This is a genomic window from Psychrobacter proteolyticus (assembly GCF_039762275.1).
In the GTDB taxonomy this organism is placed as follows: Bacteria; Pseudomonadota; Gammaproteobacteria; order Pseudomonadales; family Moraxellaceae; genus Psychrobacter; species Psychrobacter proteolyticus_C.
Genome location: NZ_JBDLOB010000002.1, coordinates 57672 through 115342, shown reverse-complemented (window position 1 = coordinate 115342; position 57671 = coordinate 57672). Strand labels below are relative to the sequence as shown.

The following is a 57671-nucleotide window of genomic DNA, read 5'->3' as shown; positions in this document are numbered from 1 at the left end:
AACAATGATAGGCAAATGGGTAAATAGACAAGACGTCAAATAATAACGACAAGACACAGGGATAGTTATGTTTTCTAAAATTCTAATCGCCAACCGTGGTGAAATTGCTTGCCGAGTGGCCGCGACTGCTAAGCGTCTTGGCGTCAGTACCGTTGCTGTTTATTCCGATGCGGATCGTGAGGCCAAACATGTGGCTGTCTGTGATGAGGCTATCTATTTGGGCGGTTCGGCACCGAAAGACAGTTATCTCAAAGGCGATGCTATTATTGCTATCGCTAAGCAAACGGGTGCTCAGGCGATTCATCCAGGATATGGGTTTTTAAGCGAAAATGCAGACTTTGCGCAGGCTTGCCAAGATGCTGGCTTGGTGTTTATTGGCCCATCGGCGGATGCTATTCGTGCCATGGGCGGCAAATCTGAGTCTAAGCGCTTGATGGAGTCAGCTGGTGTGCCGCTGATACCGGGCTATCATGGTGACAATCAAGACGCACAGTTTTTGCAGCAGCAGGCAGATGACATTGGCTATCCTGTCTTGATTAAAGCCAGTGCAGGTGGCGGCGGAAAAGGTATGCGTATCGTTGAAAAAAGCAGCGATTTTATTGATTTGTTAGATTCATGCCGCCGAGAAGCGATTACCAGTTTTGGCAATGATCAAGTATTGGTCGAAAAATACGCGCTAAAACCACGTCATATCGAAATCCAAGTATTCGGTGATACGCATGGTAATTATGTGCATCTGTTTGAGCGTGATTGTTCAGTACAGCGCCGCCATCAAAAAGTACTAGAAGAAGCGCCAGCGCCCGGTGTCGATACTGCCATGCGTGAAGCGATGGGCACAGCGGCAATCGAAGCTGCACGTGCGGTCGATTACGTTGGTGCAGGTACGGTCGAGTTTATCGTTGAGCAGCGTGAAGACTCTATGAATTTTTATTTCATGGAAATGAATACGCGCTTGCAAGTTGAGCATCCGGTTAGTGAAGCCATTACTGGTGTCGATTTGGTCGAGTGGCAGCTGTTGGTTGCTGCGGGTCAGCCATTGCCAAAAACGCAAGACGATCTGGCTATCAACGGTCATGCAATTGAAGCGCGTATCTGTGCCGAAAACCCTGACAACAATTTCTTGCCAGCGACAGGTACGTTGTTCACTTATCAAAAGCCTGAGCATAGTACCTTTAACATTACCGATGTGCGTATTGACGATGGCGTACGTGAGGGTGATGTGATCAGTCCTTTTTACGACTCTATGATTGCCAAGCTTATCGTCCATGCTCCTACGCGCGAGCAAGCGTTGGCGAGACTAGATCGTGCATTGGCACAGACGCGTATTGTGGGTCTGCCAAACAACGTGGCATTTTTGCGTTATATTTTAAATACCGATTCATTTAGCAAAGCCAATCTTGATACGGCATTGATAGAACGCGAGCAGGATAAGCTTTTTGACCAGCATCCTCTTGAATTATCGACGCTTGTGGTGACAGCTATTACGCAGCAGCTTGCGAGTGAAGCGACTACTCAGGGCTCAGATCCATTTAGCAAGCCAACGGGTTTCCGTGCTTATAGTGATTATACTCGTTCATTTAGCTTGGTTTATGATGAGCAAGCCTACAGCGCTCGCATCAGTAATTGGCATAATGCGAGTTGTGCTGATAGCAAAAAAGGCAGCGATAGTCTCAATAGTTTTACGCTCGTCATTGGTAAAGAAATCGCGAATATGCAGGATGATAGCAATATCAATGTAGCGGCTCAGACCGAAACGATTTATGAAGGTCAAATTAGCTACGATAGCAGTGACGCGCACAATCATACCTTATGGTTAGAAGGTGCACGTATCAGTGCCCAAAGTTGGGTGAATAACGAGACGGTCTACGTATTCACAGATAGCGGACGTGATGAAATTACGCTTATTGATATCATGGCACATGTGGGCGAAGACACAGCAGCAGTTGGCAGTTTGAAGTCACCAATGCCAGGACAAGTGGTTGCATTCAAAGTAGCTGTTGGCGATACTGTGAAAAAAGGCGAGCCACTTGCCGTCATCGAAGCTATGAAAATCGAACATACCATTACCGCACCGACGGATGGTGTGGTAGCAGAACTGTTATTTGCAGCAGGTGATTTGGTCGCTGATGGTGATGAGCTACTGCGCATCGATAGTGAGAGCGCATAGCTGACGAAGACTAATAAGAAAGCCTCATCAAAGCGCAAATAACAAAAAGGACGACAAGTATGAGCCATTCGTATCCAAGCCATGTCAGCATCGTTGATGTCAGTCCACGTGATGGCTTGCAAAACGAGTCAACGACAGTACCGACTGAGGTTAAGCAAACGCTCATCAATGATTTGATTGCGGCGGGTATTAAAAAATTGGAAGCGACCAGTTTTGTCTCGCCAAAGTGGGTGCCACAAATGGGCGATAACAGCGCATTGCTTGACGCGCTAGCACCTACGCGGCAGACAGAAGTTTGTTACTCGGTACTCGTACCCAATATGCGTGGCTTTGAAAATGCCATCGGACATCGTCCTGATGAAATCGTCATCTTTGGCTCAGCCAGCGAAACCTTTAGTCAAAAAAATATCAATTGTAGTATCGATGAAAGTATTGAGCGTTTTGCGCCAGTAGCTGCTGCGGCAAAAGCGCAAGGCATCAAAGTACGTGGCGTTATCTCTTGTACGGTCGGTTGTCCTTATGAAGGTGACATTGACCCAAGCCAAGTAGCGTATGTGACCAAGCGGTTGATTGAGATCGGTTCAGAGCAGATTGGTATTGCCGATACGATCGGTGTGGGTACACCGCTCAAAGTACAACGAGCGTTGCAAGCTGCACTCGAGTATGCTGATATCTCTATGCTATCGGGTCATTTTCATGATACTTATGGTCAAGCATTGAGCAATACTTTGGCTGCATTACAAATGGGTGTGAGTGAGTTTGATACCTCTGTCGCTGGCTTGGGCGGTTGTCCTTATGCTAAAGGCGCAACGGGCAATGTCGCGACCGAAGATGTGGTGTATATGCTGCATGGTATGGGTATCAGCACAGGCATCGATTTGGATAAATTAGTCGTGGCAGGTGAACGTATCAGTGAGTTCTTAAAGCGTCCGAATGGTTCAAATGTGGCACGTGCCTTAATCAATAAACGTCAGTCTTAAAAATTATCGTAAAAATTAAATACTAAAAACAAGGAATGGTTATGAGTTTACCTGGATTAAATTTTCAACTTGGCGAAGATATTGACGCCCTACGTGATGTCGTGCAGCAGTTTGCAACAAACGAGATCGCCCCACGTGCTGCTGAGATTGATAGCAGTGATGAGTTTCCAATGGATCTGTGGCAAAAGATGGGTGACCTCGGTCTACATGGTATTACCGTTCCAGAAGAGTATGGCGGCTCCAATATGGGCTACGTCGCACATATGGTCGCGATGGAAGAGATTAGCCGAGCTTCGGCATCGGTAGCGCTTAGCTATGGGGCGCACTCTAACCTATGTATTAACCAAATCAAACGTAATGGTTCTGAAGAACAAAAGCAGAAATATCTGCCAAAACTAATCAGTGGCGAGTTCATCGGTGCATTGGCAATGAGTGAGACAGGCGCTGGCTCAGACGTCGTTAGTATGAAGCTAAAAGCTGAAGAAAAAGACGGCAGCTATGTGTTGAACGGTAGCAAAATGTGGATTACCAATGGTCCTGATGCTGACGTGATGGTGGTCTATGCCAAGACCAATCCTGAATTGGGTGCAAAAGGCATGACGGCCTTTATCGTTGAAAAAGGTATGGAAGGTTTTGGTACCGCGCAAAAGCTAGACAAGCTCGGCATGCGTGGTAGCCATACTGGTGAGATGACTTTTAATAATGTAAAAGTACCAAGCGAAAATATCTTGGGTGGTCTTAATGAAGGCGTTAAGGTATTGATGAGTGGCCTAGATTACGAGCGTGCCGTATTGGCCGCAGGTCCTATCGGTATCATGCAAGCGGTGATGGACAATGTCGTGCCTTATATCCATGACCGTAAACAGTTTGGTCAAGCGATCGGTGAGTTCCAGCTTATCCAAGGTAAAGTTGCGGACATGTATACGATACTGCAAGCAGGTCGTAGCTTCTTATATACTGTGGGTAAAAACCTCGATATGTTGGACGCGCGCGGTGCTGGTCATAGTCGAGAAGTACGTAAAGATTGCGCCAGTGTGATTTTATGGTGTGCCGAAAAAGCCACATGGATGGCAGGCGAAGGCATTCAAATATTTGGCGGAAACGGCTATACCAATGAGTATCCACTTGGTCGCTACTGGCGTGATGCTAAGCTGTATGAGATTGGCGCAGGTACCAGTGAAATCCGCCGTATGCTAGTTGGTCGCGAGCTGTTTAACGAGACCAAATAAGAGACAGCTAATGACGCCTTAGCTATTTTCTAATATAAAATAAAAAAGCAGCACGTTCAAAACGTGCTGCTTTTTTTGTGTCGACGTCGAACCGAATTATCTATAAGCGGTTAAGACTTATTGCGATAATCAAAATACCTTGCCAAACCATTTAATAATAAATCATCACGCAAGCGTACTGGGCGATTAACATGCTGCGAGATAATGGCTGCATCTCCACCTGTCATAATCAATTCAAAATTAGGATGGCGATGGCTAATCTCATTGATCGCGCCGACGATAGAAAGCAAAATACCGCGATGGACCGCGTCTTGAGTGGTCAAGCCTTGGTTGACGCTATCAAAAGTACCGTTCGAGATGGTGATTTGCTTAGTACCAGAGAACAGTGATTCACGTTGCAGGTAGATACTGGGGAAAATATAACCGCCCAGATGCTCAGCATGATCAATCAAATCAATAGTCACCGCTGTACCACAACCAATCACACACTGGCGTTTTTTCTTATCGACCGCGCCCAGCATCTGTAGCCAACGATCACAGCCGAGCTGCTGATCACTGTAAGCACTTTTCATCAGCGCGTGTGCGGCATCGACATGGACAAACTCAAACGGAATATTCAAACGACTGAGTGTTTCTGATACTTTGGCATTTAGATTGTCGCCTAATACCGATGAGATACCAATAAAATCAGGCGCGTAACGTTCAAAGCGATCCGTCAGACCCATAAGTAGTTCGGCAGGCGCTTGCAAATGCTGCTTGGCATCATGTGCGACTATTTGTCCGATATCATCGGTTAGCCAGTATTTTAGGCGGGTATTTCCAAGATCAAGCCAGAGCATAAAAGTCCCTTTATATAGTGCTCGTTAATGATGGTGTTCATCAATATAGTTGTCTAAGCCTAATAAATAACGTCGATGCGTCCAGTAAAAAGCGTAGAAATCTTACCGCTATCTTGGCGCAATTGCAAACAGCCATGTGTGTCGACACCGCAAGCGATTCCCGTCACGACTTTTTCTTCGTTATTATAGTCTTGGGTGACGCGTAAGCGCAGACCTGATAGCGCATCCATTGTCGCAAACTGCTCCAAAAAACTATCCAAATAATAAGTATGACCCGTTGGCTGCTCTATGCCCAAATGCTCAAAGCGCGTCATCGCCGCTATCAATGCTTTGCTCATCTGCTGATAGAGCATTGGTAGGTCTGGTAGGCTCGCAGATCGTGTCTCTAAAGGTAGCCTCTCATTAATGTCTTGTAAGCTTATCGCCTGATAACTCATCCCCTCAGAGGTTTGCGCGGTGAGCGTTGGCGCCGCTTTTACATTGAGACCAATGCCTAGCACCACACCGACCAATTTGCCAGACTTGGTCACGGGTTCTATTAAGATGCCAGCGAGTTTTTGAAAAGGTAATGTGTGCTGTTGCTGTTGCTGTTGCTGTTGCTGTGTGGCGGCGTTATCCGATGATGCATGATGGGCTTCTTGAGGGGGATAAAAGCCCAAGTCATTTGCCCATTTCACACCAATTGGGGTCAGTCCCTGCGATTGTAGTTGCTCGTTCAACATTTGAATGATAGGCATCTTCGCCAGTTCAAGGCCAATGATGAGCGATAATAAGCCACTGATTGGCATATGCACAGGATGGTATAGCGACAGATAGACATTGCCGCGCGGTGATTGCCACGAGCGCCCGTGCTGACCACGACCTGCGCTTTGGGTTTCCGCGGTCAAAACGTGTACGGTGGCGACATCTAACGACCCGTTTTGCAAGGCTTCTATCAGCTCGCTATTGGTCGAGGCACTACTAGCCACATGACGATGATTGAGCTCGGATAGATAGGTAGAAAAACTAGTGAGTGGTGGCATAAGTTTAGTCAATGTGGTTAAAGGAAACTTTGATATACTGAGCGATTGTTGCGGTCAGACAGTACCGAGTAAACAGCATAAAGGTCACGTTGAGATTTGGCAAATACAATTAAGCACGCCTAAGCGCTAGTGAGTACTATAGCGCCAGTCAGTATTATAAAAGGTTCGTTCTATGATGTTATATGTGTGGTTTGTGATTGCAGGCGCGTTTGCGGGTGTCAGCGCGGGCCTGTTTGGCGTCGGCGGTGGCATGATTATCGTGCCGGCTTTGGTCTGGATCTTTACCGCTTATGACTTTTCGCCAGAAGTAATCACCCATTTGGCCATTGGTACGTCATTGGCGACCATCGTTGTGACCTCAATTAGCTCACTGACGGCACATAACAAGCGCGGCGGCGTGCGCTGGGAAGTATGGTGCAAGATGGCGCTTGGGTTGGTCATCGGTAGTTTGGTTGGCGCTGGTATCGCGGATATGATTGATGGGCAAGCGCTACAGGCTATCATTGGTTTCGGTGCGCTATTGGTCGCTCTAAAAATGCTGTTCTTTTCAAATAAAGAACAAGTGGGTAAACCGTTACCATCGGCCGGCATCCAGTTTGGTGCAGGTACTGGCATTGGTATGGCGTCATCTATTTTTGGTATTGGCGGCGGCAGCTTGACCGTGCCGTTCTTGAACTGGGCAGGGCTGCCGATGAAACAATCGGTCGGCACGTCAGCGGCATGCGGTTTACCAATTGCACTGGCTGGAGCAGCAGGCTTTGCTTGGTTCGGTCAAGACGTAGTCAATCTGCCCGAGGGCACAATAGGATTTGTCCATGTCACAGGATTCTTGTTTATTTCAGTCGCTAGCTTTGCCATGGCAAAAGTCGGTGCCAAGCTTGCCCACATATTACCTGCGCTGATGCTTAAGCGCGCATTTGGCGTATTGTTAATATTTGCTGGAGGACAGTTGTTATTGAGTGGGTTGGGTGTTTTATAGCAATAATGAGTTTTTATAAAATTAGTATGCAAACCGTGAGACATTATTAGTATGAAAGCTGCAGAAAAGTACCGCCGTGTTTTCGGCTCAATGAATCATCTAAAAGACCAGTTATCATGGACGACAGGTCTCTCTAATATGGTAGAGTTTTTGGCATGGGAGCCGCAGCGCATTTTAGGCATCACTAAAAAGCAATACGTACGCCAAATCATCGAATGGGTCGCCCACCCAGATTTGAAAGATAAAAATATAGAAGAGATTGAGCAATCAGTCATCAAAAAGCTCAATACAAAAATGAATGAGACTGAGCAGCTAGAGACGTATTCAACGCAAACGATGGGTATCTGTAATGCAAGAGAAGCCGTGCGCCGCGTAACGTTCTTTTCTGAAGACTATCTCAATAAAGAGTTCGATATCTTTTTGAGCTTGTGCAGTGATGTTTATCTAAACTTATTTTATCAGCAATTTATCAACTTTGAGCCGAGTGGATCATGGTCGACACATGGTAATAGCGGCATGTTTGAAAACAGTACAGAGCTAAAAGCAATGTATATGGACAACCTCGCCTATAACCATCAGGCGAATGTGCTGATAGCCAATGAGTTAAAACTCGCTGGTCGGAAAAACCCAGACCCAATCCTAAAGTACTGTCTGATGTATGAGCATTTATTAGAAAAAGGCTTTATCGATAAAGGGGCAAAGTTTTTGCTGTTATTTATCGGTGGTGACGCGCTAAAGCAAAACAAGCAAACGCTCGTAAATAGGGAGCTGGCTCTGTGTCATAAACGGCCAAGGAAGTATCAGCATTTGCTAAGACCAGAGCTGTTAGAGATAGTCGATTATTTAGAAGTAGCAAGTATCTCTTGGTCAGCCTTTATCGAGTTTAATAATCGCTACTTAGCAGAAAATAGCGTCTGCCAAGTGGAGCAAAAACTGCTGCGAGGGTTCCATCAAAGCCTTGAATCAAAATCGTTTGTGCACTTAGCCGTTTAACTCTAAAAACCTACTACAATTTCAGGTAGAATAGCCGCCTGTTTTTGCTAAGTTTATTGACTCTTCATGCGTTTAAAATCTCTAAAGCTGGCAGGCTTCAAATCCTTTGCCAATCCAACCACTTTTACTTTTCGTCATGGTATCACCGCCATCGTCGGGCCGAACGGCTGTGGCAAATCCAATGTGATTGATGCCATCCGTTGGGTACTGGGCGAAACCTCTGCCAAGCAGTTACGCGGCGGGGCCATGAGCGATGTTATCTTTGCCGGTACGCAAGATAAAACAGCCAAAAGTGTCGCCAGTGTCGAGCTGACCTTTGAGCATACCCAAGATGAGCAGACTGGTATTCGCCACGAGTTTAACTTGTACCAAGAGCTATCGGTTCGCCGTCAGGTAAATAAGGATGGCCGCTCAGATTATTTTATCAATGGTACGCGTTGTCGTCGCCGTGATGTGGTCGATGTGTTTTTAGGTACAGGGCTTGGCGCACGTAGCTATGCGGTGATTGAGCAAGGCATGATTGGGCGCATTGTTGAGTCTAGTCCTGTGCAGCTGCGTGAGTTTATCGAAGAGGCGGCAGGTGTCTCTCGCTATCAGGCGCGCCGTGAAGAAACGCAAAAGAAGCTAGAGAAAACAAAAGACAATCTAGCGCGCCTGCACGATATGCAAAGCGAATTACTGCGTCAACAAAAGTCACTGTCTAAACAGGCGGCTAGTGCGCAGCGTTACGAGGAATTAGCATTAACACTAGCTGATATCGAGCAGCAGCTTGCTATTCAGCAGCTCTATCAAGCCAAGCAAACGCATCAACAGCAGAAAGTAGCGCATGAACGTAGTGCTACTGAGGTGTCGACACTACAAGCTGACTACGACACGCTCAAAGCGCAGCAAGATAAGCTCACTGCGCGTATTAATCAAGAGCAATGGCTCAAAGACGATGCCCAAAGCGCTCACTATCAGCAGCAGCTCGGCTATCAACAAGCGGAACATAAGCTAAGTGATGCTAAGTCACAGCTGACTACTATCGAGCAGCAACTGTCTGGCTTGGCTCAGCAGCGTGCTCAATCACTCGCTGATATCGAACGGCTCAACGCTGAACAAGCTGAGCAGAATCAAGCGCTAGAAACGTTACGTCCGCAGCTGATTGAGCTGACAGACAAACGCGATAACTATAAGCGTAACGAGCAGCCACTACAACGCGCGTGGCATGAAGCGCAAAACAATCTGTCACGCTTGCAAGATAAAGCCCGTTCGCTTGAGCAGCAGCAAGCTATCAACATTCAAGCGCAAAAGCGCCATCAGCAGAGTCATGATAAATGGCAACGCCGCGAGCAAAACTGGCAAAACCTGTGGCAGCAATTACAGCAGTCTATAGCACCATCTGATCGTACTAATGTGAGTAAGACGGATAATGCGCAAGATCTAAGTCAGGTGCTAGAACAGCAAGTTACTGAGCTAAACACACAGTTGCAGCAGGTTGAGCGTCAACGCGAAGCCGTCGATGAACGATTATCCGAGATACAACCGCAAGCGCATAGCTTGCAGCAGAGACTAAACGCACAGCAGAGCGAGCTTAGCGATGATGAAAAGCGTCATGCGCTGCTGGCAGGCGAATACGATACCCTGCATCAGATATTGCATCCAAAACCTACACAACAGCAATCAGAAAAGTCGAAAGTTACTGCGACAGACAAGACGGATAGCGATGGCATACATCATCAGCCGTTAGCCATTGCAACGCTACGTGAGCAGATTGAGCTAAGTGCGAAAGGGCAGGAGTATGCGCCGCTACTCGATAGTATCTTGGCGTTGTGGCTAGATAGCCATGTACTGGTTGCTAACCAAAAAGCTAACCAAATCAAGCAATCAGACACTAATAACGCTAACGGTATTTCTCAAAGAGCCGATAGCTTGTGGCAAGCGCTTGAGCATGACGTTGCAGATTTACTGACTTATCAAACGGCACAAAATACACCTGCCAGTGAAAAAGACAAAGCTCTAGTAGAGACGGGTCATAGCCTATGGTTGCCTACTGCGCAAAGTGCTATTAGTGACCAAGAGTTTGTCAGCGAATTGTCAGATAATTTGATTGATAGAGTATTGCCAGTATCGCAGTTGATTACTCAGCCTCTACTCTCGCTATGGCAACAGTGCTATATATATACAGCGCAGTTTGAAACCAGTGAGCAGCATGAGATTGACACACTTACTAACGTACTAAGGTCATTACCGCCGTCCGCTATTTTACTTACCGTAGATGGTTGGCTGATCAGTCGTCATGGGACGATTAATTTAAGCAAATTTGCTGGTGCACAGGATGAGCAAAACGATAGCAATAGCCAATTCCTCACGCAGCGCCTGCAACAGCGTACGCGTTTGCAAGCATTAGAAGACTTGCTTGATGAGTTTGAAAGCAAAATACAAGATCAGCAAAAATCTATCGCCAAAAATCAGCGCGATTATGATGCATTGATAGTCAGTTTGGAAGAAACGCGCGCGCAAGCTGAGCAGTTAACCCGTGATAAACATCAATACCAGCAGCAACTGACGACCGAGAGAGCTAATGCCGAGCGGTTGCAAGCGGATAGCCAACGCCTGAACGCTGATAAAGTAACGCTTGAGCAGGAAAAGCAAGAACTGACGCAAGAGCAACAAACCCTTGAGCAAGAACAACAGCACATTGAAAGCGAGATTGCTACGCTAACGCCGCAAATAGTAGAAGCACGAGCGACAACTCAGCAACTGCAAGCTGAGCGCAGCGAGCTAAACCGTGCGCGTCAAGCTGATGATGACGCGTGGCAAGCATTGCAGCTGCGTATTCAGCAATACGAGATGCGCTTGGAGCATAGTGTTAGTAGTCTGGCTCGTGCAACTGAGCAACACGACAAGTCGTTAGAGAATGAGCAAAGTCTACAGACGCGTCACGAGAAGCAGCAATCCAAGTTGCCAGAGCTACAAGCAGCTTTGCAGTCTGCACAGGTAACGCGCGATGAGCAGCAAGTGCTATTGAACGAGCGTGATACTGCGCTAACAGCACTAAAACAAACGTACGCTGAGCAGCAGACAGCATTTGATACATTGCAAAATACGTTACAAACGCAGCAAAGCGAGCTTGCCCGTCATGCTACTGAGCTGGCACTGAGTGCAGCGCGCTTGGAAGATGCTAGCGCACACACGCAGAGCGCTTTAGATGCTTATTATCGTGTAAGTCATAAATATAAAGCGCAAGCAGAGCAACCGCAACAAAGCATGAGCGTCTCAAACTTGCTAGCAGATTTTATCGCTCATGATCGCCGCGTCCGTCCAGACAAAATCGCTGAGCTAGAGTCCGAGCGAGCTAAGTTAACCCAGCAATTGAGTAAGATTGGGCCAGTGAATTTGGCAGCGGTCGCAGAGTTGGCCGAGGTAAACGAACGCTTAGATCCGCTCGCACAGCAGACGGCAGATATCGCGGCCAGTATGCAGACATTGACCGAAGCGATTGCCTCAATTGATGAGACGACCAAGACACTGTTTATGCAGACACTTGATGCGGTCAATAATGAGTTGGCCAACTTATTTGCCAAAGTCTTTGGCGGTGGACAGGCTAGCCTGACGTTGAACACTGACGAGATGCCAGCCAATACGCCAAAGTCCGAACAATGGCGGGCAGGGCTTACCTTAATGGCGCAGCCGAAGGGTAAACGTAACAGTCGCTTAGCGGTGCTATCGGGCGGTGAAAAAACCCTTACTGCATTGAGTTTGATTTTTGCGATATTTAAGCAGCATCCCGCACCGTTCTGTGTGCTTGATGAGGTCGATGCACCGCTTGATGATGCAAACGTTGCGCGCTTTACCAGTCTCATCCATGAGCTAGCAGATGATTTGCAGTTTATCTTTATCAGTCATAATAAATTAACGATGCAAATTGCTGATGAGCTAAAAGGTATTACCATGCCAAGTGCAGGCATTTCTACACTAGTCAGTGTGTCACTCGATGAAGCTGCGCGTTACGTAGAGAGCTAAGTGTGAAATAGCCGACATTAAAAGTGCTATGAGAATCAGCGCGATGCAAATATAATCAATCAATTGGCATAAATGCAAATAAGCTTGACCTCAGTCCAGCATACTGGTTATAAAGTACACAATGTGGTGACGATATAGGTCAGCCATGCTAGAATATTGCCATTTATGCTCGTTTGTGTATTCCCTTTTGTTATATATACTAGGATGTATTTATCATGACCGTTATTCAGTTTATATTGATTGCCATTGCCGCGTTTATCGTGCTCGCAGGGCTGTTTATGGTCATTCGTAGCTTTAAGCGCCGCGGTGCTACCGAAGCTGCTGCGGTCAATTATGATAAAAATGGTATTCCGATCATACCGCGTCACGAGCGCAACATCGTCGATCAGCCAGATCTTGATGATACAGTCGCAGGCGAGACGAGCATCGGTCCAGATCGTAGCTACTTAGATGCTGTGGTTGAAGAAGAGCCATTGACGCAAGCACATACCAACGTTGACGCTCAACTAACGGCTGAGCGTGACCATGTAGCAACTGACGATCATGACGTCATCGATGAAGCGGACTACGCGCGCTGGCAAGAAGAGCAACGCCGTGCCGATAGTGCTGAGTTTGTAGAAGTCGCCGATCAGATGCATATCGAGCAAGAGCCTGATGCGTTCTCTAGCCTAATGTCAGCGACTGATAGCCTGATGCCAACCATCGATACGGCAGAAGAGCCAAGCTTCGATGACAACAGCCCGATACTGGATCAGCATCTATCAGAGTCAGGTGATGACGCGCAAAACGGCCCATTGATTAATGCCAAAGACAATATCAATATCACCATCTTGCCGCACCAGTATCGCGATCGTCCAGCGGCGATTATTCGTGGTCGTGACCTGCTAGCATTGATTGATAAATACGGTCTACGCTATGGCGCGATGAATATGTTCCATCGCTATGAGCAAAAAGACGGCACGGGTATGCTGTGGTTTAGTATGATGGGCATTACTGATAGCGGTATCGCACCATTTGATCCGCATAGTGTTGCGACCAATACCTATAACGGTGTCGTCGTGTTCTTGTCATTGCCGCATCCACAAGCCGTGCGCAGCTTCGATAGCATGATGAGCATTGCTTATATGATGGCAAGCGACCTTGACGCGATTATGCTTGATGAAGAGAACGAACCAATCACGCCTGAATACAAGCAGCAGCTACGTAATCAAGTTCGTGATTATGAGGGTTAGAAGGCTAAAAGCTGCTTAATAGCAGAAATCATAAAAAGGGCAAATAGCGATTAACGTTATTTGCCTTTTTTAATGGGCTATAGTTTCCGCAAAGTGCTAATCATAGTAGACTGAGCAAGCCTGACATAGTATTTGATTTATATAGGATTGACTATACCGAGCTTCCTACAAACTTGTTATCATATCGACATCTTGAATTGCAAAAAAGACGCCGACTATGACTGACTCTACCTCATCAAATAATTCTAAAAACCTATCTGCTCAAGTAGAAAACCAAGCACCTGCGACCTCTAATATACCCAATCCTACCGATGGCAGTACGGATAATAGTGTAGAGATTGTCTCAAAAATGCGTACGCTTATTGAAGCGATTAAGACGCATAACTATGCTTACTATGTGCTGGACAATCCAATTCTAGAAGACAGTGAATACGACCAGTTGCGTCGCTCGCTGCTCGAGATTGAAGAAGAATATCCAGATTTGGTGCAGCCAGATAGCCCAATTAATCAAGTCGGCGATATGCCGCTATCGGCCTTTACCCAAGTTACGCATGATATTCCGATGCTGTCGCTAGGCAATGTCTTTGAATATGATGATTTGCGCGATTTTATGCGCCGCGTCAACGATCGTCTCAGCGATTCACAGCAAAACCCTGAATACGAGATGGAGCTAAAGCTTGATGGACTGGCGGTCTCACTGAAGTATGAGCATGGTAAATTTGTCCAAGCGGTCACGCGCGGTGATGGGCAGACGGGTGAAGATATTACCCAGAATGCTAAAACCATCCGTAACCTGCCACTTTGGCTCGCGGATGCTGCTGATATCGAATTGCTAGAAGTACGCGGTGAAGTATTAATGCCAAAGGCAGGGTTTGAGCGTCTTAATCGCTTAGCAGAAGAGAATGAGGGCAAAACCTTTGCTAATCCACGTAATGCCGCTGCTGGTAGCTTACGTCAGTTAGATCCAGCCATTGCTGCTAGTCGTCCATTGGCATTCTATGGCTATTCGGTCAATCAAGGTTTGCCAGATACTATCGACACGCAGTCAGGAGCGTTGGCATGGCTTACCGAGCTTGGATTTACGGTCAGCGCCGTAGAAGTGGTAGCAAATCCACGCGCCGCGCAGACCTATTATGAGTCAGTGATTGAGAGCCGTGCCAGTTTGCCTTTTGAAATCGATGGCATGGTGATCAAGGTCAATAGCCTTGCGTTACAGCAGCAACTTGGCTACCTATCACGCGAGCCACGCTGGGCGACTGCTTATAAGTTCCCTGCTGAAACGGTAATGACGCGTCTAAATGATATCGAGTGGCAAGTCGGCCGTACGGGTCAAATCACACCAGTCGGTAAGCTTGAGCCTGTCAAAGTCGGCGGCGTCACCGTCAGTAATGTTACTTTGCATAACTTTGGCGAGATTCAGCGTTTAGATGTGCGTGCAGGCGACACGGTCAGCGTCCATCGTGCAGGCGATGTCATCCCCAAAGTCACTCGTGTCTGGCACGATCAGCGCTCAGCCGATAGCGAGCCAGTCACGCTACCCTCTACCTGTCCTGTCTGTGACTCTCCCGTCGTGCTGCCTGAAGATGAAGCATTGGCACGCTGTACGGGCGGATTGTTTTGCCCAGCTCAGCAGCAGGAAGCGCTTATTCATTTTGTCTCACGCCGTGCCATGGATATCGATGGACTTGGCGCAAGTTGGCTGATTAGCTTCTTTGAGCATGGTCTGGTCAAAACCGTCGCTGATATCTATCAATTGCACTACCATGCGGATGAGATGGTCACCTTTGAGAAACTGGGTGAAAAATCGGTACAAAATATCATCAACGCTATCGAAGCGAGCAAGCATACGACATTGGCTCGCTTTATCTATGCGCTCGGTATTCGCGGTGTCGGTGAAGGCACAGCACAGAACTTTGCTCAGCAGTTTGGTGACTTAGATAGTCTGATGGCAGCCAGTATTGAGACTTTGATAAAAACCCCAGATGTCGGAGAAATCACCGCCGAGCTGACTTATAAGTTCTTCCGTGCGCCGCATAATATCGAAGTGATTAATTCGTTGCTTGAAGCTGGCGTGCACTGGGATAAGGTCGAGCAAATCGCCTCAGAAGGGCTACCACTCGATGGGCAAACATGGGTCATTACAGGTGCGCTCGATAGCATGGCGCGTGATGAAGCCAAAGCCAAACTACAAGCATTGGGTGCAAAAGTCTCAGGTAGCATCTCGGCAAAAACCACCGCGTTACTGGCAGGGGATAAGGCTGGCTCTAAACTGACCAAAGCAGAAAAACTGGGGGTCAAAGTGGTGGGTGAGGAAGAATTTTTGGCGTTGGTTGGGGAGTAGAGTATGAATATTGATGAATTAGAAGGTCTGGACGAAGCAACACGGAAAGAAATTGAAGAGTTGCAGAAAGTGACGCGAGAGAAAGATGGAAATGAAGAATATGTATATTCTAGGTTTTCTATATTTTATAAAGTACGTCTTTTAGAAGATTGTAATATAGGAATAGAAGCTTTAAAAGATATAAAAATAGAGGATGGCGATTATGATATTGCACAATGCTACATTGTAGGTGAGTATTTATTTACGAAAAATAATATAGAATTGGCTTTTGAAGCATTAAAAAATATTAGAGATGTGAAAGAAACAAGAAATTTTAATTATATTTTTCTTAGAATTGCACAGTTATATATAGTGGATTTAGAAAAAAGAGATACTTCTAAAGCGGCGTTTGCACTGAATCTATGTAAAAGCACACATTGCTACGAAGTTAATTGCTATTTGAAAATATGTGCATTATTAGATGATGCTAAAACTAAAGTTATTGGTGAATACTACCTAGAGTTGTTTATTATTTTAATTGAAGCCCATTCTTTATTAGTAATAAATTATAATCATGAAAAAGAAAAATCTCCAGAAAGAAAATTAGCTCATTATACTAATACTAATGTAGCTAATATTCTACTGAACAACGAATTAGATGATCCAAAGTATATTAGGTTGAATACAATAAGTAATGTGAACGATCCAAGTGAAGGGCAATTACTTGAGCTACTTTTAGATGATAAAGGTAGTGATTATAATGAATCTTATTTCAATAAAGACTTTCATGCTTTTATTAGCTGCTTTACTCTTAATCATGATAGTTTGAACCAGTTTCGCCTATATGGAAAAAAGGATAACAAAGAGGCTTCTGGTATTAGTATAGTGTTTAAAGGTAGCTTTTTTCAGAAAGATAAATTCTCAGGAATGTCTTTTTTATCAGTTGGTTCTAAAAAAGAACATAATGCAGGTGTTGATTATTCTAATGCCACTATAGAGAAAAATATTTCTATTGAAGAAGACTCCAATAAATACTTAGTTATGCGTTGTGTCTATGTAGATCCAAAAAGCGATTACATACAATTAGCTCATAGGGATAGACTAACTTTTTATCGAGAGTTTGATGATAAGAGCTTAGCGGAGAGCAGTTGGGAAACCTACCAAAATGAAATTAAAGAGAAGTCGAAAGATTTTGGAGATTATTTTTATAAAATAAAAGTTGCTTATAGAAAAATACTAAATGAAAAGAAGGCTTTGAGTAGTAGTGATGAAAAATCCGAAAAATACTGTGAAAAACTTCTAGATGAAATTCTTCTTCCTTTGAAATATCTTATAAAACATTCGGCTTTTCAAGAAGAGCAAGAGTGTCGGATGGTATATATCACTTCTCTCGAAGATACAAAAGTAAAAATGATCTACGGAGAGGCGCTATATGTCGACTATGAGCTAAATGTTAGGGATTATCTCGATAAAGTTTATATCGCTCCTGCTGCCACACAATATCAGCCTTATCTAGCCAAGCTACTTTGCAATACTGATGTCAAAATTGAACTTTCAAACAATCCATATCGTCAAACTTAATATCTTTTAGTAGCGTGTGTCATATAAATAAAAACACACGCTATTAACTTCTACTCCACCATCTCACTATGTGCTTTTGCATCACCTTTCTTACCATCTGGCTGAATCACGATAGGTAGCACCAGCCCTTTAGCAAAGTCATCAGACAGCACATAATCATAGCGACTGGCAGCGACATCGGGCGTGGTATGAATGATAAGCGTCATCTCATTGCCGTCGGTTAGTTCGTGTGAGACATAGGTTTCGCTGAGTTGATCTAATGCTTTCGATAGTGCTTCGTTACTTGCCATGCTCACTGTCAGATTATGCTGAGCGGTCGCAGCGTCCACTTTGAAGTAATCTGCATAGTCTCGGACGTTTTGACTATCGATCGCAAACGGATACTTATAGTTGGTAGGGTCAGCAGGCTTTTCACCGCTATCTACCAGTGACCAGTCAATGGTATCGGCTGTCGATGCAGATGGATCTGCTGCTGTCTCCGCAGTTTGCTCAGTGGCATCGACAGAATCGGTAGCGTTATCGCAGCCTGTCAGCGCCCACATGCTTGCCGTTGCAACTACCATCATACTTATCAGACGCTTCGCCATCGAGTTACCCTTTTGATTGTTGGTCATGATTGATTTGCTCTACCTGCTATTTTGACAGCTTTCTTGGTGCTTCTCTAGCGAAATACATCAGATGGGAAGTTTTGATATAGTCGATCCTCTATAAAAGAATGACAGCGTTAGCCTCGCTTGCAGTATCACAGTTATATCTGCACTCGGCTGCCTTATGCTACTTTTGAATTTAATCAACCATATAGTCAAGTCTATATAAATCCGCTATATCGTCATCCTCGCTAAGCATACTAATGTATAACTTGCACTCGGTTTCCTTGTATCGAAATTATATTGAACTGACTGTACAACTATCTATCTGATACTGATTTTTATAGCCATTTTTATAAAAACATCAAACGAACACGCATAAAAAAGCAGCCACTATTTAATGACTGCTTTTTGTCTATTACGACTATTTGTCTATTACGATATGAGCTTATCTTTAACTGATTAGATTTGGCAGTTTACTTGGTATTCTTTACCATCAGCCCACTTCATCGCAAAGATACCTTTGTCACCTTTCATGTGCCATGCATAGACGACCTCTGGGTTTGAGTCGTTTACATAGCTTGCGACTTCGCCTTTCACTTTACCGTTTAGGATGATTGGCTGCTCGGCCCACTTTACTTTTGGTAGGGTAGCGTTGAGCATCACTTGTTCTTTATTGATAGATTGCTTTGCCATGATTTTGCTGTCATCGGTACAGGTGTATGGTGCTGGCGCCATACGATCATAAGCAGCGGTTACTTTTTCTGGAACTGGCGTATCAGTTGCATCTGGGGTAGTTGGTGCGGTAGTCGCACAAGCGCTCAATAGGGCAAGAACTGGTAGGGTAGTCGCAATTTTAGTTATCATTTTCATAGTGCTCTCCAAAGCTTTTTACTAATGTCATTTACTTGTTCTTAATGATGCGTTTAGCATATGAGGGTTATAGTAGCGAAAACGAACCATTTCAATGTTAGAAATTGTTCGTTACCTGTTAGCTTCGTTACCCAACCGCTGTCTAATGTAACTTGTAATTTGTAACAGGGTGAAAAGTAGGCAGTATTAGTTTGAAATACGCATCTATAAAATTAGCGCATAAAAAAGCGCCTATCAACGAGTGGCTGATAGGCGCTTTTGTTTTACTTAACACGCTCTAGATTGAGCATGCATTTTTATACTATGAATACTACTTGCTATGAACACTACTTGGTTTTACGTGGTGGCAGACCAGTATGCTGAGTCTGAAAATTGCCTTTGCTAACTTTCTTCTTACTGTTTTTACCCGCTGCACCTTTAGCTGACGCACTGTTGTTTGACGAACCATTACTGCGCTTCACTGAATCATTGCCAACACGGCTATTCTTTTTGCGCGCTGACTGATAAGTATCTTGCGCGGCATCACGCCCTTCTAAACTGGCGTTAAATGGTGGAATCAAGCAACCACGATTTTTACCAATCAAGTCGCTACGACCCATGTCTTGCAGGGCTTTACGTAGTAGTACCCAGTTTTTTGGATCATGATAGCGCAAGAACGCTTTATGCAATTTGCGCTGCTTGCCAGACTTGACGATATCCATGTCACCTTCATCACGGCTGACCTTATGTAGCGGATCTTTGTGCGTGTGATACATGGTAGTCGCGGTCGCCATTGGGCTTGGATAAAACGCCTGTACTTGGTCAGCACGATAGCCATTACTTTTGAGCCAAAGGGCAAGGTTCATCATATCTTCATCTTTGGTACCCGGATGGGCAGCGATAAAGTAAGGAATCAGATATTGCTCTTTGCCTGCTTCTTGGCTGAATTGCTCAAACATGGCTTTGAACTGATCATAGCTGCCCATGCCCGGCTTCATCATCTTCGATAGCACGCCTTCTTCAGAGTGCTCAGGCGCAATCTTGAGGTAACCACCGACGTGATGACTGACCAACTCTTTCACATATTCAGGATCTTTTACTGCCAAGTCATAACGCAAGCCTGAAGCAATCAGGATTTTCTTCACGCCTTTGATATCACGCGCTTTGCGGTATAGCTTGGTCAAATTACTATGATCAGTAATCAGGTTTTCACAGACATCAGGATAGACACAAGATGGCTTACGACAGTTCTTTTCAATTGTCTCATCTTTACAGCTGAGGCGATACATGTTTGCCGTTGGGCCACCAAGATCAGATATCACACCAGTAAAGTTCGGTGCAGTATCACGAATCGCTTCTACTTCGCGTAAGATTGAATCTTCTGAACGGCTCTGGATAATACGGCCTTCGTGCTCAGTGATAGAGCAGAAGGTACAACCACCAAAACAGCCGCGCATGATATTGACCGAAAATTTGATCATGTCATAAGCAGGGATACGCGCATCGCCATAGCTTGGATGCGGCAGGCGTGCATACGGCAGGTCAAACACATAATCCATCTCTTCTGTCGAGAGTGGCACTGGTGGCGGATTGAGCCAAACGTCAATAGAGGTATGCGAGTTACCAGCACCGCTGCTATGACGCTGTACGAGCGCACGGGCGTTACCTGGATTGGTCTCTAAATGCAGGATACGACTTGCATGAGCATAAAGCACAGGGTCAGATTTGACATGCTCATAATCAGGCAGACGAATGACGGTTTTTTCACGTGGTGGCATTTTTAGCTTATGCTTACGTGCGGTCATTGGCTTATCAAAGCCGCGCATTTGCACCACTTGCGTCTCTTCGTCGACTTGTTCAGCGTTGATGACTTTATTGGTAACTGGCTCAGCGACAAAACCCTGATATTGCGATGACATAGATGAAGGCATGGCTTGGCCAACAGGCGAGTCCGATGGTTTGCTCTGCTCAATTGAACAGCTATCAACGTCTTCGGTCATTACATAAGGGTTGATAATTGGATCGACACGGCCAACGGTATCGACATCGTTACTCGCGACTTCAGTCATGTCTTCTTGCCAATGGCGACGAGTCGGGGTCAATAAGTAAGCAGTACCGCGCAATTTGCTCATCTGCTCAAAGCTATAGCCTTTAGACAGACCATGTACCACATCGACGATCGCCCGTTCAGCATTACCATATAGTAAGACATCAGCACGCGCATCCAACAAGATACTACGGCGCACTTTGTCTGACCAATAATCATAATGAGCGATACGGCGTAAGCTGCCTTCGATACCGCCTAAAATAATAGGCACATCAGGATATGCTTCACGACAGCGTTGGCTATAGACGATAGCCGCGCGGTCAGGGCGTTTGTTTGCCACATTGCCTGGAGAGTAAGCATCATCGCTACGGATTTTGCGATCGGCAGTATAGCGGTTGATCATGCTGTCCATGTTGCCCGCGGTCACGCCATACGCATAGACAGGTTTGCCAAGTTCCATAAAGGCGTCTTTGCTCTTCCAATCTGGCTGAGCGATGATGCCAACACGGAAACCTTGCGACTCTAATAGACGACCGATGATGGCCATACCAAAGCTTGGATGATCGACATAGGCGTCACCTGAGATGATGATGACATCACAAGCATCCCAACCCAAATCGTCCATCTCTTTGCGGCTCATCGGCAGATAAGGCGCTGGCTCGTAGCAGCTTGCCCAGTGTTTGTCATAATCATAAAGTGGCTTGGTGCCTTGTTTAAAGGCAGTGCGGGCGATGGTATCGGCAGACATGGGCGGACCTGTTAATTAGAAAAATGGCACTAAAAATACAGCCCTTATTACCCAATGATAATAAAGGCGAATTTAAAAGCGCTCATTTTAACATGAATCGCCTTCACTATGCGACCTATTCTATGAGGGACGATTGCCGATAAGTTATTGATAGCGTGAGATAAACTGCTCATGCAAAGTAAACTATCTGCACAGCAAAATAATAGTAAAAATAGCTTAGCTATCACTGTCACGCTGTTAGTTTCATCACTAATTTTATACAGGTCATTATCAGTTCAATCAAACTTACTTCCAACAATCACTCTTTATCCTATTTCAACTTTTAGCCACGTCCACGCAAACGTAATAGTCAAAATATCGACTTAGCTGATACTGGTCATTTGTTTTCTTATATTTATAAGTTTCTTTAATTTCTAATAATAGGTTTTGGCACAGGTTTTGCTCCACCTTCATTAGGGCTTATTTGTGTGCATTAATGAGTAAAAATAGTGCACCGATAAAATTTGAACGGATAGATAAGTGTTTGGAGATAAAATGAGAACATCATCTGGTGGACTGGACACGATAAAGACATTATTAAAACTATTACAACCATTAAAATCATCGCTAAGTAACAGGCTGATGCTAAGTACATTATCGTTTGCAATGATAAGTAGCGCCCAAGCCGCTGAGGCTGACACATTGACCGTGGCACAACTGCTCGAATATCAAAATATCACTTGGATTATCTGGGGCGGGGTATTGGTGTTCTTTATGCAGGCAGGTTTTGCTCTACTTGAGAGCGGATCAGTACGAGCGAAAAATGCGGTAAACGTGATGATGAAAAACTATACCGACATGTGTATCGGCGGTTTAGCGTTCTACTTGATGGGTTTTGGGCTAATGATGGGTACCAATCACTCCGGATTTGTCGGTACGGATCACTTTATGCCAGTCGCGTTGTCCAATATGGACTGGGCATTGATGTTCTTTCAGATGATGTTTGCAGCGACAGCAGTGACCATTGCTAGTGGTGCAATGGCAGAGCGCGTTTCGTTCATCGGCTATGCGGTGGCCGCCTGTTTGATTTGTTTGTTCATTTACCCTGTATTTGCCAGTTGGGTATGGGGTGGTTACTTCGGTGGTACAGGTTGGCTAGCTGAGCTTGGCTTTATTGATTTTGCTGGATCTACCGTCGTACATTCTATCGGTGGCTGGTTGGCATTGGCAGGTATCTTGGTCATTGGCCCAAGGCTAGGCCGCTTTGCACCTGATGGCACGCCAAGACTCATCGCAGGGCATAACATGACGTTGCTGGCGTTAGGTGGATTTATCTTATGGTTTGGTTGGTTTGGCTTCAATGCTGGATCGACATTGTCTATCACTGGCAATATTGGTCTAATCGCAGTCAATACTTTTGTCGCTGCAGTCAGTGCGGTGGTGAGTTATATGCTGATCTCTCGGACACTTAACAAAGCCATTTTACTGAGCGATAGTGTCAATGCCAGTTTGATTGGTTTGGTATCGATTACCGCAGGTTGTGCGACCACAACACCTGTCTTTGCCATTATTATCGGTGCGGTCGCTTCAGTAGTGTATATCTTATCATCGCAAGCATTATTAAAATTCAAAGTAGATGATGTGGTCTCGGCAGTGGCAGTACATGGCTTTGGCGGGGCATGGGGTACGCTCGCAGCAGGATTATTCTATACAGGAGATTTATTTAACTTATCACGGCTTGGCGTACAAGCGCTAGGCGTCGGCGTGGCGTTAGGTTGGGGGTTGGGATTGGGTCTAGTGATGTATAAGCTGATCGATCTAAGCTTTGGGTTAAAAGCCAGCCGCTTACATGAGCAGCGAGGCCTTGATTATACCGAGCATGCAGAGCTTGGTTACCCTGAATTCCAGAAACAAATGTTTGATTCAAAGAGTTTAACCGAGCGGCATTTATAGGAGAGAGCTGATGAATATTGATACTCAATCCGTAGACCAAGCTGTGACTGCGATGGCAGAAGTGCTTGCCGAATATCTACATCCTGAAGAGGTGCGACTGCTTAAATCACAGTGGCAGCGATACTCAACGGTCTCTGTGAAAATGATGCAACAGTGCGTCTTGGATGCGACAAGGCGCTATCCTGAGCTGCAAGCTTATAAGTCTGATATTAGGAAAGGCTTTTGGGCTACGTTACAAGCAGACAGTCAGCAGACAGTCGAGGCTGACAGTCACAATAGCCATAATGAAGCAATTAAAGCGCCAGTCCCTGTCTCTGAGTTAGTTTTGGCATTTTATACTGTCATAGAAGCACTGCGCAGTCAGCTATCAGAAACAGAAAGTCGTAATCTATTTCTGACCATGCACCAAACTGTTTCGCAAGAGCGCACCTTCAAAGGGCATAGTCTTAACATCAGTCAGTTTCTAGAAGGTAATCGTCCGTCTGTACCTGATAATGAGCACCTGTTGAATAATTTGATGCAGTTGGCTTATGTATGCTTGTGCGACGTTGCAGGACCTGTCGAAGCAGATGAGATGATGTTTCGAGCGGCAGAGAAGGCAAAACAAAACTACCCGAAAACACTGGTTGAAAAGTTATTCTAAAGTATTAAGCAGGCACGTTACGATTGAGAACGGAATACTTTTCGATAGCGTGCCTTATATAACGTAGTTTTCATGAGATAGCTTTCACAATGTAGCCTTCATGGCGTACCTTGAAACTTGATACTAGACGATGAGTAGTCTAATAGTTAGCTATTTAATCTAATAACTGAAGTGGGAAAGTAACCACGTCAAAGGCGAGGGCAAAGGGTAGCAGTACCAGTTTTTGTGCGCCATTTGGACCGCTACGAGTGACGACATCTTGCTGAGTTTGTGTATAGAAGCTCACCGTATATGGTTTGGTCAATGCGCGATAGTTTGACTGAATCAAACCTAAGTTACTAACTTGCGGATAGATAGCGCCTTTGACAGGAACGCTAAAGCAGAAGCGCTGAGCATTGATACGTTGATCGCTCGCGGAGGTGCACTCTTTACCATTATTTTGCAAAAAGAACTGATAGTCTGAGCGCCCAAATTCATCTTTTAATTTGGCATAAGACAGTTTCATTTCACCTTGAAAATATCCATCATTATTGGGTACATGAAAGCTCATGTCGTTATCCACTTGAATATTTTTTTGAGACAGATTACTCAGTAAGTTCACCATTTCTGTCCCACCTTGGGTGAGGACGTAGCTGTTCTTCTCTCCTACGATAACCATTGACGCGTTTGGCATTTTTGGTAACGCCTGCGCAGGGCGGCCAAAAGCAACAATTTGGTCTTCAGACAGTATTTGCTTTGTTGTGTTCGTGGTGACGTGTCCACTATTGTCTAATAGCGAGCTAGTCGCACAGCCTGAGCTGGCTAGTACCATAGCAAAAAGAGCACCTGCTATCACCTTTTTTGAATTCAATGGGTTTAACGGTTTTAGTGACGATTGATTATTCTTGTTATCAGCGTTTGTATGGTCAGTCATGGTTAGGCTTCCTTGTCTAAAAAATAGGCTCATGAATCAGCTATTAGAATTTAATTTCTATCAGATATTTGGTGATATCGTACAGGCTGTAGAGGCAACTTAGCTACTTATCATCTATTGTCATATGATAGGCAACTTCAGCTGAGACGTATTAATTATAATTAATCTAAGGTGATTTTGGTTCCACTCTTGGTAAAGTTCATCACAAACTGGCTTTTGAAATTGCGCACATTATTTTCATAAGTCAGTAAGCTGCGGGTGAACTGATGATAGTCGCTCATATTCTTGGCATTGACCATGAGCATAAAGTCAAAATCGCCCGATACTTCATAGCAGCTCATGATTCGTGATTGCGCATCCATCAAGCGCTCAAACCGATGCTGCATTGAGGTATTAGAGCGCTCCATTTCTATCATTACCACCGCTGTCAGACCGTAGCCCACTTTGTCAGGATTGACGATGGCGACTTGTTTGGTAATCACGTCACTATCTATTAGCGCCTGTATACGCCGCTGCGCCGTCGCAATGGATACATGCACTCGCTCTGCGACAGTTTTGAGCGGTAATGTCGCATCATCTTGCAGCAAGTTCAAAATGGCTTTATCAATATTATCTAAAGTATGGCTCATATCAGGACATCCTTAATAGCAGAGTTTTCTATCTATTTTTATAAATATTATCACTAAAAATACTAATATAAGAAAATAATCATTTATATGATACATATTTGATATTTTTATTCATTAATACATCTATATAGAGATAATATATTAAAGCATCCTAGTAGAATAGACCATATCAATCAGAGCTGCTTCAAAATAAGAGCTAGCAATTGGTTTTCTATCATCTATTAATAGCTACGGTGCTTATCATGTCTATCTCAATGTTCTCCAATGTATTCGCTAATACGCTAGCAACGACTGCTGCACGTTTGCCACTACCTGCGATTTGGACGACAGGTAGCGTACAACAACGTACATTAATACTAGGGGTGTCTTTTGCCATATTGTCCAACGTGCTATTTGGCGTACTTTATGCGTATAGCAGTTTTTTAGCGCCATTATCAGGGACGCAAGTTTTTATCTGGCGTATGCTCGCAATGTGGGCAGCGTTGGTTGGATACCTGATGGTAAGTGGACGTCTAGGATTACACATTGATAAATTGAAAGTGATAAGAGACGCTAAGCAATGGGCTTGGCTGCTACTACCTACACCGATATTTCTCAGCCAGTTTTGGTTATTTATGTGGGCGCCAGTGAATGGGCAAGGTGTGCAAACCGCGATGGGATACTTCTTATTTCCGTTAATGATGGTGGTGTTTGGTTGTGTCTTGTTTGGCGAAAAACTAAGCCGTTTGCAATGGTTGGCAGTAGCCTTTGCTGCATTGGGTGTGGGTAGCGAAGTCATCCGTACGCAGAGTGTTTCTTGGGCGACGCTATGGGTATGCGGTACTTATCCTATTTATTACATTTTACGCCGCATGCAAGGAATCGGTGCTGTAACGGGATTGTTGGTCGATTTGACGATATCTGCGCCCTTTGCTTTGGCTTACTTATTCTTTTTTGCCCCAAACAGTGTAGCGCTGGTTGGCGGCTCTGGTTTCTTTATCATGATGCTTATAGGATTGGGTGTGCTCAGCGTCTTGGCGATGAAGACCAATATTGATGCCAGTCAAATGCTACCCGTTAATGTTTACGGCATGATGAGCTATCTAGAGCCTGCGTTACTATTTATTTTGGCAGTGACCGTGCTGGGTAATCCTTTTGAGTCAGCGATGATCTATAGCTACGGTTTGATTTGGTTGGGTATTGCCTGTCTGATTGCGCATGGTGTTAGGCAGTTGCGTCAGGCTAGTAGAAAGACAGCGTTGTCGATAGATGAGCAAATGGCATAAAAAATCACTGGATAGATGTTATAAAGGTGATTATTTAAAAAATGTGATAGGCAACAAAAAAGGACGGCTCAATATTTACTGAGTCGTCCTTTTCTATTTAGATTAAGCAAATACTAGTTAATCTAGGTGCTGTTTGAAGCCGCGCTGCTTATCACGTTCCCAGTCACGATCTTTTAGCGTTTTACGCTTGTCATGCTGCTTTTTACCCAAGGCTAGACCAATTTGGCATTTCACCAGTGAGTTTTTCCAGTAGCAAGACAGCGGTACACAAGCGTAGCCTTTCTGGTTGATTGCCCCAGACAGCTTTTCGATTTCACGACGGTTCAGCAGCAGTTTACGGGTACGAATACTGTCTGGACTAACGTGCGTTGAGCTCGATAGTAATGGCTGAATGTGCGCCCCAAACAAGAAGGCTTCGTTATTGCGGAATATGACGTACGCTTCAGTAATCGTCATTTTTCCTGCGCGAATGGCTTTTACTTCCCAACCTTGTAATGCCAGTCCTGCCTCAAAGGTTTCTTCGATAAAATACTCATGACGCGCCTTTTTATTGGCGCAAATCTGATTATCTGGCTTTTTTGATTTTTTTGACATAATTTCTCCATAAGGATGACCTAAAACACAGGCTCCTTATTTAATCAGTCCCACTAATTCCTCATCCTAATCCAATAACTGGTCTTGTTTTTTATTTCGATTATGAGATGGATGAGTCGAACTGCCTATTGTACCAAAGCCTCTGATGAAAAGGTAAATCAGCTGTTAGGACAAATGTAGCAGATAAGTATTAAGTTTGAGCAAAATTTGCTAGCATATGGCCTAATATCACCGATTATATCAGTCATGCTATGAGCCACTCTATTTCTTCTAACTCCTCAAAGCTACATACCAAAATCCTATATCCTGGCACTTTTGATCCTATTACCAATGGTCATGTGGATCTGGTTACACGCGCCGTCAAGCTATTTGATGAGGTCGTAATCGCGGTTGCCTCAGGGCATCATAAAAAACCCCTGTTCAATTTTGAAGAGCGGGTCGCCTTGGTCGAAACCGTATTTGCAGACTTACCGCAAGTATCTGTGATTGGCTTTGAAGGGTTGCTTGTCGATTTCATGCGCGAAAAGCACGCTACGGCAGTGTTGCGTGGATTACGTGCGATGTCAGATTTTGAGTATGAGTTTCAATTGGCCAACATGAACCGCGAGCTAGACGAAAACTTTGAAGCCGTGTTTTTGACCCCATCTCAGAACTACTCGTTTATCTCATCTACCATGATTCGTGAGATTGCAAAGCTTGGCGGTGATGTTAATAAGTTTGTTCCGCCCTGTGTCTTGCAAGCTTTTGACAAAAAATTAAATATTGAATAGTAGATGCTGACTAAACGGTTTGCTGGTAGGACTTGCCAAAACGGCAAAGAGAGACCAGTTACGCGTGAAACGATTAAAATATAAGGAGCAGTTTATGGCACTATTAATCACTGATGAGTGCATCAACTGTGATGTGTGTGAGCCTGCTTGTCCCAATGAGGCCATCTCGGAAGGCGATGATATCTATGTCATCGACCCTGATCTATGTACAGAATGTGTCGGACACTTTGACGAGCCGCAGTGCGTGGTGATCTGTCCAGTTGACTGTATCCCTCATGATCCTGATCATGTCGAAACAGAGAGTGATTTGTTATCTAAATACAAGCGAATTACGGGTCAATAAAACATTGATAAGCGATTGATGACGTTTGGATTTACAACGTTTTGGGGACAGCACGATGACCATTGAAACAACAACCACGCAAATAACAACCAAACTCATTCAAGTAGCAAGTGAGTTCGATCAGCGACATCTTTGGCACCCATATGCCAGCCTGCCACCCACTTATTCTAATATCGTAATCGATCGCGCTGAAGGCATTTATATCATCACTGAAGACGGCACACGCCTGATCGATGGCATGTCGTCATGGTGGGCGAGCGTTCATGGTTATAACCATCCAAAACTGAATGAAGCACTGACTCAGCAGTTGGGTAAAATGGCGCATGTCATGTTTGGTGGATTGACTCATCAGCCAGCGATAGATTTGGGCAAAAAACTGCTCGACATTGTACCTACTGGTCTCGATGCGATTTTTTATGCGGACAGTGGCAGTATCGCGGTAGAAGTGGCACTAAAAATGGCGCTGCAGTATCAAGTAGCTGCCAAGCGTCCAACCAAGCAACAGTTTGCATCAACCCATTCAGGGTATTACGGAGACACGTGGCATGCCATGAGTGTCTGTGATCCTGTTAATGGTATGCACAGCCTATATGGCAAGCAATTACCGATGCAGCATTTCGTCCCTGCGCCGCCGCTTGGCTTAGATCGCGCATTGACAGTAGATGAGCATGAATCATTAGCTCAGTTTTTTGTCGAGTATGGTGCGCAGCTGGCGGGATTTATCATTGAGCCAATTATTCAGGGCGCAGGCGGAATGCGTTTTTATAGTCCTGAATATCTACAATTGCTGCGTCAACTGTGTGATGAGCATGATGTGCTCTTGATTGCCGATGAAATTGCCACTGGGTTTGGACGTAGTGGTAAATTATTTGCGTGTGAACATGCTTGCATCAGCCCTGATATCATGACCATTGGCAAAGCGCTGACGGGTGGCTATATGACCTTTGCGGCAACTTTGTGTACCCGTCATATTGCCGATACCATTCATAATAGTGATTATCCAGCGCTGATGCATGGCCCAACCTTTATGGGCAATCCACTGGCTTGTGCGGTTGCGTGTGCATCGATTGATTTGATCCTGTCTTATGATATTGAAGCGCGTACCGCAAACATGCAGAATATTATGGAACAGCAGTTAGCGCCTGCTGCGTTATCAGAAGGCGTTGCTGAAGTACGCTGCTTGGGTGCAGTCGCCGTCATTGAATTGCATGAAGGAGTTGATATGCCCATTTTTCAGTCTTTATTGATTGATAACGGTATCTGGGTCAGACCATTTGGCAAGCTGGTGTATATCATGCCACCCTACATGATTACTGATGATGAGCTGACTACCTTATGCCAATCACTGCTAAAAGTAGTACGTACGTATCTAGAAAACCGAGGTCAACCATGAGTGTTTTATTTGTTTCTGGTATCGATACCGATATTGGTAAAACCTATGCTACTGGACTGCTTGCCAAAGCGCTAATGGAACAAGGTGTGAGTGTGATTACTCAAAAGCTAGTACAGACGGGCATATCGATCAATCCAGATAATGGTGAGATGAATATAGCTGATGACATTATTACTCATCGTCAATTAATGGACATACCTCTACAGCCATGTGATCTCGATTTTACGACTTGTGCTCATCGTTATAAGAAGCCTGCGTCTCCTCATTTGGCTACTAAATTATCAGGGGAAACACTTGATCCTGATATGATTACTAACGCCACTAAGCGATTGCAGGCACAGTATGATGCGATACTACTAGAAGGTGCAGGTGGCTTACTTGTGCCCATTACAGAGAATCTACTCACGTTAGACTATATTGCCGAGCAAGGCTATCCTATTGTCTTGGTCACCTCTGGTCGATTGGGCAGCATCAATCATACGTTGCTGAGTTTAGAAGCTATAAAATCGCGCGGATTAATAGTACATAGCATAATTTATAATCATATTCATGATGATGCTGAGCAAACGGATACTGAAATCGCAAATAGCACTATTGAGTTTCTACGAAAATATTTGGACAATCATTATCCCGAAGCGCATTGGCTACAAATACCATATCTAAAAGATAATCTGGTCGGTAATATTGAAGCACTGCCAGAAAATTTTGTTTAGCCTATTTATGTTGTCCACAAAAATAAATCCAAAAGACATTCGCAGGCAGTCATAAGTTTGCTATACTAGCGCGCTTGGTAGACTAGGCGATCGCCGCTGCACACTGGCAACAGATGAGCAGGGGAGGAAAGTCCGGGCTACATAGGGCAGCGTGCCAGCTAACGGCTGGGCAGGGTAACTTGACGACCAGTGCAGCAGAGAGTAGACCGCCTTTAGTATCTTAGGGTATTATCGGTAAGGGTGAAAGGGTGCGGTAAGAGCGCACCGCGTGGCTGGCAACAGCTCACGGCATGGTAAACTCCACGCGTAGCAAGACCAAATAGGCATCGGCATGGCGCGGCCCGCGTTCGATGCGGGTAGGTTGCTTGAGCGTATTAGCGATGATACGCCTAGAGGAATGATCGTCCATGACAGAACCCGGCTTATCGGTTTACCAAACCTTTTTTATCGTTTGTTGTAGTAATAGTTGCAATTAATCTGAATTAAATTCGTTTTTTTGCAAAAAATGCTTATTAGGGGTTGACGGCAGTCAACAGCTTGGGCATAATGTGCAGCCTAAAACGGCGATGTAGCTCAGCTGGTTAGAGCGCATGACTCATAATCGTGAGGTCAAGAGTTCAAGTCTCTTCATCGCCACCATATATAGCAGTACTAAAAAAACCAATCTCGATAGATTGGTTTTTTTTTGCCCGAAATAAATGGTTTTATAAACTAGGAGCAATTGATAGATATAGTTTTAGGTGTGATTTGCTTACAGATTTCTTACTAAATCATAGGTTTATCTGTCTATATACAGATTAATTCTTGTAACTTATGTCGCGCTTACTTATCATAGGGGCTGTTTTCGGTAAAGTCCTGTAACGCCATGTCTGTTCAACTACCTCCTTATCGTCCTATCAAGCATCGCAGTGGCATTAAAGTCATGGGTGCAGCATTTCATGCATTGCTGATGCGTGAGTTACAGACCCGTTTTGGTGGTTACCGTTTAGGCTACCTTTGGGCGCCGCTCGAAGTCCTATTTCAAATTCTAATTTTTTTAGTGATATTTGGAGCCATTAGAGAACGCCTAGTTCCAGGTATGGATTTTTCTTTATTCTTAGTTGTTGGAATGGTGCCTTTTAGAATGTTTCAAAAGATAGCAACGAGGGCTTTAGGAGCCGTCGATGCTAATAAAGGTTTATTGATGTATCGGTCAATTAAGCATATTGATGTGATCATCGCACGCTCATTTCTAGAACTAGTAATTTATTTCTTTACATCGATATTATTACTTTTAGGATTGGCTTTTTTTGATATCTACGCCAATTTGGAAAACCTGCACATTGTATTGTTTTGCTGGATAACGCTATTTATATTTAGCTTTGGTGTTGCTCTGATTATGATGGTTGTAGGGTTTTATGGTGGCGAAATCAGTAAAGTAATAACTATATTTTTTACGATATTGTATTTTGCATCTGGTATCATTTTCCCCATTCATATAGTACCTGAGCCTTATTTTAGCTATCTATTATATAATCCCTTTATTCATAACATTGAGCTAATTAGGCACGCTTTTGCGCCCAATTATCCAGCCACTCATATAAATATTTGGTACTTTTTAGAATGGATGTTCGTTGTGAACTTTTTAGGACTTCTACTCTATAAGTATGCTGAACGCGACATGATTCGTTCTCGTTAAGGGAATACCCATAACTATAGGTGCTAATATTAAGAAAGGTGAGTAAATGATTGAGATAAAGAATATTTCTAAGTCATTTATGACAAAGGAAGGCCGTCATTACTTGTTTAAAGATTTAAACCTGACTATTGGTGATAAACAAAGTGTGGGCTTGCTCGGTCGTAATGGTGCTGGTAAGTCAACACTGCTACGTATTATATGTGGGCTTGATGAGCCAGATCATGGAGAGATTATTACCGACTCGACTATTTCTTGGCCTGTCGGGGTCGCAGGTGGCTTTCAAGGTAGCCTAACAGGTCGTCAAAATGTCCGATTTGTTTGTCGCTTATATTCAAGTGGTCCTTATATTGATGAAAAAATTCGTTTCGTTGAAGAATTTGCTGATATTGGCAGTTATTTTGATATGCCAGTAAAAAGCTATTCATCAGGAATGAAAGCCCGCTTAACGTTCGGTTTAAGCTTGGCCTTTGATTTTGATTATTATATGCTCGATGAAGCGGGTGCTGTTGGTGATGCAGCATTCCGTAAGCGTAGTGAAGAGATTTTAGCGGCCCGCCGCGCACAAGCAGGATTTTTAATAGTGTCGCACAATATTGGTGATATCAAACGAAACTGCGATATTGGTATTGTACTAATGGATCAAACAGCACACGTGTTTGACGATACAACAGAAGCGATTGAGGTTTATGAAAAGCATATCCACAAAGCAAAAAAGTAAGATAATTAACTTCTCGCTGTTTATTGGCTTGGTCATCCTTCCTTGGTTGCTCGTTATATACTATGTAATGACGCTGGCTCATCCGCGTTTCGTTTCGACTGCTGACGTGGTAGTGAAGCAAGTCAGTGATTCGAGCGTCCCAGCTGGTGGTGGTATATCAGCTCTACTGGGCGTTAATAGTACCAGTAAAGAAGACGCGACTTATTTGACAGAGTATATTTTGTCGAATGATATGGTGAAGCGACTCGATAATAAGTTTAAGTTCCGAGACGCTTACTATGTTGATGGTTCAGACCCTATTTATGAAATCGATCCTGATGCAACCCAAGAAGATCTACTTGAGTACTTCAAAAAACGGGTTCACATTGATCTTGACGAGCAGAGCTATGTGCTTTCAGTATCAACAGAAGGCTTTGACTCAAAGTATGCTTTCGAGCTGAACAAAGCTATCTTAGGTGAGTCTGAGCGTTTTGTGAACCGCATTTCACAAGAAGTGGCTCGTGATCAATTGGCGTTTGCAGAAACTCAGTTAGACGAATCAGAAGAGCGTTTAAACGATGCCAAAGAGCAGTTGTTAAACTATCAGAATGAAAACGAAATCTATGACCCACAAGCCAATGCACAAATTGTCAATCAGTTAATTGGCAGCTTGCAAGCGCAATTAAGCTCGTTGCGTACTGAAGAGCGTCAGTTACTCAGTTATCTAAATCCGGATGCGCCGCAAGTGGTTTCACTAAGAAGCCAGATAAAGGCTGTTGAAGAGCAAATCACTCAAGAACAAACTAAATTGACATCACCAAATACAACCAAATTAAACCGTCAAGCGGTACAGTTTGAGACCATCAAGGCAGATGTGGATTTTGCTACCGAGTTATATAAATTGTCGTTGTCATCGCTTGAGAAATCAAGACTAGAAGCATTCAAGAAAATGAAAAACTTGATTGTAATCTCGACTCCCTATGAAGCAGAAGATGCAACATATCCGCGCCAAGCGTATCTAATTTGGACATCGCTTGCGTTGCTCTTAATGCTATACGGATTTGTGCGTTTGGTGATGGCAGTTGTCCGTGATCACCGCAGCTAATCTTGAAAAACCAGATATCAGTAATGATCGATAGATCAGGAAAGGAATATAACTCATGAATATGAAACCACGTTCTATCGTGATAGCGACAAGCTTGGCAATGGCGGCGACTAGTATGTCTGCAACAGCTGCAAGCAGTTATGCAGATCAAATATCAGGTTCAGGCTTTGGCACAAGCAACAATAACATGAGTCAATCTCAGAACCAGAGCAATATTAACGTGTCTACCCAAGCATTTGCTGGGGCAGTGCCAGGGCAAGCAACGACTCAAGAAGCGGTTAACGCAGCAAGTTTACCAAGCCAGTCAGTTATCAATACTACGCGTCCTTATCAAGATATCAAAACTCAAGATATGATGTTCGGTGAGCAATTGTTCCGTGGGGCATTTTCGACGACTTCAGGCTCTACCTTTAATGATAGTTATGTGATTAACCCTGGTGATAACGTCCAAGTAAGAATGTGGGGCGCTTATCAGTACGCTGCTACCATGACCGTCGATCCACAAGGTAATATTTTCTTACCGAATGTTGGACCAGTACGCGTCTCTGGTGTGCAAAATGGCAGCTTACAAAACGTGGTCAAAAGTGCCGTCAGTCGTATCTATCGCTCGAATGTAGGGGTTTATGCTTCATTAGAGCAGGCGCAACCCGTTAAGGTGTTCGTCACAGGTTTTGTTAAACAGCCGGGCTATTACGGTGGTCTAGCAGCAGACTCGGTATTGTCTTATTTAGATAGAGCAGGCGGCGTTGACCCAACGCGCGGCAGTTATATTGACATTCAAATCAAACGTAACGGTCAAATGCTACAGCAAGTCAATTTATATGACTTTTTGCTAGCAGGTAAATTACAGGCATTTTCATTCCGTGATGGTGATGTCATTACCGTGGCACCACAGAAAAAGACATTTGTGGTAAGCGGTCAAGTTCAAAACGAATATACCTTTGAGTTTGATGTGAATGATCTGACTATTGGTGATGTGTTGCAAGTGTCTAATCCAGCAGCCAATGCTACTAATGTCAGTATCACTCGCAGTGCAGGACGTGCACAAACGGCGGAGTACTACTCATTAAGTGAAGCCCAAAACGTTCCCGTCTATAATGGCGATCAAATGGTAGTAACGTCAGATCGTTACGCAGGCACCATCGCGGTGCAGGTAAAAGGTGCACATACTGGTAATGGCGCAATGGTTGTGCCATATGGCGCGCGTCTAAAAGATATCGTGCCACAATTACAGCCAAGCCCACTGGCTAAATTGACGCATCTAACCATCTATCGTGAATCTGTTGCTGAGCAACAAAAACGCATGATTAACGAGTCGCTCGATCGTCTAGAAGAACTCACACTTGCTACTCAGTCAACGACTCGTGAAGAAGCCGCATTGCGTCAAGATGATGCAGCATTAGTCAAACAGTTCGTTGCTAAAGCTCGTAATGTTCAGACAGATGGTCAAATCGTTGTTGTGCCAAATTCATGGCAGGATATTATTTTGCAACAAGGCGACATCATTGAGATACCAGCACAAACGTCAGTCATTACAGTCAATGGTCAAGTACGAGCACAAGGGGCACTTACCTTTAATCCTGACTATACCGTCGGCGATTATGTGGCTAACTCTGGTGGTTTCTCTGATAACGCTGATACAAAAGATATCTTAATTATTCATCAAAATGGGGCGAGCCAAGTGGTCAATACTGCGTATCGTATCCAGCAGGGTGACGAGATTATGGTATTACCGAAAGTTAAAACTAAGCGTGTGGAGATTGCGCGCGGTCTATCACAGATTGTTTATCAGTTAGCAATTGCTGCCAAGGTAGTTCTAGACCTATAACGGTTAGCCATTCATGACTTAACGATGTCGGCTGAACGAATTTAACCAAAACCAATGAGTAAAGGTATCAAAGATATGGCAAAAGAAGTAGCGAATGAAGTCAAGGTATCTACTATGTCTACCTCTGATCATGCGCTACTTTCGCCTTCGTCACAGTATCAATCACCAAAGCAGTTGGCAGTAGTTGGTAAAGGTATGTGTCGCAACAACCTGCTACTCTCGCAAGTGTTGCAAGCTGATATTCAGCGCTGGTATCCGTGGTCAGGTTTGCAACGAAACCTGATAAATCGCAAGAAAAAACCACAACCTGAGGCATTTATTGGATGGGGGCACAAGAAAAGCTTTCAACGAGCTGATAAAGCTGCCACTCGTCAGGACGTGAATGCCTTAAGTATTGAAGATGGATTTTTGCGTTCATTGGATTCAGGTATTAGTAGTCGTCATGGTTTGAGCGTGGTTGTCGATGACATTGGCATCTACTTTGATATGACGCACCACTCACGTCTTGAGCAGTTGATTATTGAGCGTACCAAAAGTACTAGCAATGATCGCGCAGCAGGCGAAGCACGTGCTCGCCATTTGATGGCACGCATATGCGAAGAAAAACTGAGTAAATATAATTCCATAATCGATTGTCCGTCGTTGGATAAATTGATTAGTAAAGAAAATATTAACGAAAAGAAAAATGCTGTACAATCACATATCCTATTGATTGACCAAGTAGCAGGTGATGCCTCTGTTAAAGGCGCTGGTGCGAATAAACGTCAATTTAAGAAAATGCTAAAATCTGCATGTCGCAACCATCCTAATGCCCATATTTGGATAAAGGCTCATCCTGCGTCAAAATTAGGCTATTTATCCAACTTAAGACTACCTAAAAACGTTAGGTTATTGACAGAGTTTCTCAATCCTATCGAACTGCTTAAACAAGTAAGTGATGTCTATACCGTCAGCTCACATATGGGCTTTGAAGCATTAATGCTAGGTAAAAGAGTACATTGCTTCGGGGTCAGCTGGTACAGTGGCTGGGGGCTGACTAATGATACTAACGCACCTAAAAACCTACTTAAAGCAGTTCAAAAACGTCGTTTAGTATCAGCTGAGATACTTCTCAGTAATAGAGATTTGTCAAACTTAGCAGTGTTTCCTGCGACGTCACATAAGACGCTTGAAACGTCATTAGAAACGCTGTTTTATAGTGCTTATATTGATTATAGTCGTTATGTAGATCCAGCAACGAAACAAGCTTGTGATATCGATGCAGCCATCGAATGGCTAGTGACCAATCGGCGGTGGCAAGCGCGCCTTGAAGGCGATTTAACAGTATATGAGTTTAGCCGTTGGAAGCTACCATTTGTCAAAGCCTTTACAGACCTACCGCGTACTACATTATTCATCAAACCTAAATTAGATTTAATAAATTTTCTACATCCAGACCATTTCCGTGTCAATTTCCGCCAGCCTTTATTGGTATGGGGCTTGGCTAAACGTCAGCAAGTACAAAAGAAGCTACAGAGTAAAATTGCTGAACAAAGCTCGGATACGCCAGCTATTTATTGTATGGAAGATGGGTTTATCCGATCAAACGGTTTAGGTGCTACTTTATTGGCACCACTGTCTGTTGTGATAGACAAACAAGGTATTTATTACGATGCGACCCAGCCTTCAGATTTAGAGACATTACTACGTGATTGTCATCCGCTAAGTCCACAGCAGCATGTGCGCGTACAAAAGCTTCGAGAAAAATTACTCACTCAGCGGGTGAGTAAATATAATGTTGGGGGTGATATTGGTGGTGCGAAAGCCAATGCCAGAAAAAGTGTTAGTGGCCAGCGTGCCTCATGGATGCAAGAGGCAAAGAACTCTGGGAAACTTCGTATTCTGATTATCGGTCAGGTAGAGGACGATTTGTCAGTACAGTACTGTGGCTCTACAATAAAGACAAACAGTGGTTTGATCGAACGTGTACGACAAGATAACCCAGACGCTTATTTGGTTTATAAGCCGCATCCTGATGTAGAAGCAGGACTGCGAGCAGGTAAAGTATCAGAAGTTTACCTACGACAAGTTCAGGCGGTTGCCTACGATACTGCGATTCCTGATTGCTTAGAATGGGTGGATGAGGTTCATACGATCAGCTCATTGACTGGTTTTGAAGCGTTGCTGCGTGGATTGGACGTCACCTGTTATGGATTGCCGTTTTATGCAGGTTGGGGATTGACCACAGATATTGACGAGCAGTCGTTACCGAAAGCCACCTATCTAAAAAGGCGTGAACGAGACATGCCTTTGTCTCTTGAGCAGCTAATATATGGCGCGCTTATATGTTACCCGTTGTATCGTCTACCTGATGGCTATGGGCTAGCGCAAGTAGAGCAGGTGATTGATTATTTGTATCCTCCTAAAGATTTACATCTACTTGAGAGCAGTGAAGAATCGCAATCTGAAATGGCTAGTACTTTGAATAGTTCATCTAAGACTGTGACCTTGTCTTTATCTACAAAATTGAAACATCACGCGACTATGCGTTTTATGCAGCAGCGTCATCGATGGCAACAGAAATTGCGTAAAATGTCTCGTTAATTTATTAGAGTAGCACCGTATAATTGCATTGCGACAAATAGGTGCTTTTTCGGTATAATCACTTTTACGCTATGTGTTTTCACACGGTTGCACGACCTTTCTCATTTTTATTTCTTATTTTCTCATTTAATGGTAGCCCTGTATTATGGCAGCTTCGATGTCTCACTTGCTTACTCATCGACATGTCTTGCTACTACAAGGAAAAATGGGTGGGTTTTTTAATCGATTTTCTTCATTCTTGCAAACTCAAGACATTAAAGTAAGCAAAATTAATTTTAATGCAGGCGATGCCTTTTTTTATCATCACGACAATACTTACGAATATACTAATACATTAGCGCAATTTTCCTCTTGGTTGCAGGCGTTCATTAAAGAAAATGCCATTGATGCGATTGTATGCTTTGGCGATTGTCGACCGCACCATACTCAAGCAGCGTGTATCAGTGAAAAGTTAGGTATTTCATTCTTTGTTTTTGAAGAAGGGTACTTGCGTCCTGATTATATTACCTTGCAAGAACATGGGATTAACGGTTATTCACGCCTAAACACTGCTGAGATTAAAGCGCTTAAGAAAGCGAATGATCAGCCTCTATACACACATAATCGATTTTATCGCTTAAGTATCGCAGCCATCGTCTATTATATCATTGCCTGGCTTTTCAAAAACCGTTACCCACATTATTCGCATTATCGTGGTATGACTGCTTGGCAAGAGGCCATCGCTTGGTTAAAAGCACCGTGGCGGAAGCTACGAGGATATTTACCAGACAAGCACTTGCAAAACAAACTGACTAAGCAAGAAAGTAACAATTACTTTTTGATTAGTTTACAAGTACATAATGACTCACAGATTACCCATCATAGTGATTATCGTGATGTGGTACAGTTCATTGACGAGTCTATCGCAAGCTTTGCAAATTTTGCTAAGCAAAAACAGTTACTCGTGTTTAAGCATCATCCATTGGATCGAGGTCATAGAGACTATCGGGAGCTGGTAGCTAGCCTAGCTGAGCGCTATCAAGTGTCTCATCGTGTTTTTTATGGGTGTGATATGCACCTACCAACTTTGATGAAATATAGTATAGGTATGGTGACTATTAACAGTACGACAGGCTTGCAGTCGGTTTATCATAAAAAACCCACTAAGGTTATGGGTCGTGCAATTTACGATATTCCTAAGCTAACAGATCAAAAGCCGCTTGATGATTTTTGGCAGCAGCCTAAGGGCCCAGATAATGAATTTTATTTGAGATTTCGTGAGTACCTGATAGAGCAAACTCAAATAAATGGTGCTTTTTATGGCAGATCGCCATGGATGTATAAGTATTTGTGCCAAACTGGCAGCGAAACGACAGACGTAGATATGTCTAAAACCAATTTACCCTAGTTATTTATTTACTTTTCTTTCTAAGAAGTCATAGTAACTATAATGGTATCTATATAAAGAAACGAAGTTCAACAAGTGTAACGATTGTTGCGTTATCCTTTTTTAGCTTGTCATTTCATCTGCAAGTCACATCTCTTCTAACAAAATGGCCTTACTTTGCAGTGGAAAACTGCTAGAATACTCTTTTATGTCTGCGCATAAGAGTTAATGTGCTTGGCTATGGATTTTAGACGGTAGTATTAGCCGAATCGGCTTGTTATAACGGTTGACCTTCAAAGAAGTACAAGCAACTTATCAATTGCATCTGACAGTATTTATTTTTTAGTTTTATTATTCTATCACTCTTAATTTAGTAGGCGCTTTGTGACTGCATTAGCCAATATTCGTAACTTTTCAATCATTGCCCACATTGATCATGGTAAGTCGACGCTTGCCGATCGTTTTATTCAAATGTGCGGTGCCTTGCAAGATCGCGAGATGCAGGCGCAGGTGCTCGACTCAATGGATATTGAGCGTGAGCGCGGTATCACTATCAAAGCACAGTCAGTAACACTGTTTTATGATCATCCAAATGGTGAGCGCTATCAGCTTAATTTTATTGATACCCCTGGTCACGTCGATTTTTCATATGAAGTGTCGCGTTCATTAGCAGCTTGTGAAGGTGCGCTATTGGTGGTTGATGCCGCTCAAGGCGTAGAAGCGCAGTCAGTGGCCAATTGCTATACAGCCGTTGATCAAGGCCTAGAAGTCATGGCGGTGTTAAATAAGATTGATTTACCGCAAGTTGAGCCTGAGCGCGTCATTCAAGAAATTGAAGATATTATCGGTATCGATGCCGTTGATGCACCGCGAGTATCAGCCAAATCTGGTCTTGGTGTTGATAAGCTGCTAGAAGCGCTAGTAGAGTTTATTCCAGCACCAACTGGTGATCGTGAAGCACCATTGCAAGCACTAATTATTGACTCTTGGTTTGATAATTATTTGGGCGTGGTCTCATTAGTACGGGTGCGTGAAGGTACTATACGTAAAGGTGACAAATTATATATCAAGTCGACTCAAGAGGCACATCTGGTTGGCTCGATTGGTGTCTTTACCCCTAAACCTGTAGATACAGGTGTTTTAGAAGCAGGGGAAGTCGGCTTTGTTATTGCGGGTATTAAAGATATTGCCGGAGCGCCAGTAGGCGACACGATCACTCATGCTAAAACCCCTGATGTCGACCGTATCCCAGGCTTTAAACAAGTCACGCCACAAGTCTATTCTGGTATGTTCCCAGTAGATTCGAGTGATTTCGAAAAATTCCGTGAAGCTTTGCAAAAACTGCAAATTAACGATGCGTCACTGTTTTTTGAGCCAGATACTTCAGATGCGCTTGGCTTTGGTTTTCGCTGTGGCTTCTTGGGTATGCTGCACATGGAGATTATCCAAGAACGTCTAGAGCGTGAATATGATCTGGATTTGATTACTACAGCGCCCTCAGTTATTTATGAAATTGAGAAAAAGAACGGTGATGTAATCTATGTAGATAACCCATCACATCTACCTGAGCCAAACAACATAGAAGAATTCCGTGAGCCAATTGCCCGCTGTCAGATTTTAGTACCGCAAGAATTCTTAGGCAATGTAATGACGCTATGTATTGAGCGTCGTGGCGTTCAGGTTGATATGCGTTTTATGGGTCGACAAGTACAGCTGATATTTGATATCCCAATGGGCGAAGTTGTCATGGATTTCTTTGATCGCCTAAAGTCGGTTTCACGTGGTTTTGCATCGCTAGATTATAACTTCGAGCGTTATCAAGCTGACAAGCTAGTAAGAGTTGATGTGCTAATTAATGGTGATAAAGTCGATGCCTTAGCGATGATCGTGCACGAAACCCAATCACGTTATCGTGGTAATGCTCTAGTTACTAAAATGAAAGAGTTGATTCCACGTCAAATGTTTGATGTCGCCATTCAAGCGGCTATCGGTAGCCAAATCATTGGTCGTAGTACGGTAAAAGCCATGCGTAAAGACGTATTAGCAAAATGCTATGGTGGCGATGTGTCACGTAAGAAAAAGCTACTGTCTAAGCAAAAAGCTGGTAAAAAACGTATGAAGCAAGTAGGTAATGTGGAAATCCCGCAAGAAGCCTTCTTAGCTGTGTTGCAAGTCGATAGCTAACCGCTAAACGTAACCTAAGATAGTCATTGTAGATAACAGTCAAATGTAGTGAGTCTTATCGTAAAGGTGTTAGATAAGCCGCTCGTTAATAGGCAATTTGGTATGGATTTTGATTTTAATTTAATTTTAGTGCCGTTAACTATAGTCCTAGGAATTGTTTGGCTGTTAGACAAGTTAGCGCTCAAACAGCGCAAAACTCGTGGTCGAGGTCAGGAAGGCTTACTAGTTCGCTGGGCTTATGACTTTTTCCCTGTGTTAGCAGTGGTATTGATAGTACGCTCATTTTTAATTGAGCCATTTAATATCCCATCATCTTCTATGGTGCCGACGCTATATACGGGTGACTTTATTGCTGTCAATAAATATGCATATGGCGTGCGCTTGCCGTTAACCTATAATAAGGTGCTAGATACTGGTGAACCTGAGCATGGTGATGTGGCAGTGTTCCGCTATCCTGAGAACCCGAGCATTTATTATATTAAACGCGTTATCGGTTTGCCTGGTGATACCGTAAGTTATAGTCAAGGCACGCTGTCTATCAATGACGTACCTATTGAGACTAAGTCTGTATATTTTGCGGCAAATGCTGAATTGACTTCACAGCTATACTTACCAGGGCAAATTGGTCCAGGTCAAGTGCTGACCGAAGAGAGTGCTTCTGCAATGGGTCAACAAGAAGAAGACGCGGCACAATATTTCGAAGAAGTACAAGGTGACAACAAGCACCTCGTGCGCTATTTAGACGGCATGAACAGTTCACAATACGCGCCATTTTTGCAGCAACAATCACCAGAAGTGGTGGAATCAGAAGGTACTGAGTGGCGCATTGAGGTGCCAGAAGGTCAGTATTTTGTGATGGGTGATAACCGAGATCGCAGTGCAGATGGTAGATTTTGGGGCTTCGTTCCGGATGAAAACCTAGCAGGTAAGGCGGTCTATATTTGGATGCATAAACCACCTGGTCTTAACCTACCGACCTTTGAACGTAATGGTACTATCAATTAAGATTATGAGATTGTCTAGAGGTTGATTGGTTAATAATAGTTTTATGCTAATATCGTTGCTAAATAATTAATAGCTATTTATTATTTATACACTTATTCGAAATAGTCGTTTATCTTTAGAAGGATCTTATAATGCAGCAATTATCTGGTTTGGCTACGCAGCGCGGTGCCAGTGTGACAAACATTGTTCTCATTATTATGCTTTTAGGTATTGCGACTAAGTTGACAGTAGCTATTGTACCGGCTCAAATTGGTGACTATCAATTGACCAAGGTATTAAGTGCACAGCTAAAAGAAGCCAATAACAATAAAGAGACAGCTAAACAATTTGTTGAACGTGTCAACAAACAGTTATCTATCAATGCTGACTATGATACCAAGGCAGAAGAGGTATTTACTTTTACCGATAAAAAAACAGGTCAATTGGCTATTCATAAAGAATATGTAATAACTAACAACTTTTTTAGCAATGTCGACATCGTGAACCGTTTCGAGGGTAATATCGAGATGGCAACAGTAGAGTAAGCCATCATAGTACGACATAGCGCTTTCATTATTTTATAAAATATATCAAATAATATTATTAAACTAAATCTGTCAAGCAGAAGGGATAACCACAAACCACGCATGAAACCAACTTCGCACCATTCCCAAGCGGTTCCTACTTCCCAAAAAAATAGTACGTCTGTTGACACGCTTGTTGTTAGCTCAGAATTTATTCAGCGGTTAGCAGTATTAACGCGTAAGTTAGGCTATGAGTTTAATGACTTGAGCCTACCTAAACTTGCATTAACGCATCGCTCATTTGATAGCAAAAAAAACTATGAGCGCTTAGAGTTTTTAGGTGATGCACTGTTAGGAATGATTGTGGGTGAAGCTTTATATCATCGTTATCCTAGTCAAAACGAAGGGCGCTTAACGCGTATGCGTGCGACATTGGTGCGCCAAGAGTCGTTGGTAATTATTGCTCAAAACTTAGAGCTATCTAACCATCTTATATTAGGAGTAGGTGAGCGCAAAGGTGGCGGTCGCAATCGTGCTTCTATACTGGCCGATGCCGTAGAGTCTCTGATTGGTGCTATCTATTTAGACAGTAAAGATATGGATATTACTCGTAAATGTGTTCTCTCTTGGTATGGTGATCTGATTGATAATGTCAATGACCAAAAAGCGCTTAAGGATGCTAAGAGTCGGCTGCAAGAGTGGCTACAATCTAAGCAGTTTGACTTGCCCAACTACGAGCTCATGGAAACGCGTGGTAATGCACCGCATCAAATTTTCGTTGTACGTTGCCATGTCAATATCAATAATTGCCCTGATATTACTGAATCTGGTGAAAGCCGACGTATTGCTGAACAGAAAGCAGCTGAGCTTATGATTAACCAATTACATAAATTGCCAGGATCTGCCAAAAAACGTGTATAGCTGATGTCTATTAATGCATTTTTAGATGCATAGTATCGGTTTAGACTGGTTTATAACTTGGCAAACATACATTAAAACTACTTCACATATTATTTATTTTAAAACTTTAAATGTTTCTAGCCCATTTTTAATGGTGACTAAATAAATTTACCATTAGAGACAGTTCGGCTAGTCACAAACCCTATAGGATTAACTTATGAGCAATCATACTGATTTGCCATCAAACAATGAAGACAGCACCCAAAATTTGGGTGAAAATACAGATATTGATTTAAGCCAAAATAATATCGAAGTTACCGAAGAGACTCATGGTATTGATGCAGAAGATATTGCATTAGACAATGATATGGCAATTGAAGAATTTTTTGCACCGAGTGGCAATGCTCGTATGGCTGATGATTTTAGAGCAGGCTATGTGGCCATTGTTGGACGTCCAAATGTGGGTAAATCAACTTTGATGAACCACTTACTAGGTCAAAAGCTGTCTATCACCTCACGTAAACCGCAAACTACCCGTCATCGTATTCATGGCATTTTGTCAAACCATGAAATGCAAGCGGTGTTCGTTGATACACCAGGTATTCACCGTAACGAAGTACGTGCTATTAACGAACGTATGAATAAAGCGGCGGTATCGGCGTTAGTAGATGTAGATTTAGTACTGTTTGTTGTCGATTCAGATCAATGGCGTGACGATGATTTATTGACCTTGCAAAAGCTCGGTGAGACCAATCTAACAGTCGTATTGGTTATCAATAAGTCAGATACTCTAAAAGATAAAGGCAGCGTGCTACCACTTATCCAAACTTTCAACGATAGTTTTGATTTCGCTGATATCGTTCCTGTATCTGCACTAAAAAATCAAAACTTAGATCGTTTGCAAGAAGTGATTGCCTCACATTTACCAGTCGCTGCGCCTATTTATGATACAGAGCAAATCACTGATCGCTCTGAGCGATTTTTAGCCAGTGAAATCATTCGCGAAAAAATCATGCGTAGTGCGGGTGATGAAGTGCCATATGATTTAACCGTACAGATTGATGAGTTTAAAGATGAACCTGCCCATACTGATCCAAAAACAGGGCGTCCACGCAAAGCTTGTACTTTCATCGATGCGACTATCTATGTTGAACGTGGTGGTCAAAAAGCCATCGTTATCGGTGACAAAGGCCAGCGTATTAAACAAGTTGGTATGGATGCTCGTAAAGATATGGAGCAGTTGTTCGGTAAAAAAATCATGTTAACTTTGTGGGTCAAAGTGAAACGTGGTTGGTCTGATGATGAGCGTGCGTTGACCAGTTTGGGCTATTGATAGCGGTTAAAAACGAACGCTTCAAAAGCACTGTCTGCCTTTTAGCTATTTAGGTAATAAAAAATGCGTAATGAAGCGCTCGTCGGGTATTTATTGCATCAGCGTTCTTATCAGGAAAAGCGCGCTTTGTATTATCTTTTTTCTCAACAACACGGTGTGATACATGGTGTTGGGAAAAAAGGCGCGCCACTATTTATGCCGTTACAGCTTTTTGCTACTGGCAAACGCGACTTAAAAACTTTTAGTCAAATTAATATTGCTTCGCAAGATACAACTCAAGCTGATAGCGTCCAAAAAGACAGTGTTCAAAAAGACAGTACATCTGCTGTCTTAGAAGCCGTACCTTACGCTAATATCAGCGGTCAACATCAGTATGCTGCACTATATATAAACGAGATTCTGTGGCGGCTGTTACCTACTGAAGACCCAATGCCTGTATTGTGGCAGCATTATCAAATCAGTCTACAACAACTCAAGCAGCCCTTAAGTAATAGCGAGCTTCGTCTCTGTCTACGTCAGTTTGAGCAGTATCTATTTACCGAATTAGGATTCACTTTAACGTTAACGCATGACAACGTTGAAGACCCTATCGAGTCTGATTGTACTTACCGCTTTTTACCGGATGTAGGTTTACTCCCTGTATTGGTACATAATGAAGAGTCTGAGCATTTAGCCAGTGAGTCTGGACAGACTGTTTTTAAGGGTGCAGATATTATAGAAATGGCACGCTTAGGGATTACTGAGCAAACGCTGAGCCATTGGTCAAAACTACATCGACATCTTATTGATCATTTGCTTGACTATCAGCCGCTCCAAAGCCGTCTGTTGTGGCAGCAACAGCAACGTTATCAATAACTGCATTCTCAAATATTATCGTAGTATCAACTATATAAGTTAGGCTTAATTGTCCAAAGGATTTTTATGAGTATCTCTGTATCTACCTCATCTGAAAGTAATTCAAAAAAACCTTTGTTAGGCGTGAATATTGATCACGTGGCAACATTGCGTCAAGCGCGCGGTGTGAATTATCCAAGTCCTCTAGCTGCTGCATTATTGTGCGAAAAGGCAGGGGCAGATGGTATCACTATACATCTACGTGAAGATCGTCGTCATATACAAGATGCAGATGTTTATGAAATGGCAGGGCAGTTGTCGACGAGAATGAATCTAGAGATGGCCGCAACTGATGAGATGCTTGCAATTGCCTGCGAAGTTAAACCTTTTTGGGTATGTCTAGTACCTGAAAAGCGTGCAGAGTTAACGACAGAAGGGGGTCTTGATGTTGCAGGGCAAGTCATATCTCTAAAAGAGTATGTTCATAAGCTACAAGATTCTAATATTAAGGTTTCTTTGTTTATTGATCCTGATGACAAGCAGATTGTAGCCGCGATAGAGTGTAGTGCAGACGCGATAGAATTGCATACTGGTGCTTATGCGGAAGCAGGATTAGCAAATGATACTGACGCACAGTTGGCTGAACTTAAAAGAATCGAACATGCAGTAGCTACAGCACAGAGCCTAGACGATAAATTGCTTATTAACGCAGGTCATGGCTTAACGTGTGACAATGTGAATGCCATTGCAAAGATTGATGGTATATATGAATTAAATATCGGTCATGCACTTATTGCAGATGCCGTATTTGTAGGATTAGAGAGTGCAGTGATAATGATGAAAGAGGCCATGCATAAATAGGTTTGCATATATGGCATCTATTAACCGCTACATTTCGTAGGGTGGTCTACATTAAGTTTGTGTTTGACGATACCGGATTGGTTAAAAGAGATTTGGTACATTGACTTGTTATAAGAAGAGGTAGGGCAATATTTTATATGACCGAAGTGTCCTCGCGGTCTGCCGCTATCACCCCAAAATTTAGTATAGTGACGCCTACCACCAACTCTTAATTTCACCGTACTATATCTTAGGTTTAAGGATTGCTGAGTTAATAACGTGTCTACTTGAGAATCAAAATGCTTATTGTTATTTTTATCTACGAATAACAGAAGTGTCTTATCACTGTTCCTATGGCACTGCTGTGCATCATTCGATAAACAAACCAAGACATCCTGCCGACTTATATAACTTTCAGCCTTTGCTAAGGATAAAGTGTTCTCCAACTGATGCTTGACGCGTTGCGCTTCCATTCGTGCTAAGTGCGTTAAGATGCTTGGCGCTGCAATAGCTGCGATAATTCCCAATACCATTGTCGTCACAGTTAGCTCAACGAGAGTAAAGCCGTTTGATTGCTTAGCATTTAAAATATTATTGTTTTGAAGGGTTGATTTTCTATAATAGGCTAATTTAAATAGTTTATTGAATAACCTAGATATAATAGCTAAAAACTTATCAACTCCATACCCGCCTTTTCTACAAATAGGTAAACAAAGGGTAAAAATGACTATTCTCTTATAATGGGCCAGTACCTTATTAAATAAGTTCATAATGCGCTACATCCTATAGCTGTTTATCATTCAAGTAAAAAACAACGTCTCACACATCCTTGTGTTGACTATCTTTTAAGCAAACCAATTGTCCAAATTCTTTAAACTTTCTCTTATTCCACTGTATATAAAACACATACAACACCTAATTACTTGATTTTCAAAAGAATATCGGTTTTTTACAATATATATGTAATATATAGCGACTGTCAAAAAATGTTTCAATTAGTGAAAGAACCACATTAGCAATAGAGAAAAAATTCTAATTGTAATAAAATGCTTCAAGAAAATAGCTATCAATAGACTATTCATCTATCGCAAACTGAGGTGTAAAAGATAAGAAGCGTAAGGTGTGTTAGTTCTGGGTAACTTAGACTGGTTATTGTGTTTTAGTTACAACATTATCGTGTAATAATGTGTAGCTCGTTAACGAAAAAAGTTGTAAACTGAATTAATAATCGCTAAGCTACTCCTTAATTGGTTTTGCTTTGTAACTTAAAATGCGTAAGAGATGTCTATCTTAGTACGTCTTGAGAATCGGTTTTGCTTAATGCATCACTAAAATTATCCTTTGGAGGAAGTCCATGAAATTGAATAAAATAGCTCTAGCCCTTGTTGCTGTAGCGGCTGCACCGATGGCAGCTAATGCTGGTGTTACTATTAGCCCATTGTTACTTGGTTATCATATGACTGAAGAGTTCAGTGATACCTCTGACAAACAGCGTGAAGTTTTACGTACTGGTAAAGACTTATATGTAGATGCCAATGGTAATTCTATTGACGGCCGTGCCGGAAACGTAACTAATGGTGGCGTAGCTAAAGAAAGCAGCCTATATACTGGTGCAGCTTTAGGTATCGAACTTACTCCTTCTACTCAGTTCCAAGTAGAATATGGTGTATCTGACGCAAACGGCGAAGCTTCTGAAGATTCAGCTGATGCAGGCGTTAACCGCTTTGATATCGAACAAGAAATGATTTCTGGTAACTTCTTGATCGGTACTGAAGAATTCACTGGTTACACTGATAGCGCACTTAAGCCATATGTATTAATTGGTGCTGGTCAATCTAAGATTAAAGTAGAAAACCAAGAGTCTTATGACGTAACTAACGCCGATGGTTCTACATCTACAGTAGCTGCTGGTACTGAAGTATCAAACTCTAAAGACACTATCGGTAACCTAGGTCTAGGTGCTATGTATCGCATCAATGACGCGCTAAGCCTACGTGGTGAAGCTCGTGCGATTCATAACTTTGATAACAACTGGTGGGAAGGCATGGCTTTGGCCGGTCTAGAAGTAGTACTAGGTGGCCATCTAGCACCTACAGTAGCAGTACCACCTATGCAAGAGCCAGTAGTTGACAACACTCCAGTAGTTGTTGTTGAAGCTGATCTTGATTCTGACGGTGATGGCGTACCTGATAGCATCGATGCATGCCCAGGCACTCCAATGAACGTTGTAGTTGATGAGCGCGGTTGCCCAGTACCAGTAGACATTACTGACGAACTGAAAATGGAACTACGTGTATTCTTTGATAACGACAAGTCAGCTATCAAAAACCAGTACAAGCCAGAAATCGCTAAAGTAGCAGAGAAGATGCGTGAGTATCCTAACTCTACAGCTCGTGTAGAAGGTCATGCTTCTAAGACTGGTCCTTCAGCACGTTATAACCAACGTCTATCTGAAGCTCGTGCCGTTGCTGTTAAATCTATGCTAACTAACGAATTCGGTATCGCTCCAAACCGTCTATCAACTGTAGGCTATGGTTACAACAACCCAATCGCTTCAAACGACACTGAAGAAGGTCGTGCTATGAACCGTCGTGTTTATGCCATCATCACTGGTGACAAAACAATGACTGTTGAACAAACTAAAGATATGGTTGTTCAATAAGTATTAGCAAAATAACCGTATAGTTAAATATACAGTTACAAAAAAAGCCACCCAATGGGTGGCTTTTTTTTATTTATGTATTGAGAAAAGTGAGTTATTACATAAATTTATGAATCAATAATGTTATACTAGCCACCCAAACATTCTGTAAATTAACAGTATGTACATTAGCATAGCAATCTGTATGATGAATTCGTCAGTATAGATATTTGATTGTATTGAACTTTTTTATTTGATAGCATTCTTTTCTGCGTCATCTTAGATTCAATATCTATCTGATTGATGATGAAAGTTTATTCAGCAGCGCTTACTGCTACTGCATTTTTTTAAGACGAAACGAGCATTTTATATGGCGAACGATATCAAACACCTGCGTAACATTGCAATTATTGCCCACGTTGACCACGGTAAGACAACTTTGGTTGATAAGTTATTACATCAGTCTGGTACTTTTGGCGACCGTGCAAACATTGCTGAGCGTGCAATGGACTCAGGTGATATTGAGCAAGAACGTGGTATTACCATTTTGGCTAAAAACACAGCTATCCGCTGGACAGATAAAACTTCAGAAACCGAATACCGTATCAACATTGTGGATACCCCAGGTCACGCTGATTTCGGTGGTGAAGTTGAGCGTGTAATGTCTATGGTTGATTGCGTACTTTTGGTTGTTGACGCTGTTGATGGCCCAATGCCTCAGACTCGTTTTGTGACGCAAAAAGCATTCGAACAAGGTCTAAAGCCGATCGTTGTTATCAACAAAATTGACCGTCCTGGTTCACGTCCTGATTGGGTAATGGATCAAATCTTTGATTTGTTTGACAACCTAGGTGCAAACGATGAGCAGCTTGATTTCCCAGTTGTTTATGCTTCAGCATTGAACGGTATCGCAGGTCTAGAAGCAGATGATCTAGCTGACGACATGACCCCATTGTTCAAAACTATCGTTGACGTTGTTCAGCCTCCACAGGTTGATGCTGACGCTCCGTTCCGTATGCAAATCTCAAGCCTTGACTACAACAGCTTTGTTGGTGTAATTGGTATTGGCCGTATTCAACGTGGTAAAGTTAAACTTAACACGCCAGTGACTGTCATTGATAAGCATGGCAAGACGCGTAACGGCCGTATCCTAAAAATCATGGGTTACCATGGTCTTGATCGTATTGATGTTGAAGATGCGCAAGCCGGTGATATCGTTTGTATCACAGGTATCGATGCGCTAAACATCTCTGATACTATTTGTGATCCTAACAACGTTGAAGCACTACCAGCACTAACAGTAGATCAACCTACAGTATCTATGAACTTCCAAGTAAACAATTCACCATTTGCTGGTCGTGAAGGTAAGTTCGTGACTTCACGTAACATTCGTGAGCGTCTTGAGCGTGAGTTGATTCATAACGTAGCATTGCGTGTAGAAGACACTGAGTCTCCTGATAAATTCAAAGTATCAGGCCGTGGTGAGCTTCATTTATCAGTACTTATCGAAAACATGCGCCGTGAAGGTTTTGAGCTAGGTGTTTCTGGTCCAGAAGTTATCGTTAAAGAAGTTGATGGTAAGCTACAAGAGCCGTATGAAAACGTTGTCTTCGATATCGAAGAAGAGCATCAAGGTTCTATCATGGAGCAAGTTGGTCTACGCAAAGGTGAGATGACTAACATGGAGCTGGACGGTAAAGGCCGTATGCGTATTGAGGCAACCATACCAGCGCGTGGCTTAATCGGTTTCCGTTCTGAGTTCCTAACCCTGACTTCAGGTAGTGGTATCATGACCTCGAGCTTCTCACATTACGGTCCACAGAAGATCGGTGATGTTGGTGGTCGTTCTAACGGCGTATTGGTTTCTATGGCAAATGGTACTTGCCTAGGTTTTGCTCTGTTTAACCTACAGAAACGCGGTAAGTTATTTGCTGAACCACAGCTTGAAGTTTATGAAGGTATGATTGTTGGTCTTAACTCTCGTAACGATGATATGACTGTTAACCCAACGACTGCTAAACAGTTAACCAACGTACGTGCTAGTGGTACTGACGAAGCATTGACGTTGACGCCAGCAGTGAAATTCACTCTTGAGCAAGCGCTTGAATTTATTCAAGACGATGAGCTAGTCGAAGTAACGCCAAAAGCGGTACGTATTCGTAAACGCTACTTGACTGAAAGTGAGCGTAAGCGTCACGGCCGTGGTAAAAAAGGTGCTTAATATCAATAAGTGAGTTACTGAGGAATTCATGATATTGATGTTTGACGCGAACACTTAGTGTCAGTAGTTTCTACGGGCACTGAGTGATTCAAAAATGAGCAGTATAAGGTGAACTATTAGTGGTTCACTTTATACTGCTTTTTTTTGTGTTGTAATCTTGGAAAAATACAGACAGAATGAATAGTGGTATCAATGTATTCAATTATTAACATGAAAGCTAGATGTGACACTAATTATATAAATATCTATTTGCTTATAGATAAATTTTGAGGAAAAAACAATGAGTATGGTTTCAGAGTTCAAAGAGTTCGCTGTCAAAGGTAACGTGATGGATTTGGCAGTCGGTGTCATCATCGGCGGGGCTTTTGCTACCATCACAAAATCTTTGGTAGATGATATTATTATGCCTATTGTCGCTTTTATTTTCGGCGGCGAGATTAATTTTGAAAATATGTTCTTAGTTTTAGGCGATGCACCTGACGGTATTGCTACGACTTATGATGCACTCAAAGAAGCAGGCGTTCCTGTATTGGCTTATGGTAGTTTTATTACCGTACTTATTAACTTCTTAATTTTAGCTTTCATCATCTTCATGATGGTTAGAGGTGTCAATAAAATGCGCCGTGCTGAAGAAGTAGAGGAAGTTATAGAAGAAGCAGTAGAAGAGCCATCAGAGGAAGTGAAATTGCTACGTGAAATCAGTGCCAAATTAAGTAATACTAGTATTACTAAATAAATTATCGACTTTTCGACAATAAAAAAGGCTAACTCCTCGTTAGCCTTTTTGCTATGAAATAGTCACAGTCATTTTTTGTGAACTATTTGATGTGCCTACTAAAAGCAAATTGTTATGGAGTGACCACTACATAGTCATTGGTATTAATTAAAATTTCTGATGGTTGATCGACAACGATACGTACTACGTTATTATCAATAACTTGAGATTTGTAATAGTTGTCTTCTGCAACTGTGCAGCCTAAACAACGTCCCATTGCATCCCAAGGCTCAACAAATAGTTTCTGTTGTGCTTGATCTGCATTACCACCAATAAGTGAGAAAGGTAGGCTTACGATATAAGCTGCCGTACCAGCCACCGCATTCACGAGTTGCAATGGTTTACCAACAATCGTATCGACTACCATCGTTTCGTATGAAGGCCCGAAATCAGTTTCATCAATTTCTATAGCTGCAAAAGTAGGCTGAATAGTCGCAGCTACCAATCCTAAAGTTGCCAATACAGTAAAAAATCTCTGCTTAACTGTGCGTTGAGTTTTTGCTTTAACAGTCATAACGATATCCTGAAACTCATAATAGTATGATTAATGGCTGCTGCTATTTCCACACAGGAATCTTGCGGCAACAATAGTTAGGCTAAATATTACAGAAAAATAAATGATACGCACTATTTATGTAAGCGCTAGCACTATTAAAGCAAGATGTGCGCTAATAAGCAACAAAAACGAGAATAATCTAACTATATCTTTAGCAGTGTTTGATACTTTTAAAAATAGATACTGTATCTAGATATTATCTTAAACTAGACACAGTACAAACAAACGGATATCCATTATTAGCTATTTTAACGGCTGACAATTTGGACAATAAACACTGGCTCTACCAGTAAGCTTGATGTTTTCTAATGTCGTACTGCAATGTAGACAGCTTTCTCCCTGTCTGCCATACACGTTTAAAGTTTGCTGAAAATAACCAGTTTGGCCACTTGCTACTGTGAAATCTCGTAGTGTTGATCCGCCCAATTTTATCGCTTTATTTAAGATTTCTTTAATATGACTCACTAACATGACAATCTGATCGTATGAAAGTTGATTGGCTGGTGTAGCAGGGTGGATGCCGGACAAGTACAGACTTTCAGTCGCATAGATATTGCCAACCCCAACGACGACTTCTTGTTCCATGATGACAGATTTAATCGCTCGGGAGATGGGTTTTAGTCGTTTGTTTGCTTTAGTATCATCTGGCGATGACCTATTGTCATCTTGGCTAGATAAATCTATACGCTGGATTAAGCTATATAAATAGTTTGCGGTAAAATCTTTTGAAAGCGGCTCAGGACCTAGATGGTCTAGTAGTTTATTGCCGTAATCCTCATGCCATAGTACTGAACCAAAGCGTCTTGGATCATAGTAATGTAGCTGAGACTTTTTATTATCAGCATCATTAAAGATGACAATCAGATGGTCATGTTTACGCTTATCAGTACCGTAGCTGTGTTGCTGTAAGCTACCTGACATTCCTAAGTGAATAAGAAGCTGACGTGGTTCAACCTTGCTAGCTGACATGGGAGCGTTATTCTGTGCAGCTACTGGCAGAAAACTAAGAATCAGATACTTTGCTCGGCGCTCAACACTATCCAATGTGTAATTAACCAACTCGTCCAAATTATCTGGCATCATCCATCGCAGCTTTGGTTGAAATACTTTAACATCAACTACCTGTTGCCCCAACAATGGAGCAAGACTGGCTTTAGTGGTTTCTACTTCAGGTAATTCAGGCATAGTATTTTTTGACAACTCTATTATGGAATAAACAACGACTGGCTTAAGGTTTTATTTACACGACCGCACGGCGCGCGTGCAAAATACCATGCTGCTGTTCTAATTTTGCGAGCAGCTTAGATAGATGTGCTAAGCCTGAGACTTCAATATGGAACTTTAAAAAAGCAATATTGTCGTCATTGCTTAATGTTTGCACTTGGCGAATATTGACATTCTCTTTATCAATTATCTGTGTCAAATCACGTAGCAAACCGCGTCTGTCATATGCTTCGACATGAATATCAACAGGCTGATAACGCCCCGTCTGTACTTGCCAAGCGGCTTCTATCTTGCGCTCAGGATCACGCTCGACCAGACGTAAGTACTCTGGGCAGCCTCGATTATGCACGCTAACGCCACGCGATAAAGTGATGTAGCCAGCTATAGGTTCGCCATGCACAGGGTGGCAACAACCTGCCAAATTGATTTCAATATTATCCAAGCCATCGATGTGGATTTTATACGCATCAGGCTTACCTGTATCTCTGTTATCTACATGCGGTACAAAGCTCTCTGGTGGAATCTCAGGCTCTAGATGCAGCTGACGAGAGATATGACTGGTCAACTGATTCAGGCCAATATCACCTGTCACCAGACCCACGATAATGTCATCGGTCGTATTGACATGAAAATGCTGAATATAGTCGTTTAGATCAATACTATTAGGATGAACAGATAGGCGCTCAAGCTCTTTACTGAGCATTTGGCGACCTATTTCAATATTCTTATCACGGTCTTGCTTATTAAACCACTGGCGCAGTTTTGAACGGGCGCGATTGGTATGAATATAACCTAATGATGCTACCAACCAATCACGATTGGGCTCACGCGATGCCTTAGTGATAATCTCAACTTGCTCACCTGTTTTCAACTGGTAAGTCAGTGGCACATAGCGTTGATTGACGCGGGCTGCCTGCGCGCGGTTGCCAACTTGAGTATGCACATAGTAGGCAAAATCAAGAACGGTCGCGCCTTTTGGTAGTTCGGTAATATCACCATCACGACTAAATATATAAATACGTTCTAGCTCATCAAAATCAACGAGTTGCTCTTCTTCGTCAAACTCGATATCGTCTATCTCTTCGCCCGCTACCACAGCTGAGCGTGGCTGATTACGTGTCTCATTATTGATAGATAATAATTGGCGTAATGAGCTGATTCTTTGGTTCAGATAGTTGTCTTTCTTATTCTTTAGCCCCTCTTTGTAATTAACGTGCGCACACATGCCAAGTTCGGCCTCAAAGTGCATCTCATGAGTACGAATTTGAACTTCTAGTGATTTGTTTTCCGCGATTACAGCAGTATGTAGTGAGCGATAGCCATTGGACTTAGGGTTAGTAATATAGTCATCAAATTGCTCAGGAATATAACGCCATAAACCATGTACTAGGCCCAGGACGTGATAACAGTCAGAAGGGCTATTGACCAAGACGCGCAAGGCACGAATGTCATAAAGCTGATCGAAAGATAAGCCTTTGAGCTTCATTTTTCGATAGATAGAGTAGATATGTTTAACGCGCCCAGATACTTCGCCTTCAATACTGGCATCTGCTAATGATTCATTTAATTTGTCTTGTACGCGCTGAATATAAGACTCGCGTTCGCTACGTTTTTCTGACAGTAGCTTAGCAATTTCTTTATAGCGATCAGGCGCAAGATAACGGAAAGCTAAATCTTCGAGCTCCCATTTTAGCTGCGCAATACCTAGGCGATGCGCTAATGGTGCATAAATAGTCATGACCTCACGTGCGACACGAGTTTGACGCTCTGGCCTAGAAAACGTCAACTCACGCATGGCAAAGGTACGCTCTGCCAATTTGATGAGTACCACACGCACGTCGTTGGTGACAGAGATGAGCATGCTATAAATATTTGATAGCTGATCACGCTGATTATTGACGAAATGGTCTTCTAAGCGCTTGTTACTCTCGATAATCTCCGACAGCTTACCCATTGCAAGAGTGTCTTTAACAAGCGTCAAAATATCTGGACCAAAGTTTTTTTCAACTTCAGCGAGACTGATGATTGATTTGCGCGCACTGCGATACAGCATGGCCGCGACCAGTGCGTCTTCATCTTGATAAAGATAGGTCAGAATATCGGTCATACCAATACCGGTCACATAAGCGCCTGAACGCTCAGATTCGCTGGTATTCATATGACTGCGAATAAACTCGCAAGCTGCACTTAGGTTAGGTACTGATTCTTGTCCAATACGCTTGGCCACATTATCTAGCCAAGTAGGTACGTCAATGTTGGCTTGGTCTAAGTCGACTGCCTCGAGCTCTTTGTTTGATAGCGCATTGGTATCATCCAAATACTCGTCTTCAGTGTGAGGGTCATGCAAATGATAAGTGTGTGCAGCTGAACGATCAAAAGTAGTATGTAGCTTGTGGGTTGCCAACTGGTATTTGATGTCGAGGGGAATTTGGGCATAGCTATTGGCTGACTGGTGAGAGCGTTGGCTCGCCACCAGTTGCGCCGCAAGTGTTGCACTATCGGCCTGCGTGGTCTGTCCATCCACCAACGGTAATCCTTCACGAATTTTTACCATAGCCGACTCCTCTTAGCTATTTTGAATTGATTATAACCTCATCTACTATGCACACACTCTGAATTAAC

44 protein-coding genes, 1 tRNA gene and 1 other RNA gene are annotated in these 57671 nt (G+C 43.1%); 34 read left to right on the top strand and 12 right to left on the bottom strand.

The annotated features are described in order from the left end of the window. Positions 1-67 precede the first annotated feature (67 nt). Genes ABFV72_RS03535 through ABFV72_RS03525 form a run of 3 tightly spaced genes read left to right on the top strand, consistent with a single transcriptional unit; the run spans position 68 to position 4376 of the window. A complete protein-coding gene (locus tag ABFV72_RS03535; protein ID WP_347162458.1) occupies positions 68-2167 on the top strand; it encodes an acetyl/propionyl/methylcrotonyl-CoA carboxylase subunit alpha in 2100 nt (699 codons plus the stop codon). Positions 2168-2226: 59 nt separating this feature from the next. Then, a complete protein-coding gene (locus ABFV72_RS03530) occupies positions 2227-3147 on the top strand; it encodes a hydroxymethylglutaryl-CoA lyase (protein WP_347162457.1) in 921 nt (306 codons plus the stop codon). A 41-nt stretch (positions 3148-3188) separates the two neighbouring features. Continuing rightward, on the top strand, positions 3189-4376 hold the full coding sequence (locus tag ABFV72_RS03525; protein ID WP_347162456.1) for an isovaleryl-CoA dehydrogenase: 1188 nt from the start codon (positions 3189-3191) through the stop codon (positions 4374-4376). 110 nt (positions 4377-4486) lie between these two features. Here ABFV72_RS03525 and ABFV72_RS03520 read toward each other — a convergent pair whose 3' ends face one another. Together ABFV72_RS03520 and ABFV72_RS03515 are read right to left on the bottom strand one after the other, a co-directional pair. After that, positions 4487-5215 (bottom strand): pantothenate kinase, encoded by a 729-nt coding sequence (locus tag ABFV72_RS03520; protein ID WP_347162455.1) that lies wholly within the window; start codon positions 5213-5215, stop codon positions 4487-4489. Positions 5216-5274: 59 nt separating this feature from the next. Further along, positions 5275-6237, bottom strand: coding sequence for a biotin--[acetyl-CoA-carboxylase] ligase (locus ABFV72_RS03515; RefSeq protein ID WP_347162454.1), 963 nt, complete (start codon positions 6235-6237; stop codon positions 5275-5277). Positions 6238-6412: 175 nt separating this feature from the next. On the opposite strand from ABFV72_RS03515, the gene ABFV72_RS03510 reads away from it, so the two are divergent. From ABFV72_RS03510 to ABFV72_RS03485, 6 genes are all read left to right on the top strand, one after another. Next, a complete protein-coding gene (locus tag ABFV72_RS03510; RefSeq protein WP_347162789.1) occupies positions 6413-7216 on the top strand; it encodes a sulfite exporter TauE/SafE family protein in 804 nt (267 codons plus the stop codon). Positions 7217-7267: 51 nt separating this feature from the next. After that, complete coding sequence (locus tag ABFV72_RS03505; RefSeq protein WP_347162453.1) at positions 7268-8209, top strand: hypothetical protein; 942 nt, start codon at positions 7268-7270, stop codon at positions 8207-8209. Between the two features lie 66 nt (positions 8210-8275). Beyond that, positions 8276-12214: an AAA family ATPase gene (locus tag ABFV72_RS03500; RefSeq protein WP_347162452.1), complete on the top strand. Its 3939-nt coding sequence runs from the start codon at positions 8276-8278 to the stop codon at positions 12212-12214. A gap of 215 nt (positions 12215-12429) precedes the next feature. After that, complete coding sequence (locus tag ABFV72_RS03495) at positions 12430-13446, top strand: cell division protein ZipA C-terminal FtsZ-binding domain-containing protein (RefSeq protein ID WP_347162451.1); 1017 nt, start codon at positions 12430-12432, stop codon at positions 13444-13446. Between the two features lie 217 nt (positions 13447-13663). Then, on the top strand, positions 13664-15787 hold the full coding sequence (ligA, locus tag ABFV72_RS03490) for an NAD-dependent DNA ligase LigA (protein ID WP_431192072.1): 2124 nt from the start codon (positions 13664-13666) through the stop codon (positions 15785-15787). Between the two features lie 3 nt (positions 15788-15790). Continuing rightward, a complete protein-coding gene (locus ABFV72_RS03485; RefSeq protein ID WP_347162450.1) occupies positions 15791-17347 on the top strand; it encodes a hypothetical protein in 1557 nt (518 codons plus the stop codon). A gap of 50 nt (positions 17348-17397) precedes the next feature. On the opposite strand, the gene ABFV72_RS03480 is transcribed toward ABFV72_RS03485, so the two are convergent. The 3 genes from ABFV72_RS03480 to ABFV72_RS03470 all read right to left on the bottom strand — a co-directional run bounded on the left by ABFV72_RS03480 (position 17398) and on the right by ABFV72_RS03470 (position 21581). Beyond that, a complete protein-coding gene (locus tag ABFV72_RS03480; protein ID WP_347162449.1) occupies positions 17398-17961 on the bottom strand; it encodes a hypothetical protein in 564 nt (187 codons plus the stop codon). Positions 17962-18396: 435 nt separating this feature from the next. Beyond that, entirely contained in the window at positions 18397-18807 is a 411-nt protein-coding gene (locus ABFV72_RS03475; RefSeq protein ID WP_134292608.1) for a hypothetical protein, read from the bottom strand. A gap of 326 nt (positions 18808-19133) precedes the next feature. Then, entirely contained in the window at positions 19134-21581 is a 2448-nt protein-coding gene (locus ABFV72_RS03470; protein WP_347162448.1) for a YgiQ family radical SAM protein, read from the bottom strand. A gap of 621 nt (positions 21582-22202) precedes the next feature. Between ABFV72_RS03470 and ABFV72_RS03465 the strand changes: the two genes are divergently transcribed. After that, on the top strand, positions 22203-23513 hold the full coding sequence (locus tag ABFV72_RS03465; RefSeq protein WP_347162787.1) for an ammonium transporter: 1311 nt from the start codon (positions 22203-22205) through the stop codon (positions 23511-23513). Between the two features lie 10 nt (positions 23514-23523). Continuing rightward, positions 23524-24156, top strand: a complete 633-nt coding sequence (locus ABFV72_RS03460; RefSeq protein WP_347162447.1) for a hypothetical protein — start codon at positions 23524-23526, stop codon at positions 24154-24156. Between the two features lie 154 nt (positions 24157-24310). Here ABFV72_RS03460 and ABFV72_RS03455 read toward each other — a convergent pair whose 3' ends face one another. Together ABFV72_RS03455 and ABFV72_RS03450 are read right to left on the bottom strand one after the other, a co-directional pair. Next, positions 24311-25069 (bottom strand): hypothetical protein, encoded by a 759-nt coding sequence (locus ABFV72_RS03455; protein WP_347162446.1) that lies wholly within the window; start codon positions 25067-25069, stop codon positions 24311-24313. Between the two features lie 161 nt (positions 25070-25230). Continuing rightward, positions 25231-25698 (bottom strand): Lrp/AsnC family transcriptional regulator, encoded by a 468-nt coding sequence (locus tag ABFV72_RS03450; protein ID WP_101204277.1) that lies wholly within the window; start codon positions 25696-25698, stop codon positions 25231-25233. Positions 25699-25940: 242 nt separating this feature from the next. On the opposite strand from ABFV72_RS03450, the gene rarD reads away from it, so the two are divergent. Beyond that, positions 25941-26963: an EamA family transporter RarD gene (gene rarD, locus ABFV72_RS03445; RefSeq protein ID WP_347162445.1), complete on the top strand. Its 1023-nt coding sequence runs from the start codon at positions 25941-25943 to the stop codon at positions 26961-26963. Positions 26964-27080: 117 nt separating this feature from the next. On the opposite strand, the gene smpB is transcribed toward rarD, so the two are convergent. Beyond that, on the bottom strand, positions 27081-27557 hold the full coding sequence (gene smpB, locus ABFV72_RS03440; protein ID WP_057758370.1) for an SsrA-binding protein SmpB: 477 nt from the start codon (positions 27555-27557) through the stop codon (positions 27081-27083). Between the two features lie 251 nt (positions 27558-27808). On the opposite strand from smpB, the gene coaD reads away from it, so the two are divergent. From coaD to ABFV72_RS03345, 19 genes are all read left to right on the top strand, one after another. Further along, positions 27809-28327, top strand: coding sequence for a pantetheine-phosphate adenylyltransferase (gene coaD, locus ABFV72_RS03435; RefSeq protein WP_057758372.1), 519 nt, complete (start codon positions 27809-27811; stop codon positions 28325-28327). Positions 28328-28421: 94 nt separating this feature from the next. Next, on the top strand, positions 28422-28670 hold the full coding sequence (locus tag ABFV72_RS03430) for a YfhL family 4Fe-4S dicluster ferredoxin (protein WP_045453660.1): 249 nt from the start codon (positions 28422-28424) through the stop codon (positions 28668-28670). A gap of 55 nt (positions 28671-28725) precedes the next feature. Then, entirely contained in the window at positions 28726-30063 is a 1338-nt protein-coding gene (bioA, locus tag ABFV72_RS03425; RefSeq protein WP_347162444.1) for an adenosylmethionine--8-amino-7-oxononanoate transaminase, read from the top strand. Further along, a complete protein-coding gene (bioD, locus tag ABFV72_RS03420; RefSeq protein WP_347162443.1) occupies positions 30060-30776 on the top strand; it encodes a dethiobiotin synthase in 717 nt (238 codons plus the stop codon). Before bioA ends, bioD begins: the two co-directional genes overlap by 4 nt. Before the next feature lie 74 nt (positions 30777-30850). Continuing rightward, positions 30851-31217, top strand: an RNA gene (rnpB, locus tag ABFV72_RS03415) — RNase P RNA component class A. 121 nt (positions 31218-31338) lie between these two features. Further along, positions 31339-31415 (top strand) — tRNA-Met (locus ABFV72_RS03410). A gap of 226 nt (positions 31416-31641) precedes the next feature. Beyond that, complete coding sequence (locus ABFV72_RS03405) at positions 31642-32454, top strand: ABC transporter permease (protein WP_347162442.1); 813 nt, start codon at positions 31642-31644, stop codon at positions 32452-32454. A gap of 46 nt (positions 32455-32500) precedes the next feature. Continuing rightward, positions 32501-33172: an ABC transporter ATP-binding protein gene (locus ABFV72_RS03400; protein WP_347162441.1), complete on the top strand. Its 672-nt coding sequence runs from the start codon at positions 32501-32503 to the stop codon at positions 33170-33172. Continuing rightward, positions 33141-34256 carry a capsule biosynthesis protein gene (locus ABFV72_RS03395; RefSeq protein WP_347162440.1) on the top strand — a complete coding sequence of 372 codons (1116 nt, stop codon included), beginning with the start codon at positions 33141-33143 and terminating at the stop codon, positions 34254-34256. Before ABFV72_RS03400 ends, ABFV72_RS03395 begins: the two co-directional genes overlap by 32 nt. 55 nt (positions 34257-34311) lie before the next feature. Continuing rightward, positions 34312-36084: a polysaccharide biosynthesis/export family protein gene (locus ABFV72_RS03390; RefSeq protein ID WP_057758382.1), complete on the top strand. Its 1773-nt coding sequence runs from the start codon at positions 34312-34314 to the stop codon at positions 36082-36084. 75 nt (positions 36085-36159) lie between these two features. Next, complete coding sequence (locus ABFV72_RS03385) at positions 36160-38667, top strand: capsular polysaccharide biosynthesis protein (protein ID WP_347162439.1); 2508 nt, start codon at positions 36160-36162, stop codon at positions 38665-38667. A 145-nt stretch (positions 38668-38812) separates the two neighbouring features. Further along, positions 38813-40054: a capsule biosynthesis protein gene (locus ABFV72_RS03380; protein ID WP_347162438.1), complete on the top strand. Its 1242-nt coding sequence runs from the start codon at positions 38813-38815 to the stop codon at positions 40052-40054. Between the two features lie 363 nt (positions 40055-40417). Further along, positions 40418-42217, top strand: a complete 1800-nt coding sequence (gene lepA / locus ABFV72_RS03375; RefSeq protein WP_101204270.1) for a translation elongation factor 4 — start codon at positions 40418-40420, stop codon at positions 42215-42217. 102 nt (positions 42218-42319) lie between these two features. After that, positions 42320-43222 carry a signal peptidase I gene (lepB, locus tag ABFV72_RS03370; protein WP_347162437.1) on the top strand — a complete coding sequence of 301 codons (903 nt, stop codon included), beginning with the start codon at positions 42320-42322 and terminating at the stop codon, positions 43220-43222. Between the two features lie 131 nt (positions 43223-43353). Further along, positions 43354-43746: a DUF4845 domain-containing protein gene (locus tag ABFV72_RS03365; RefSeq protein WP_347162436.1), complete on the top strand. Its 393-nt coding sequence runs from the start codon at positions 43354-43356 to the stop codon at positions 43744-43746. Between the two features lie 102 nt (positions 43747-43848). Next, positions 43849-44646: a ribonuclease III gene (rnc, locus tag ABFV72_RS03360; RefSeq protein WP_201547921.1), complete on the top strand. Its 798-nt coding sequence runs from the start codon at positions 43849-43851 to the stop codon at positions 44644-44646. Positions 44647-44992: 346 nt separating this feature from the next. Further along, entirely contained in the window at positions 44993-45958 is a 966-nt protein-coding gene (gene era / locus ABFV72_RS03355) for a GTPase Era (protein ID WP_347162786.1), read from the top strand. Between the two features lie 63 nt (positions 45959-46021). Beyond that, positions 46022-46813 carry a DNA repair protein RecO gene (gene recO / locus ABFV72_RS03350; protein ID WP_347162435.1) on the top strand — a complete coding sequence of 264 codons (792 nt, stop codon included), beginning with the start codon at positions 46022-46024 and terminating at the stop codon, positions 46811-46813. Positions 46814-46879: 66 nt separating this feature from the next. Then, complete coding sequence (locus ABFV72_RS03345; RefSeq protein ID WP_347162434.1) at positions 46880-47653, top strand: pyridoxine 5'-phosphate synthase; 774 nt, start codon at positions 46880-46882, stop codon at positions 47651-47653. Between the two features lie 20 nt (positions 47654-47673). On the opposite strand, the gene ABFV72_RS03340 is transcribed toward ABFV72_RS03345, so the two are convergent. After that, positions 47674-48402 carry a GspH/FimT family pseudopilin gene (locus ABFV72_RS03340; RefSeq protein WP_347162433.1) on the bottom strand — a complete coding sequence of 243 codons (729 nt, stop codon included), beginning with the start codon at positions 48400-48402 and terminating at the stop codon, positions 47674-47676. Positions 48403-48986: 584 nt separating this feature from the next. On the opposite strand from ABFV72_RS03340, the gene ABFV72_RS03335 reads away from it, so the two are divergent. The 3 genes from ABFV72_RS03335 (at position 48987) to mscL (ending at position 53230) form a co-directional block, all read left to right on the top strand. Next, positions 48987-50294, top strand: a complete 1308-nt coding sequence (locus ABFV72_RS03335) for an OmpA family protein (protein WP_347162432.1) — start codon at positions 48987-48989, stop codon at positions 50292-50294. A gap of 349 nt (positions 50295-50643) precedes the next feature. Then, entirely contained in the window at positions 50644-52494 is a 1851-nt protein-coding gene (typA, locus tag ABFV72_RS03330; RefSeq protein ID WP_057758402.1) for a translational GTPase TypA, read from the top strand. 280 nt (positions 52495-52774) lie between these two features. Then, a complete protein-coding gene (gene mscL / locus ABFV72_RS03325; protein WP_347162431.1) occupies positions 52775-53230 on the top strand; it encodes a large conductance mechanosensitive channel protein MscL in 456 nt (151 codons plus the stop codon). 112 nt (positions 53231-53342) lie between these two features. On the opposite strand, the gene ABFV72_RS03320 is transcribed toward mscL, so the two are convergent. The 3 genes from ABFV72_RS03320 to ABFV72_RS03310 form a co-directional block, all read right to left on the bottom strand. Next, on the bottom strand, positions 53343-53783 hold the full coding sequence (locus ABFV72_RS03320; protein WP_102091526.1) for a hypothetical protein: 441 nt from the start codon (positions 53781-53783) through the stop codon (positions 53343-53345). A gap of 285 nt (positions 53784-54068) precedes the next feature. After that, the gene (gene mutM, locus ABFV72_RS03315) at positions 54069-55010 is read right to left on the bottom strand and encodes a bifunctional DNA-formamidopyrimidine glycosylase/DNA-(apurinic or apyrimidinic site) lyase (protein ID WP_347162430.1); all 942 of its coding nucleotides are present in this window, start codon (positions 55008-55010) and stop codon (positions 54069-54071) included. A gap of 55 nt (positions 55011-55065) precedes the next feature. Beyond that, a complete protein-coding gene (locus ABFV72_RS03310; RefSeq protein ID WP_347162429.1) occupies positions 55066-57603 on the bottom strand; it encodes a RelA/SpoT family protein in 2538 nt (845 codons plus the stop codon). Positions 57604-57671: the final 68 nt, after the last annotated feature.

Coding starts and splice junctions, on each gene's coding strand:
- ABFV72_RS03535 (WP_347162458.1), top strand. CDS start 68: ATGTTTTCTAAAATTCTAATCGCCAACCGTGGTGAAATTGCTTGCCGA.
- ABFV72_RS03530 (WP_347162457.1), top strand. CDS start 2,227: ATGAGCCATTCGTATCCAAGCCATGTCAGCATCGTTGATGTCAGTCCA.
- ABFV72_RS03525 (WP_347162456.1), top strand. CDS start 3,189: ATGAGTTTACCTGGATTAAATTTTCAACTTGGCGAAGATATTGACGCC.
- ABFV72_RS03520 (WP_347162455.1), bottom strand. CDS start 5,215: ATGCTCTGGCTTGATCTTGGAAATACCCGCCTAAAATACTGGCTAACC.
- ABFV72_RS03515 (WP_347162454.1), bottom strand. CDS start 6,237: ATGCCACCACTCACTAGTTTTTCTACCTATCTATCCGAGCTCAATCAT.
- ABFV72_RS03510 (WP_347162789.1), top strand. CDS start 6,413: ATGTTATATGTGTGGTTTGTGATTGCAGGCGCGTTTGCGGGTGTCAGC.
- ABFV72_RS03505 (WP_347162453.1), top strand. CDS start 7,268: ATGAAAGCTGCAGAAAAGTACCGCCGTGTTTTCGGCTCAATGAATCAT.
- ABFV72_RS03500 (WP_347162452.1), top strand. CDS start 8,276: ATGCGTTTAAAATCTCTAAAGCTGGCAGGCTTCAAATCCTTTGCCAAT.
- ABFV72_RS03495 (WP_347162451.1), top strand. CDS start 12,430: ATGACCGTTATTCAGTTTATATTGATTGCCATTGCCGCGTTTATCGTG.
- ligA (WP_431192072.1), top strand. CDS start 13,664: ATGACTGACTCTACCTCATCAAATAATTCTAAAAACCTATCTGCTCAA.
- ABFV72_RS03485 (WP_347162450.1), top strand. CDS start 15,791: ATGAATATTGATGAATTAGAAGGTCTGGACGAAGCAACACGGAAAGAA.
- ABFV72_RS03480 (WP_347162449.1), bottom strand. CDS start 17,961: ATGACCAACAATCAAAAGGGTAACTCGATGGCGAAGCGTCTGATAAGT.
- ABFV72_RS03475 (WP_134292608.1), bottom strand. CDS start 18,807: ATGAAAATGATAACTAAAATTGCGACTACCCTACCAGTTCTTGCCCTA.
- ABFV72_RS03470 (WP_347162448.1), bottom strand. CDS start 21,581: ATGTCTGCCGATACCATCGCCCGCACTGCCTTTAAACAAGGCACCAAG.
- ABFV72_RS03465 (WP_347162787.1), top strand. CDS start 22,203: ATGCTAAGTACATTATCGTTTGCAATGATAAGTAGCGCCCAAGCCGCT.
- ABFV72_RS03460 (WP_347162447.1), top strand. CDS start 23,524: ATGAATATTGATACTCAATCCGTAGACCAAGCTGTGACTGCGATGGCA.
- ABFV72_RS03455 (WP_347162446.1), bottom strand. CDS start 25,069: ATGACTGACCATACAAACGCTGATAACAAGAATAATCAATCGTCACTA.
- ABFV72_RS03450 (WP_101204277.1), bottom strand. CDS start 25,698: ATGAGCCATACTTTAGATAATATTGATAAAGCCATTTTGAACTTGCTG.
- rarD (WP_347162445.1), top strand. CDS start 25,941: ATGTCTATCTCAATGTTCTCCAATGTATTCGCTAATACGCTAGCAACG.
- smpB (WP_057758370.1), bottom strand. CDS start 27,557: ATGTCAAAAAAATCAAAAAAGCCAGATAATCAGATTTGCGCCAATAAA.
- coaD (WP_057758372.1), top strand. CDS start 27,809: ATGAGCCACTCTATTTCTTCTAACTCCTCAAAGCTACATACCAAAATC.
- ABFV72_RS03430 (WP_045453660.1), top strand. CDS start 28,422: ATGGCACTATTAATCACTGATGAGTGCATCAACTGTGATGTGTGTGAG.
- bioA (WP_347162444.1), top strand. CDS start 28,726: ATGACCATTGAAACAACAACCACGCAAATAACAACCAAACTCATTCAA.
- bioD (WP_347162443.1), top strand. CDS start 30,060: ATGAGTGTTTTATTTGTTTCTGGTATCGATACCGATATTGGTAAAACC.
- ABFV72_RS03405 (WP_347162442.1), top strand. CDS start 31,642: ATGTCTGTTCAACTACCTCCTTATCGTCCTATCAAGCATCGCAGTGGC.
- ABFV72_RS03400 (WP_347162441.1), top strand. CDS start 32,501: ATGATTGAGATAAAGAATATTTCTAAGTCATTTATGACAAAGGAAGGC.
- ABFV72_RS03395 (WP_347162440.1), top strand. CDS start 33,141: ATGAAAAGCATATCCACAAAGCAAAAAAGTAAGATAATTAACTTCTCG.
- ABFV72_RS03390 (WP_057758382.1), top strand. CDS start 34,312: ATGAATATGAAACCACGTTCTATCGTGATAGCGACAAGCTTGGCAATG.
- ABFV72_RS03385 (WP_347162439.1), top strand. CDS start 36,160: ATGGCAAAAGAAGTAGCGAATGAAGTCAAGGTATCTACTATGTCTACC.
- ABFV72_RS03380 (WP_347162438.1), top strand. CDS start 38,813: ATGGCAGCTTCGATGTCTCACTTGCTTACTCATCGACATGTCTTGCTA.
- lepB (WP_347162437.1), top strand. CDS start 42,320: ATGGATTTTGATTTTAATTTAATTTTAGTGCCGTTAACTATAGTCCTA.
- ABFV72_RS03365 (WP_347162436.1), top strand. CDS start 43,354: ATGCAGCAATTATCTGGTTTGGCTACGCAGCGCGGTGCCAGTGTGACA.
- rnc (WP_201547921.1), top strand. CDS start 43,849: ATGAAACCAACTTCGCACCATTCCCAAGCGGTTCCTACTTCCCAAAAA.
- era (WP_347162786.1), top strand. CDS start 44,993: ATGGCAATTGAAGAATTTTTTGCACCGAGTGGCAATGCTCGTATGGCT.
- recO (WP_347162435.1), top strand. CDS start 46,022: ATGCGTAATGAAGCGCTCGTCGGGTATTTATTGCATCAGCGTTCTTAT.
- ABFV72_RS03345 (WP_347162434.1), top strand. CDS start 46,880: ATGAGTATCTCTGTATCTACCTCATCTGAAAGTAATTCAAAAAAACCT.
- ABFV72_RS03340 (WP_347162433.1), bottom strand. CDS start 48,402: ATGAACTTATTTAATAAGGTACTGGCCCATTATAAGAGAATAGTCATT.
- ABFV72_RS03335 (WP_347162432.1), top strand. CDS start 48,987: ATGAAATTGAATAAAATAGCTCTAGCCCTTGTTGCTGTAGCGGCTGCA.
- typA (WP_057758402.1), top strand. CDS start 50,644: ATGGCGAACGATATCAAACACCTGCGTAACATTGCAATTATTGCCCAC.
- mscL (WP_347162431.1), top strand. CDS start 52,775: ATGAGTATGGTTTCAGAGTTCAAAGAGTTCGCTGTCAAAGGTAACGTG.
- ABFV72_RS03320 (WP_102091526.1), bottom strand. CDS start 53,783: ATGACTGTTAAAGCAAAAACTCAACGCACAGTTAAGCAGAGATTTTTT.
- mutM (WP_347162430.1), bottom strand. CDS start 55,010: ATGCCTGAATTACCTGAAGTAGAAACCACTAAAGCCAGTCTTGCTCCA.
- ABFV72_RS03310 (WP_347162429.1), bottom strand. CDS start 57,603: ATGGTAAAAATTCGTGAAGGATTACCGTTGGTGGATGGACAGACCACG.